Here is a 56889-nt window from a genome sequence, read left to right as displayed (position 1 = left end):
AGGGCGATGGCCTGTACGCGCTTTTGCGGCGATACAAGGTTTGATGCGACGACCGCGCCAAGGCCAAAGAAGGCCCCGTGGCAAAAGGCCGTGATCACGCGGGCGGCCATCAGCAACCAGTAATCTGGCGCGATCGCACACAGCAAATTGCCAACGATAAAGATGCCAATCAGCAGCAACAGCGCCCGGCGCCTGTCCATGCGTGCCGTTGCAATCGCCAGAAACGGCGCACCAAATGTCACACCCAGAGCATAGCCCGTCACCAGCAACCCGGCATCTGGAATGCTGACAGCAAGATCACGTGCGACGTCGGGTAGAAGTCCCATGATGACAAATTCGGTGGTCCCGATGCCAAAAGATGCAAGCGCAAGCGCAAGAATCGGGAAGTTCCCGAGCAAACCCCAACGGGCAGAAGCAGCAGCCATGTCTGAATATCCAGTGAAACGTGATGGCCTGGAGCGCTCATCGCGTTTTGTGCAAGTGCGAGATAGCCATCTTGCACGGTTTTTTGAAACGATTCAATTGTCTCTAATTACGCCCAATGTGACCATCGCGAAAATCGCATGGCGCTATGCAGCATAATCAGCAGGTCGTATGGGGGTGGGAGTGTTTGGAGTGGCGGCAATGGGTTAGTTGCTCAATGGGCGATTGGTCCACCAGATCATCTGCTCATTAAAAAGGCCCGAATTGACATCGGGCCTTCTGCATTTGAGATTTGAGAGTTCTCAAGATACCTCGGCAACAATCCGACGTGCGGCATCAACCGGATCATCGGCCTTGGTGATCGGGCGGCCGATCACCAGCACGTCACTGCCCATGGCAACCGCATCGGCCGGGGTGACAACACGCTTCTGATCGTTACTTGCGGCCCACGCCGGACGAATACCCGGTGTAATCAGCTTGAAGTCAGGGCCACAGGCCGCACGTACAGAAGTAATTTCACGTGCCGAACAGACAACCCCGTCCAACCCGGATTTTTGAGTAAGTTCGGCCAGTTTGACGACACGTTCGTCAATCGGCCCTTTGAGCCCGACATCATCAAGATCGTGCTGATCCATACTGGTCAGGATTGTCACAGCAATTACCCATGGGGCATCCACACCGGCCTTCGCCGCTGTTTCACGCGCGGCTTCGCCAGCACGTTTCATCATTTCAATCCCGCCTGCGGCATGGACATTGACAATTTTAAGCCCCATCGGCGTTACCGCGCGAATGGCACCGGCCACCGTATTGGGGATGTCATGATATTTCACATCCAAAAAGATCGGCATGCCCACTTTGGCAACAGCCTGCACACCCTGTGGTCCGTGAGCGGCAAAGAATTCCTTGCCGAGCTTTGCCCCGCCAATCACGCCCGAAAGCTTTGAGGCCAGTTCAATCGCATGATCAAGATCGGTTGTATCAATCGCGCAAAAGATACGGTCTTTGGGGGAAATGCTCTGGGCCATGCTGGGTGTCCTCCTGCGGGGTTTGATGCGGGCGTTGGTCCACAATCATCAAACGGGACCAGACATGACTTAGCCGATTTAGCTCAAAAGGCCAATGTCAAATAGGACAACAGGGATGCATGGGGCCATGCCATGTCGCGCGGTCAATATAAAAAAAGGGCCCCTGATGAGCCTGTGTCAAAACCCCGCTGCTCCTGTAGCGGGGTTTTTCATAAACTGTGTGTGTTTTCCTCATACGGGGGCGAGCAAGAGCCTTTCGATGATGTTTTTTGCCCCGAGGATGTTGATGGCGCGCTTGAGATTGAAAGCTGTGACGGATAAGGCCATTTCTGCCTTGACCGCAGGCAAGCCCCGGCACAGGAACCTCGGTGTTCCCATCATGTGTTTGAGAATGCCAAACGGATGTTCGACAAGGGATTTTCGTCGTGTCATCGCCTCGGGATGGTCCGCCATGCGTTGGGCCGTTTGCTCGAGGGGCCCCTCAAGCAAATGGCGGCTGACCCGTCGCCGGTCAACTTTGGTGCAACGGGATTTGTGCGCACAGGCGGCGCAATCCTTCGGATCGGCCACGTAATTGGCGCTCTGGTTCTTGCGCGAGGCATTCTCGAAGGACAGGACATTTCCTGCCGGACAGATATAATGCTGCTTGGCTGCATCCCAGTCGAAGTCGGACTTTTCAAAGAAATCACCATGCGTGTTACGTGAGCGAGGATGGGGAACAAAAGCGGTGATGCCATCTTCGTCACAGGCCGCGATCTGCTCTGCATCGGCATAGCCCGCATCGGCCAGAATATCTATCTTTGTGCGCTCAAGCACGTCCTTTGCTGCTTTGGCGACCCGATGCAATTCATTCTGGTCCGATGTCGCCTGTGTCACTTCATGATGAGCGATCAGCCCGTGGGCATCATCGACCGCAGACTGAAGATTGTAGCCGACAATCCGGCCTTTGCCTGATCGCATGATCCGGGCATCCCCATCTCCGATAACCACCTGTGTCTGTCCCATCTCGTCCATCAGAAGCACCGACTGGGCCAGATCGGCTTTCTGCGCGCGCAACTTTGCAAGGGTTGCACGCACATCACCTGTTTTACCTCCTGTGCCGCCCGGGACGTCCGACGGGGTGTCCGACGGGCCATCCGTAGCATTCTGGCTATGGTCAATGGCGTCCATCTCTGCGAGATAGTCCGATATTTGCCGGTCAATATCGGCGATCCGCTTTTGAAGCTGTGACTTCGTCCAGACTTTTTGCGGACTGGTATCTGCCTGGAATTTCGATCCGTCCACGGCCAGGCACTGACCCGCGATCAGCCCTTCCCCGCGCAGAAACAGCACAAGACTGCGACAAACCCGGCCTATCCCCTCCCGGTTCGTTCGGCGGAAATCGGCAATCGTCTTGAAATCAGGGGCCAAACGGTCCAGCAGCCACAAAAGTTCGATATTGCGGTGGCATTCGCGTTCCAGCCCCCGGCTCGAACGCAAACGGTTCAGATAGCCATACAGATACAATTTCAGAAGAACGCAAGGATGATAGCCCGGACGACCTGTCGCCTTTGGCTGCACCCGGACAAAACCCAGTGCCTGTAGATCAAGGGCCGAGACAAAGGCATCAATCACCCGCACCCCATTGTCATCGGCAACAAGATCATCAAGCCGGTCCGGGAAAAGTGTTCCCTGTTCGCGACTGGTTCCTTCGATAAAGCCTGACATAAAAAAACTGCCCGAAATTCATCCTCCGGGCAGTTTCTCAAATCAGACAACGCTTGGGAAGCCTGTTTTCACACAGGCTCTGATGGAACCCTTTGATGTGAGGACCTGAGACGATCTTAGCTGTGGCCAAGCGCCTTGTGGTCCGATTTTGGGTGATCGGCTTTTGGCGTTTCATCCTCGGCCTTGACCCGTTTAAGTTCGCTGTCCATGCGACGTACGGCACGACGATGTTTGCCATGCACAAGCCATTCATATGCCAGACCAATGCCCAGTCCGACCAACAAGGCAACCATGATCGGCAAGAACAGCGGCAATTCAAGCTCAAAGGGCAGTGGCCAAAGGGACAATGTCACAGCAGCCCGGTTCGATACGGCGAAAACCGCAATCAGAACCGCAATCGGGATGGCAATAATCCAGTAGAGGACGCGCATTACTTAAGCTCCTTGTGCTGGTCGATGTGCGTCATCTGCATTTGAGTACGCGCATTCAAGACCAGCTGCAGGTCACGTTTGAGGGTCAGACCGGTAGTATGGGGCAAGAACCAGACAAAAGCCATGCCCCCCAACAGCACAGGCATCCCTGTCCTATGGTTCATGACCAAAGTCACGTTCGTCGGTCACATGGAAAAATCAGTTCAAACGTTCGCGAAGCTGTTTACCCGTTTTGAAATAGGGCACTTTTTTCTCGCCAACCGGGACTGCGTCGCCGGTGCGCGGATTGCGCCCGACGCGTGCGTCGCGATGCTTGACGGAAAAGGCACCAAAACCGCGAAGCTCGACCCGGTCTCCGCGGGCAAGTGCGTCGGTGATTTCATCAAAGATCGTCGCAACAATCCGTTCGACATCTCGCTGATACAGATGCGGGTTCATTTCAGCAAGGCGGGCAATCAGTTCTGATTTCGTCATTTCCAGGCCCCATCCTGTTCGTTCTAACAGTCTCACTCAACCACGGATTAGATCATCCTATCAGGAAACTCTTATTGAGGTTGCCAGACCGTCAGCAAACCGTCAAGTTTAAGCCCCTCAGATGACAGCACTTTTCCGAGACTTCCCTCAAGAACCGTGGTCATCAGATCGTCGTCCGGGTACTCAATTTCAAGCGGCACAATCTCCGCTTCGGTCGTGACACCAGCTTTATCTTCAAGCCAGCGCACAGCTTCACGACGGCCACCGATTTCATCAATCAGCCCATTGGCAAGCGCTTGTTGTCCGGTATAGACACGCCCGTCTGCCAAGGTTCTGACAGTATCCATCGGCAGATCACGTCGTTCGGCCACCATACTGACAAACACGTCAAACATGTCGGAAATCAGGCTCTGCATCGCCGTTCGTGCGGCATCGTCTGTTGGCTCAAACGGATTGGGCACGGCTTTGAGCGGACCACTTTTAACCGTCAGCGGCTCCACACCAAGCTTTTCAAGCGTTCCGGTAAAGTTCATCGATTGGAAAATCACCCCAATCGAGCCCGTGACCGTTCCGCGACGTGCAACAATATGATCCGCAGCAATCGCCGTCATATAACCGCCTGATGCGGCAACGGTTCCCATCTCGGCAACGATGGGACGGGTTTCACCGATACGGCGCAGCGCCTCAAAAAGTGTTTCGCCGCCAACCATCGTTCCGCCGGGGCTGTTGATATGGACAATCACCCCGACAACGTCCGAGTCTTCTTCAACAGCGGCCAGCGCATCCAGAAGATACGGGTCTTCGGTAATCACACCTTCGATCGTGACCTCGACAATCCGGGGTCCAAGCGTGCCAAACACGCCCTTGTTCAGACCGGTTCCAGCCAGACCAATCAGGATTACGGCCAGCACCGCAATCGCGGCAACAACCCGCCAGCGAAACACCGATTTTTTCAGTCAACGTCGATCAAGAAGGATATCGGCATCGAGTGCCATGGACGGTGCCCCAGTTCTAATTGTTCAATCAATCACTTACGGGGAGTGTCCCGCAAAACCTGTCTTTTCAAATGGTTTTTCTCGGCACAGAAGGCAAGAACAAAAAGCGTTTAAAATCAAAAATTTCGCGAAATTATACCTTTGCCTGCCCATTCCCCCGAAATGAGCGGCAAAATTGAAGACCATATACAGTTTTCAGTGGCGTTTCGCATGCATGCCAGTGCGTTTGCCAGCAGACAGAAACAGTGATGACGGGTTGAACCCGCAGGATGAGGAAGAGGGAGAAGAGAATCTGGCTGGGTGCTTAAAGCACAGAATTGCGCGAAAGCCGGTAGGTCAAATACTGGAAATCAGGGACCGGGAAAAAGTACCAAAAGCACAAAAGAAAACGGGCCGCGCACTGCGCGACCCGTCTTTTCGATCCACACAATGTGCAGATCGTATTTTGTCGGAAGCTGGCTTATTCGCCGGTTTCCTGTTTCTTGCGCAGAGCTTCGCCGAGAATATCGCCGAGCGATGCACCGCTGTCTGCCGAACCGTAATCCGCCATTGCTTTTTTCTCGTCAGCGACTTCAAGAGCCTTGACCGAGAGGCTGACTTTGCGGGTTTTGGCATCGATCGCGGTAACACGTGCGTCGATTTTTTCACCAACTGCAAAGCGTTCCGGACGCTGTTCTGAACGCTCACGCGCCAGTTCAACTTTACGGATGAAGCCTTTCAGCTCGGTGTCGCCAACAGACACCTCGATGCCACCGTCGTTAACTTCGGTGATTTCACAGGTGACAGCTTCGCCACGTTTAATGCCGGTGACAGCTTCTTTGAACGGATCGCCCGAAAGCTGTTTGATGCCGAGCGAGATACGCTCTTTCTCAACGTCAACGTCAAGAACCTTGGCTTTGACGACGTCACCTTTTTTGTATTCTTTGATGACTTCTTCACCAGCGCGGTCCCATGACAGGTCCGAGAGGTGAGCCATACCGTCGATGCCGCCGAGCAGGCCAATGAACAGACCGAATTCGGTGATGTTCTTGACTTCGCCTTCGATCTCAGACTCGACCGGATGGGCTGCAACGAAGGCATCCCAAGGATTCGAGGTGCACTGCTTGAGACCAAGCGAGATACGACGTTTCTGTGCATCAACGTCGAGCACCATGACTTCGACTTCCTGCGAGGTCGAAACAATTTTGCCCGGGTGGATGTTTTTCTTGGTCCAGGACATTTCGGAAACGTGGACCAGACCTTCGACACCAGCTTCGAGTTCGACGAATGCGCCGTAATCGGTGATGTTGGTAACACGGCCTTCGAATTTCGAACCGACCGGGTATTTGGCTTCGACACCTTCCCACGGATCAGCTTCAAGCTGCTTCATGCCAAGCGAGATACGCTGGGTTTCGCTGTTGAAGCGGATAACCTGGACTTTAACAGTCTGGCCGATCTGAAGGGCTTCTGACGGATGGTTGATACGTTTCCAAGCAATGTCGGTAACGTGCAGCAGGCCATCAACGCCACCAAGATCGACGAATGCGCCGTAATCGGTGATGTTTTTGACAACGCCGTCAAGAACCTGACCTTCCTGGAGGTTCTGGATCAACTCAGCACGCTGTTCAGCACGGGTCTCTTCGAGAACTGCACGACGCGATACCACGATGTTCCCGCGCGAACGATCCATTTTCAGGATCTGGAACGGCTGCGGGTTGTTCATCAGCGGGGTAACGTCACGTACCGGACGGATGTCAACCTGGCTGCCCGGCAAGAATGCCACGGCGCCCGACAGGTCAACGGTAAAGCCGCCTTTAACGCGACCAAAGATGGTGCCGTCAACGCGTTTACCTTCGGCGAACTGTTTTTCAAGCTCGACCCAGGATTCTTCGCGACGCGCTTTTTCACGCGACAGAACGATCAGGCCATCTTTGTTTTCGTAACGGTCAACATAGACATCGACGGTATCGCCAATGTTTACTTCGCCGGTACCAAATTCTTTAAGCGGAACGCGACCTTCGGATTTGAGGCCAACGTCAACGATTGCGTCATCGTCAGTTTTCTTGACGACCGAACCGGTCATCACGCGACCGACAAAACCTTCGTCTTCAGAACCAAGGGTTTCGGCCAGCAGGGCGGCAAAATCTTCGCCAGTTGAGAATTGTGCTTCTTCAGCGGTGGTCATAAACCAGACTTCCTTTCGAGTATCGTCACTATATTCTGGCCAACCGGTTGTATCCGGTGGTCTTTGCCGCAACATCGCGGCGATCGTGTCAGTCAACGTCCAAACCCGGACAGATATAAAAGGCGAACCTTCCATACGCGAAAAGGTGAACGCACAAGTCGTTCACCTTAGGGACAGGTCATATGACCGGCACCTCGGGATCGTTCATCGCCTGACGGTTAAAACGCCCTTTGATCAGTCATCCGCACTCATATGAGTGTGGATATGTGCCATAACGGCGTCATACACTGCGTTGGCATTCAGACGGTCCGTATCAATGTGGATTGCGTCTTCTGCCATCTTGAGCGGTGCGACATCGCGGGCACTGTCTCGGGCATCCCGTTCTTCAAGCTCTTTAAGAACGCGCTCGTATATAGCAGCGGGATTTTTTTCCTGCAACTGTTTGAACCGACGGTTTGCACGTTCTTCGACCGAAGCGGTCAGATAAAACTTGATTGGGGCCTCGGGACAAACAACCGTTCCAATATCGCGACCATCCAGAACAGCCCCGCGTTTGCCGTCCGGCGGGGTAGTGGCAAGACGGCGCTGAAAATCAAGAAGTGCCGCGCGAACCATTGGAATTGCTGCAACTTTTGAGGCAGCGGTCCCGACCTTTTCGCTCCGCAACGCATCGCCGGATAAATCATCCGCCTTGAGGTTTTCGGCCACTTTAACCGCAATTGCCTCATCCGCAGGGTCGGCTTTTTGGGCCAAAACTTTTGCGCCGGTTGCGCGATATAAAAGTCCGGTATCAAGGTAAGCATAGTTCATTGCGTCCGCGACTCGACGCGCCAAAGTCCCCTTGCCGGATGCTGCCGGCCCATCAATGGCGATGATCATTTGCTTCGCTCCCTGTGTGTACCTGATTATATAGTTGCTCTCTATATTGGGTCAGATTGATCAGGAATGCAGCGCAAATTTTGCGCCCATGTCACCCATCAGCTTTTCAAAGCTTGGGAAACTTGTGGCAATCGGGTTGGCGTCATCCACCGCAACCGGTTTTTCAGCCCCAAGACCAAGCACCAGGAACGACATTGCGATCCGGTGATCAAGATGGGTTTCAACCAAGCCACCGCCCGGAACTGCCCCGCCCGTCACAATCAAATCATCGCCTTCGATCCGGTGAATAACGCCGTTGGCCTCAAGCCCCGCCGCAACAGCCGCCAGACGATCCGATTCTTTCACGCGCAGTTCTTCAAGATCGCACATGCGGGTTTCACCCTCCGCATAGGCCGCAGCAACAGCAAGGACCGGATATTCATCAATCATCGACGGTGCGCGATCTGCCGGAACAACAATCCCCTGCAGACGATTTTTACCGGTCACGACAAGATCACCGATGGTTTCACCGGCTTCTTCGCGTTCGTTGGTGATCGTGATGTCGCCGCCCATTTCAATCAGGGTGGTAATCAAACCGGTGCGCAGCGGGTTCAAGCATACATCGCGAATGGTCACGTTTGAGTCCCGATGGATCAGGGCCGCGACCAGCGGGAATGCTGCCGAGCTGGGATCAGTCGGAACGACAATATCAGCTGCCTTCATTTCAGCAGGCCCCGTCAGGCTCACCGTACGCCCACCGTCATCATTGACCTTCACATCCACATCGACCCCGAAATGACGCAACATGCGTTCGGTATGATCACGTGATGGTTTGGGCTCAATCACGGTGGTTGTGCCGGTGGTATTGAGCCCCGCCAGCATCACGGCCGATTTCACCTGGGCGGATGCCATTGGCAATGTGTAGGTGATCGGCTTTGCCTCATCCGTGCCAATCACGGCCATTGGCGGGCGGCCGCGATCACGGGTAATGAATTTCGCACCAAATTCGGCCAGCGGATCAGCCACACGGCCCATCGGGCGTTTGCACAGCGACGCATCGCCGGTGAAAAAGGTCGTGATCGGATGGGTCGCAACAATGCCCGCCATCAGACGAATGCCAGTCCCGGCATTGCCCATGTCAATCACACTATCGGGTTCGCGAAGTGCACCAACACCGACCCCGGTCACATGCCATGTGCCATCGGTATCGCGGGTGACGGTCGCACCCAGTTTGCGCATGGCGTCTGCCGTTGCCAGAACGTCTTCACCTTCGAGCAGGCCGGTGACCTTGGTCGTGCCAATCGCAAGACCCCCAAACATCAAGGACCGGTGGGAAATCGATTTATCACCCGGAACCCGGATATCGCCTGAAATCGGACCTGTTTTGGCCGATGAAAGCGGGCGTTTGGTCTGCGAAGAACTCATGGAGCCATACCTGTCAGTAACGATTTGATCATCATTTGTGGGCCAACTTGAAAAAGCATCGCGCTGCAGCCTTGGTTTTAGCGCTCACGAGCCATTCAATCACCGGAGCAAAGCTCTAGCACAGGCAATTGTAACGCACCAGTATCGAACCCAAATTTTGACAGGTGAATTACACCATTTATGAAGCAGAATTCCATCATCGTCACAGTGAACGGGAAATAGCGTAATTTCCTTTTGACAAGGCGGCAACAAGATGGCAATTGGGCTTCTTAGACATGATGATACGCGCAGCTTCGCAGCACCTTGCGCTTAACAGCCATACTCTTCGAAGATCACGGTAATTAAGAGGATTTGCCGTAATGTCAGCACGCGGTAAGAAACGTCACTGCCTCGCCTGCGGTACCAAATATTACGATTTGAATCGTACCCCGGTCATCTGCCCCAAATGCGCTACGCCAGATGGCGTGACAAAGGTCAAGAAAGCCGCGGTTGCCAAACCGGCACCTGAAGAAGACGAAGATGTCGATGACGTCAACGATCTTGATGACAATGATGATGTGGATGTCGACGACGACATTCTTGAAGATGCATCTGATCTTGGTGAAGATGACGATGATCTCGGAGAAGTCTACGAGCACGTCGAATCAAACGATGATGATCGCTAAGATTTTTTTGAAAATAGGTCTTGCCAATATTTGGTGAACCTTCTAAATATGCGCCGCGCCGCAGCCCAAACCTTGGTTTTGTTGCGACGCGGACAAAGTGGGGCCGTAGCTCAGTTGGGAGAGCGCTACAATGGCATTGTAGAGGTCGTCAGTTCGATCCTGATCGGCTCCACCATTCAAAACCCGTTGCCTTTGGCGACGGGTTTTGTCGTTTCGGGGCTTATTTGACTGGCATCTGTTCCCCCACCCCATGGAAGAAATGCCGATCATGCACTAACATGCATCATCAGCACATCAGTGGGGCAATTCACCCCATCATGATAATCAAACAGGGAGAACACGATGAGCATGGTTTGGACCGTCTATTTGTCGGGTGAAATTCACAGCGATTGGCGCGAACGTATCGCGACGGGCGTTAAGGCATTGGATCTTCCGGTGGAACTGGTAGCCCCGATCACGGTACATGAAGATTCAGATGATTGCGGGGTGGCCATTTTTGGGCCAGAGGACAATAAATTCTGGCACGACCGTAAAGGCGCACAACTCAACGCCATGCGCACCAAGAGCTTGCTGGCCGGTGCTGACATCGCGATCATCCGCTTTGGCGAGAAATACAAGCAATGGAATGCTGCCTTTGATGCCGGCCAGGCGGCGGCCTTGGGCATCCCGTATATTACGCTGCATCCGACCGAGCATGATCACGCCCTTAAAGAAGTTGACGCTGCCGCCAACGGTGTTGCGCGCGAGCCTGAACAAGTGGTTGATGCACTGGCCTATATCATCCGCGGTGACATGCCAAAGTCATAGGGTCAGACCCCGAGTAATTCTTTCTATGACTTTGCTTCGGCAAACGCCCGAATGCGCCGCGTGGCTTCGCGAAGGTCCTCATCAGGTACGGTAAGGGCCACGCGGATCAGGTTTTTGGCGTTTTCACCAAAAGACGCACCGGGCATGACGGCGACTTTCTGCTCATCCAGCAGACCCCATGCGAATGCTTCGCCGTCAAGCCCGGTCGCACCGACGTCAATCATGGCAAACATGCCCCCCGATACCTTGCCGGGCTTGAGGTGCGGGCAACCGGAAAGCTCGGTTTCGATCAGATCGACGCGGGACGCATAACTTTTGCGCATCCGCGCGGCAGTATCGAAATTCCCGCGCAGCGCCACCTCGGTCATATCGGCGATAAACGGCTGATTGCCAAACAGGATGGTTTCAGAAATCGGCAAAACCTTGGTGCAAAGTTCCGCAGGGCCAACCGCCCAGCCGCTTCTGAACCCTGTGGCGGCAAAGGTTTTCGAGATCGAGGACACGACAATTGTGCGCCCCCGCAATGCGTCGATTTCAAGCGGGGAGGCAAAGGTGCCGTCAAAAATCAGGTCCTCATAAACCTCGTCACAAACAATCCAAAGATCATGCTCACAGGCAATTTTACCAAGGTCAGCGAGTGTCGTGCGATCCAGCAAGGCACCAGATGGATTGTGCGGGGTGTTGAGCAACAAAACCCGGCTGTCTTTGGTAACCGCCGCACGCAGGTCACCCGGCTGCATGATGAAGCCATTCTCAATGCCCAGCGGAACGGGTTGAAGCACCCCACCCGATGCCCGGATAATCCCGGCATAGGTCGCATAATAAGGATCGCCGACAAGAACACCCTGCCCCGCATCGACCAGTGCCGTGATCACGGTATAAAGGGCAGTCTGGGTGCCCGGAAAGCACAGGACATTGTCCGGTGCGATATCGGGCCAGCAGGGTTTGTATTTATCGACAATGGCACCGATCAACCCATCCTCGCCACGGCCATTGGAATAATGGGTGCGACCGCGCCGCATGGAGGCTTCGCACGCGTCGATCAAAGCCGGATCAATCGGAATGTCGGGCTCGCCAATCGTCAGCTCGATGATTTTTTCGCCCGCTGCCCCGCGGTCACGCGCGGCATTGTGGACAGCCCATTTCGCACCCCCAAGTTCGGCGAGACGGTCGGTAATTGCGGCATATTTCATGAGACTTCACTTTGTGGTTGCTGGGACGGTTGAGCATTGGCAAGCACGCCGGACGGAATTCCAAGAAGGCGCTCACTGGCCTCAATCACCAAGTCGGGCAGAATATCCTGACCATACAGGCCGGAATTCAGGGCTCCTTCCATCCACAGACCATCAATCAAACCATTCAGCGCAATCGCATGGCGCTTGCAGGCGGCAATACTGTGCGGGCGTTGATGGTTGATCAGAACAGGCTCGATCAAGGTTTCAAGGACATTGAGGAACTCACGATATCCGTCACGATGAATTTCCGCGAAGTCTGCGTCATGACGGACGCGCCCGATAAATGTCGCCCAAAGTGATACTTTTTCCTCGGACATATTGGGCGTCGTCATATTTGCGCGCAGAAACCGCGCCAACTGTGTTTCAGGGGCCGCCACCGTGTGTTTTGCACTTTCGCTGGCCTGTGCGGTGAGTTGGCCGACGAGATAGGCATAAGCATTTCGGATCATATCGTCTTTATTGCCGAAATAATGCCGCACCAAGCCCACCGTCACCCCGGCTTCTTCGGTAATCCGGCGCACGGTCGCACCATGCAGCCCATGGCGGGCAACACATGTCAGTGTCGCCTCCATCAAAGAACGGCGGCGGTCATCAAGGGAAAGACGCTGGAAAGTTTTTCTGCTCATCACCTGTTTCCGAATGGCGTGCGGATCGCGTGTCGATCTGTCATTTATTATACAATTGATTAATTACAGAAGATAATCAAGGCTGGCGCAATTCTAATATCCCTGCGCCGGATTGACCGACAGACTAAGCGGCGCGCCCGACAACAGCTCCCGGGCAGACAGCAAGACCTGCTCAGACACAATATGGGGCATTGTGTCGCTTGCGATATGCGGGGTGATACGCAACCGCTGATCTTGCCAGAATGGATGGTCGGCTGGCAGGGGTTCGGTGCGAAATACGTCCAAAGTTGCGCCGCTCAGCTGTCCGCTTTCAAGGGCGGCGATAAAATCTGCCTCCGCAAGATGTTCGCCCCGACCGATCTGCACAAGCCAGGCTCCCTTGGCCAGCCTGCTAAATAAATTGGCGTTCAGGACGTTTTCGGTATGGGTCGTCAGGGGCAAGGTATTGATCACCACATTCATGCCCACGACCGATTCGGCAACGGAATTATCCCCGGTGAAATAGGTAACGCCCGCAATCGGGTCCTCTGGCGGGCGGCGGCAGGCGACGGATACCGCAAATCCCACCGCCACAAGGGCACGCACAATGGCCGCCCCCATCGACCCATTGCCCAACACGACAACTTTAAGGTCGGCAGGGGCGCGGATTGGCAAAGGATCCCAGTTTGCTGCCACCTGATTGCGTGCCATTTGGGGAAACTCACGTTCAAAATGGACAACTTCATGCACCGCATAACCTGCCATCAAGTGGGCCTGATGCGGATCGCGGACCCTGCAAACTGCAACGTCTTTGTTAAGACCAGAATGATTGAGCAACGCATCAACACCCGCGCCAACCGACATCGCCATTTCCAGATTGGGATATGGCGCAAAGGCATCTGTCCCGGGCAGCCAGCATGCCGCAAAACGAATGTCTTCGGGGCGGGTGACCTCGTCAGGGTTCAGCAGACAAACGTCGGGGGCCGCACCCCCGAAATCGAGCGAATAATACGTTTTTAGATCCATCGTTTCGCTTAAAAGAACACCATAAATCCGCTCGGCGGTCGCCATAAAGAAAAGTCCCCAAAGAAAGTTTGCGCAAATGCTCCAACCTCAGTTAAACAAGTGTATACCAAAGAGTAAAGCCGTTTGATCAAATCAGGTGAGGACAAGATGCAGAGCGCCAATCAGAAAGAAGCCGGAGCAAAAGCCCCGATGAGCGACGCTGAAAAGCAGGCCCGCATTGAACTTGCCGCCTGTTACCGGCTTGCCGCCCATTACAAGATGACCGACACCATCTACACCCATATCTCGGCGCGCGTACCGGGTGAGCCGGGGCATTTTCTGATCAATCCTTACGGTTTTATGTGGGAGGAAATTACCGCTTCATCGCTGGTTAAAATCGATGTCGATGGCAATAAAATCGACGCCTCGCCACACCGGGTAAACCCGGCAGGATTCACGATCCATAGCGCGGTTCATATGGGCCGCCACAGTGCGGCATGGGTGATGCATACACATACGCGTTCAGGATTCGCAGTGTCATGCCTTGAAGAAGGACTGCTGCCGCTGAGCCAAATCGCGCTGCAGTATTACAGCCTGGTCGGCTATCACGATTATGAAGGCATCGCACTTGACCTTGACGAGCGCGGCCGGATCGTTGACACACTTGGCGACAACGTCGCCCTGATCCTGAGAAACCATGGCCTTCTGACAGTTGGCGAGACCGCCGGACAGATGTTTTCGAACATGTTTTACCTCAACCGGGCGTGCGAGATTCAGGAATCGGCCCTGTCCATGGGCCGCCCCCTTAAAAAAATCGATGACGCGATCATAAAGCGGGTCTCCGAACAATTTGGCCAGATGGCCTATGATGATGGTGACCTGCTTCTTGAATGGGACGCACAGATGCGCCTTGCTGATCGACTTGATCGAGGCTTTCGGGACTAGGCCCTGAAACCCGCTGGTAATTTTTCTGCACCCCAACTCCGCAGGAAAAGATAGGTGCGCCGCAACATAATGCGCCCGTTGTTTTGTGCGCCGCAGAGCATGACGTGACCATGGGTCATGAGTGATTAAAATTTAATCTAATGATTGAAATGCATAAATTGTAATCAAATACGTCCTTGACACCCACCCAGCACCTCCATACCATTGATCTCAACAACGGTCAGGCTGATTACATATCGGCATGTTTTGGGGCCGGTTTGGGACATCTGAAAAACGCCGATTCCAAACCTATCGCATTTGAATACAGCACCTTGTGCCGATGCACGGCAGGTGTAATGCGCAAGAGCTTAAAAACCAAAACGGGTTAATTGACAAAATTGGCCCTTATGACCGCCCGGTGGGCAAAGCAGTGGCAAGACAGGGTTTCCTGTCACACGAGATATCCACTGCCGACGTTGCCCTTTGCCCGGGTTTGCACATTGGTCGAACGTGTTCCTGTTTGCGTGGCTCCGCCGGAGCAAAGGAACATTAACCGCACCGACATGACACCAACGTCTTTGGGCGGTTCGCCGACGTTCCTACTCGCCAGACAAGGAGAACATGGCATGCAAGACTCAAACACAATCGATTGCAACGGTTTGTCCCCAGCCCCGACTGTCCTGCGCATCATGCAGGCGCTCATTGGACGGAAAGACAGCAATGTGCCACTGAATGTTCTGGTTGGCTCGGACTGTGATTGTGCACGCCTGTCTGTTTCGCTTGGCGATCTGGCTGACGATGTCCAACTGGCAAGCATTCTTCGCCAATTTGCCACGATCAATTAAAGACAATTCTAAGCCCCGCCTGTGCCGGGCATAGACCCCGGCCAAACTTCCTTTTTAGACGTCCAAAGGCGTCAGGTCGCGGCTATTTAGCGGCGACGAAAATAAGGTTCTTGCGTATCGGCCGTTTCGGCACAGGACTGTCGGCCATCGCTGACAGCCGCAAGGGTCCGCTACGCCTTTTATGCCTGTGCGATGTGGTGGTTTCGCCCATGACGATCGCTTTCCCGCCTCAACCCACGACCGGTTGATGCGCACACAACAGGAAGCATTATGTTTGAAGACCCTGCCAACGACACCGCCGAATGTCATCGAAAGCAAGGCACAGAACCCGAGGCACCAGATTTCGCCTTCGATCCAGATGATCCGTGGACACAGACTTTTCAGGCAGGGCTTGAACGGGCGGACCTTAAGGGCAAAACCGTCTATGAGGTCGGTGTTGGCACGGGTGTTAACCTCGCATTTATTTTGCGCACCTGTGGCGCAGCGCGTGCCTATGGCAGCGATCTTGATCCGCGTCTTGTCATGCTGGCCGAGCGCAATCTTCGCAGCTTATCGCCGCAACACGCCGAACATTTTGAGCCCGTCCACGGCAGCGTCAGCCTTATCGATACGGACGACGCACGTAGCAAAATCACCAAAACCGATGTGGTGATTGCCTGCATCCCGCAAGTTGGTGAACCAAACGACCTGCGCCTGACAGCCTTCCGCAAGGCACAGTCTGTCGAACTTCCCGACGGCGCAGATACACAAGCCGAAGATCACATCGCGCATTATTACCCGTGGACCGCTTTTGACGAATATCCCTACAACTCTGTTGGGTTGGGATTGAACGAAGCACTGTTGCGCCGCATTCGTCAGCATGCACCCAAGGCACAGGTCGTGATGAATTTCGGTTGCCGCATCGGATCGGACATCATTTTTGAATGCTTTGAGGCCAATGGATATCGTCCTGAAAAGCTTGCGTCGAAAATCGTGCACCAACATGTCGGCACAGATATTTCGTTCTTTGTAGCCCTCGAAAAGGCCCTATGCGGGACTGACCTTGAAAAACAGCTTGTCTGCAAATTCTATGCTGACCCGGATGGCACACACCCGCTTTCAGCCACGGACGCGCAGCGCCTGATCGAAAAAGACCCGCATGTCGATCTCTATCACGAAGTCAGCGTCATTCGCGGAATCCCCATCGAGAACTAGGGTCTGAACCCATACTCAAAACCCGCAACCAAAGGCTGCGGGTTAAGGTGTTTCGGTTTACGTTTCGAAGGGCCAGATCAATGAACCGTTTGCGTGATCAGCAAGTCTTGTTCGCGCAATTGCGCAACATCGCCCGCCAAAAGGTCCAGCCCGTCGATTGCGCGGACCACCATGATGCGACCTTCAACCGGATTTCCCTTTTCCTGGCGCAAGGTTCCATAGGCATCGGACAGAACAGCAAAGCCGCATTCACGCAGCCATTCATCCATGGCCCGTTCGTGATGACGGAACCGCTGGCCGGGTCCAAGGTCATAGGGGAAGACATCCCCGTGCTCCAAGCTAAAGACCATAAGCCCACCCGGTTTCATGCGCGCATGTGCCGCGCGTAACGCGGGCGCAAGATCACCAAGGTAATTCAGAACATCGGCCGCCACCACCAAACCATAGCCGGTCCCAAGCGCGTCGGGCATTGCGGTGATATCCCCGGCAATCAGGGTCCGATACAGGCCCTTGGCCTGTGCACGGTTGATCATACGTGGTGACAGGTCAATACCATCAATCATGTTGACCGCACCGCCAAAGACTTCTGCGACAAGCCCGGTACCACAGCCAAGATCAAGAACCTCAATCGGGCCTGCCATCGCATCGAGTTGCTCGCGAACTGCTTCAAACAACAGTTCAGGACCCCGATAGGACAAGCGATCGCGCAGGCTGATTTCAAAGCGCGGCGCATAATCATCAAACAATGCGCGCACGTAGTCAGGCGGCAAACGGTCCCGCATCGCAGCCGCCCCCAAAAGGGTCAGGCGCACTTCGCCACCCATACGGTCAATCGGATCAAGAATAAGATACTGACGATATGCCTCAATGGCGTTTTCGGCCTCACCCGCGCGCTCATAGATGTCGCCAAGGGTAAAGTGGGCTTCGTCCCACCTTGCATCAGCCGAAATTGCCGCTTGTGCCACTTCGGCAGCAGCAGCGTAATCGCCCTGCGCAACCAAGGCCAGGGCAACATCAAGTCGCCGACTGGCCAACAGACGATCTGTGCTCATCTCTATTTTGAAATCCGAAAAGACCGCAGCACAATGCACGCGGCGCCTCAACCGTATGTCGCTATATCTGCCAATTTCCGGGCTTTGGCAAGATGGGTAATAGATCATCATCAAATGCGGACTTCACACACGTTAGGCTCACGCCTTTTGATGCCTCAGAATTCTGACTTTTTATTATCAACGTTGCCTCTTCGAGTTGACAAATTAATTATTGCGCATATTTTAATATAAAGGATTTCACAACGGATATCGAAATGGAAAATTTCACCCCCGTTTCTGCTTTGATTGGCGGCGGACTGATTGGTTTGGCGTCAGGCATGTATCTTTTGCTCAATGGCCGCATCGCCGGGATCAGCGGCATCGTTGGTGGCTTGCTCGGACGTGGCAGCAATGACACCGGTTCGGCAACCTTTGAACGGCTTGCCTTTGTGATCGGATTGATTGCCGGTCCATTTCTTTTGCTGATCGCATCCCCGATCACGGCCACCAGCCTGGTCACAAGCCCGATGCCAATCATTGTGATTGGCGGTCTTTTGGTTGGCTTTGGCACCACACTTGGCAGCGGCTGCACCAGCGGCCATGGCATTTGCGGTCTGTCGCGGTTTTCAATGCGTTCTCTTGTTGCCACTGTGTCGTTCATGGGGGCCGGTTTTGTAACCGTGCTTGTCACCCGCCATCTGATCGGGGGCCTGTGATGCGTATTTTTGTTTCCCTGTTATGCGGTGCGATATTTGGTACGGGGCTTTATATTTCCGGCATGATTGACCCGCAAAAGGTTCTTGGATTCCTTGACATCTGGGCCATCGCCGATGGCGGCTGGGACCCGAGCCTTGCCTTTGTTATGGGGGGCGGATTGATCGTTGCCATACCGTTTTTCCAGTTTGCCAAGAACCGCGACGAAGCACTGTGTGGTGGCAAAATGGGGCTTCCAACCAATCGCAAGATTGATCGAAAGCTTATCGTTGGGGGCCTGCTGTTTGGCACTGGCTGGGGACTTGTCGGCTATTGTCCGGGGCCTGCGATCAGCGCGCTGGCGTTTGGTCAAACCGATACCATCATTTTCGTCGCTGCGATGCTGGTCGGGATGGTCATCTGTCGTGTTAGCCGCCTGAACTAAACAACACTTACAGACCCAAGTGACGACAGACCGTGCAACCGCCCGCGCCCAAAGCCGGGTGGTTTCGCATTTCTGATTAAAAATTGTCTGAAATCTCGCAGGATCGGACTTGTCTTTGGCGCTAAAATCTCATACCTGCTCATAAGCGCCACACCAAAGTGCAAGAAGGTTCTGCATGAAAATCGGTATCCTTGAAACCGGGCTTGCCCCGGAAGAACTTCGCGAAGAATTCACAAGCTATCCAAGCATGTTCGAAGCGCTTCTTGGTGCGGTTGACCCCAGTCTCACTTTTGAAACCTGGACGGTTCTGCAAGACCAGTTTCCGGCATCAATCAACGATGCAGATGGCTGGATCATAACCGGGTCCAAGCACGGCGTTTATGAAAATGCACCGTGGATGATCGAACTGCAACAGTTCCTGCGCGACACAGTCTCGGCCAAGCTTCCGGTGTTTGGTATCTGTTTTGGCCACCAAATCCTTGCGACCGCCCTTGGCGGCAAAGTGGTCAAATCCGACAAGGGGTGGGGCGTTGGTGTTCATGAATATGCTGTGACAACAGGCGAAAATGACTGGCTGGCCGACAGCGCACCCACCATGCGCATCAATGCGTTCCATCAAGATCAGGTCGTCGAGCTGCCCGAAGGCGCGACCGTCTGGGCACAGTCGGATTTCTGCCCTTACGCCGGCTTGCAATATGGTGAAAATGCCGCATCGATCCAGCCACACCCGGAATTCATGCGCCCTTATGAACAGGCGCTTCTCGAAATGCGATCCGACCTGCTGCCAGATGATGTGCATAAGGCGGCGATGGACTCGCTTAAAACACCGATCAGCAGCACCGATTTCGCCAAATCAATTGTCAAGTTCATGACCCGCAAGCGCGTACAAAACGCCGCCTGATTGCCGTCAAAATATTGATCAAGACCCCAAAAGCCACCAGTATCCGTTGGTGGCTTTTTTCATGACCGTTTTCCTGCAACGTTTTATCAACCAAAAGTATTGTACGCTTTTGGACAATTCATGGTTTGATGCACACTCATCAACAAACATTGACCATACAAGACCCTTTGCGCGCTGCAACACTCAACAGACACGAGCACCCGACAAGATGATCCAGAACCTGCGTCTGTATTCAGGACTGACAATGTTTGCCTATGTCCTGACCCATCTGCTTAATCATGCAGCGGGGATCATATCGCCGGAATTTATGGAAACGGCGTCTGATTTCAGCACAGGACTCTGGAAATCCCCACCGCTTGAGATTTTGCTGCTGCTGTCACTTGTCACCCATTTCATCTTGGCCACGGGCCGACTGACCGGGCGCCGGTCGCTGCGCCTGCGCAAATCCGAATGGGCGCAGATGATCCTGGGGCTTTGCATCCCGTTCCTTCTGTTTCGCCATATTATTGCAACCCGCATCATTGATCTGGGATTTGACGTTGAATCACCCTATGAGCGGGTATTGCTTGATCTTGCGGTATTTCTGCCAAGTCAGGGGATCCTTCAAGCCATCACCGTCATTGTCGTCTGGACCCATGGCTGTATCGGCATTCATTTCTGGCTCCGGGTTAAACCGTTCTATCCCAAATGGCGCAATGTTCTGGGCACGCTTGCCATTCTGATTCCGACCCTGTCACTTGCCGGATATGGTGCGGCCGCAGCCGAGATCATGCGCCGGGTCGAAGAAGGTGGGCGAAAGTATGTTTTCGGTGTGCTTGAAGCAGCCAATGTCAACGATGCGGCTATTGCCTTTTACGAAAAGGCATTGATCCCCTGTATCATCCTGACCATCGCATTGGCCGTCGCCCCCTTTGTCGTGCGCCAAGTACGCCAAACCATTGACCGGGTAAAACGCGGGCCAATATTGAATTTGCCAAATGGCCGCACAATCCGCGTTCCCCCGGGGGCCACAGCCCTTGAGGCGCTGCGCGATGCAGGCATTGCGATGGCATCGGTGTGTGGTGGGCATGGTCGTTGCACCACATGTCGCCTGCATTGCGGGTCGGGCCTTGATCAGCTTGCCGAACCCGGCCAGATCGAAGCCGCAGCCCTGAAAAGCATTCAGGCACCCCACGGCATGCGTCTGGCCTGTCAAATCAGACCGCAGAACGATCTTGCGGTCGTGCCGCTAATGGCGCCAAACGCATCGGCCCGCGATGGCCGCCGCCCCGGCGGGCTGTCGGGCAGCGAACGTCAAGTGGTCTCGATGTTTATTGATTTGCGCGATTCGACCCGGCTGGGTGAGATGAAAATGCCCTATGACGTATTGTTCATCCTCAATCAGTTTTTTGCCGAAATGACCGAGGCACTGCGCAGCACAGGCGGCTATTACGCGCAATTTACCGGCGACGGACTGATGGCGCTTTATGGCCATGAAAGCGACGATACCGAACGCATGATCCTCAATGCCTTTGAAGGGGCGGCCGAAATGTTGCGCCGGATCGAAGGGCTTAATGACCATCTGAAATCAGAACTTCCCCATGCCTTGCGGATCGGGATTGGCATTCATATGGGCAAGGCAATTGTGGGTGAAATGGGTCCACCGGGTCGCGAAAACATCAGTGCGATTGGCGACACCATCAATACCGCGGCACGGCTTGAAGCACAGACAAAGGGACATGGCGTTCCATTGGTGATTTCAAAGACCCTGTTTGATCATGGACCGATCCCCTTGCCCGAGAATGCCGTGCTTCATGAAGTCGCACTGCGCGGTAAGGATCAGTCTGTTGCCTATTATGCCCTTGATGCCATGCCAGACTTAACCGGGGCAATGACGCGACAGGACCAGAAGCCGGCAATGGCGACCTGACAAACCGGCATATCGGGTTTCGCAATGCAGCGTTTCCAAGCCAATTGATACAGGCAACACTTGACTATTTCGGTGAAAACCACATTTATTCGAATATAAAGTACCGTTCGGTGCCGATAGGATCGGGTCGAACAAACAGGCGCCCAAAAACGCATTCTGCGTGGGGTCTGACCACTACTCACACTCGCTCTGACGGAGGAGGTGCTGCAAATGTCACGAATTTCCATGTTCAACAGCCCGCTATTGCTGGGTTTTGATCAGATTGAACGCGTTCTCGATCAGGTTTCGAAAACCAAGGCAGAAGGCTATCCGCCCTACAACATCGAACAGATCAGCGAAAACAAGCTGCGCATTACAGTTGCAGTTGCCGGATTCGCCGAAGACGATCTGTCTGTAACCACAGAAGACAACCAGCTCATTATTCGTGGCAAGCACACCGAAGAGGACAATGAGCGTATCTATATCCACCGCGGTATCGCGTCACGACAGTTTCAGCGTTCCTTTGTGCTGGCAGAAGGTATAGAAGTCGTTGGTGCTCATTTGGATAATGGATTGCTTCATGTTGATTTGAACCGGCCTATTCCTGAACCCGTCGTGCGTGAGATCGCCATTGGGTCAAACAAGAAGAAAGCCGTATCATCGCGTACAATCGACATGAAAGTGGATGACGAAGACAGCAAAGCCGCCAATAAAAGCAGCGATGCCTAATAAGGAGTGGTTCAAATGACAGACCGCACTGCACAGCTCAGCCCGAAAAGCACCCCACGCGGGGCGCAAGACACCGGCCTGTTGTCGAATGTTGATTTCGCCATGCTTGGTATCCATGATTTCGCCTATGTTCGCGAAGTCCCAAGCAACGAAGAAGACAGCGAAGAAATGGTCTTTGGTGTTTTCACTGCTGATGGCACGCACATTGCGTCCTTTGACAGCCATGCTGTCGCGAATGCGGCAATCCGCCAGCATGATATGGAACCGCGCGCGGTTCACTGATTAAGGTGTAAACCAGAGCAGCCGCAATCGCCTTGAGTTTAAAGCAACACGAACAAATGTTAAAAGGCAGCCACCCGGCTGCCTTTTGTCGTATGCGCACCGTGCATTGATCGACCCTATCGAATTTCAATCACTTCACCGGGTACGGCAATGCGGACCTGATCATTGTGCCCGACAATTCTGGAAATCTCCGCACGGGCTTCGCGCTTGATGTGATACAGCCAGAAACGTGCGCCGGGCATGTCAGATGCCAGTTGCATCACCGTTTCAAGATCACAGTGTGCTGAATGTTGCGGATCATGTTTGGTCAGATAGGTTTCCTGAAACACAAGGTCGGCACGGGTAAACAATGCGGCGGTTTCCGCCGTTACATTGCCATCCCCGGAATAGGCAAACCCCTTCTCGGCAAAGCGCAACAAAATCGCATGGTTCTGAACACTGTGATCGGACCGGCCAAAACGGCATTCAAACGGACCGATGCTGGTGGTATCGGCAAGTGCATGCCAAATCACCTCAAACGGCCATGCTGACCCCAATCCGGTAAAGCCAAGCTCCATCAGCTTTTCCAGATGGCTGCGCAGTTGCGGCGTGCACAGAATATGCAATGGTTTTGATCGGCCATCATCGCGCCAGTTCAACATCACCGGCACCAAACCAAAAACATGATCAGGATGCATATGGGTGAAGTAGATGGCGTCTATCGCATCAGGATCGGGATATTTTCCCATCACCAATCCGGGAACCGTCGCCCCACAATCAATCAGCAAACGGTATTCATCTGCCGTCACCACAACAGATGAGTTTGCGTAATTCGGATCAAACGCTTCGCCAACGCCCAGAACATCAATGCGCAGATGGTCGCTTGTCATTGCCCCTACCGTCCATTTCCCAGATCGTTGGTGAAAGCATATTAGATCATGGTCACTATTTTTGCGACCTCCTCGCAAACAACGCAAGTAGTTCTGAAATCGACCAGCCTTATATCGCTAATTTGTCACACAATTACAAAAAGAGCGGCACCTCTCGGCACCGCCCTGTAATAATGACAGTATCTTGCTGTGACGGTGCGTCTTACCGCGCAAGAACTTCCGCAGCTTTGCGTGTACGTTCGACCGAAGCCCCGACGGCACTCGACATGCTCGTGATATCGGAAATACTGGTCGAGAGTGTTTCAACAGCAACAGCCATTGTCTGCATGTTCTGCGACACGCCGTCTGTAACCGCCGTTTGTTCCTCAACCGCAGAAGCAATACTGGTGACACTGTCACGAGAAATTTCAATTGAACCGCTGATTTTTTCCAACACCTCAACGACCTCGTTTGAAATGCTCTGAACACCGGCGATTTCTGCAGAAATCTGATCCGTCGCCTTGGCCGCCTGGTTTGCAAGGTTCTTGACCTCGTTGGCCACGACTGCAAACCCTTTGCCTGCCTCTCCTGCACGCGCAGATTCAATCGTCGCGTTCAAGGCCAACAGATTAATCTGACCGGCAATTCCCTGAATAACTTCGACAATGTTACCCATCGAGGAAACAACTTCTGTCATGCGCTGGGTTGAACTGTTGGCATTCTGGGTTTGTTCAAACGCACGCTGGGTCTCATCACGCGATTGCATCATGCTCCGCGAGATTTCCGCAATTGATGCGGCAAGTTCTTCCGCGCTGGCTGCAACCGTCTGGACGGTCGCGGATGTCTCTTCTGCTGACGATGCGCCACTGCTTGCTGCCGCATCAAGCTGCCCGATATTTTGATCGATCTCACCAAAATTGGTATCAATCATCGTCTTGAGCTCACCCAAAAGGTTTACCTGTTCGGAAATATCGGTCGCAAATTTGACAACCTTGAACGGGTTACCGTCCTGATCAAATATCGGATTATAAGACGCCTCAATCCAGATTTCTTTTCCGCTTTTACTGATGCGCTTAAATTGCGCAGCCTGAAATTCGCCTTTGCGCAGATTTTCCCAAAACTCTTTGTATTCATGACTGTCTTTGTAGCCCGCCGCGACAAACATACTGTGATGTTTGCCAACAACTTCTTCAAGCTTATAGCCCATCACCGACAGAAAGTTCTGGTTGGCGGTCAGGATATTGCCCTGCAAATCAAACTCGATCACTGCCTGAGCACGATCAATCGCGTTCAGGGTTCCATCCTTAACCGCGTTTTCCTTTCGACGTGCGGTAATGTCGGACGCAAACTTCACCACCTTTGTCAATTTTCCACGATCATCGAAAACCGGATTATAGGTTGCCTCCAACCAGACCTTTTCCTGATCCTTGCGCACCCGCTGAAAAGCACCTGCTGCAAATTCCCCTGCACGCAGTTTGCCCCAGAACTCCTTGTAGGACGGATCACTTACAATCGATTGCGGCACAAACATTGAATGATGCTTTCCCACAATCTCGGGAAGGGTATAGCCCATCGTTTTTAAAAAGTTCTCATTCGCATCAAGGACCTTGCCATCCAGATCAAACTCAATCATGGCCATTGAACGACCAAGTGCATCCAGAAGCTGCAATCCAGCACGCCCGCGCATAGCGCGACTGTTCAAACCAAAAGCCATTGCAATTTACCCTTCGAACTTGTTCATCATTATGGATTCTGACTTGAAGCGTTGACTGAAAACACGGCGACCATCTTGTCCAAAAAACTACACCTTTGGATAAGGATGGTATATACTCATGATCGAATCAACCCAATATAGAGTTTAGCCCTGCAGCAAGCCACAGCGCAAAAGTTGCTGTATTGCTTAAAGGGTTCAAAACTCTACTTTTCCGAGAATTTGGTCAAATCCACTCAATGTGATCAATGTCACATTTTTCACCCACAATACCTGACACGATCACCGTGCAAGGACTTCTGCGGCCTCACGGGTTTTGTTGACCGATGATGCCACGGCATCGCTGGTCAAGCGGATGGATTCGAGATTGCGTGACAGGTCTTCAACCGTGCTGGCCATATCACGCATGTTCGCACTGACCCCATCGGTCACAGTCGTTTGTTCGGCCACTGCCGAGGAAATATTGGTCACATCGTTGCGCACGGTTTCGACCGAGCTACGAATGGTCCGAAGAGCACCGGCAACCTCGGCTGAAATCGACTGGATACCGGAAATTTCCTGTGAAATGTCCTCGGTCGCACGTGCGGCCTGATTGGCAAGGTTCTTGACCTCGTTGGCAACCACGGCAAATCCTTTACCCGCCTCGCCTGCACGCGCACTTTCAATCGTCGCGTTGAGCGCCAGAAGGTTGATCTGCCCGGCAATATTGCGGATGACTTCGACGATGCTGCCCATTTGATCGACCACATTTGACATGCGCTCGGTCATTTCATTTGCGGTTTCGGTCTGATCGAATGCTCGTTCGGTTTCGCTTTGCGACTGCGTCATGCTGCGCGAGATTTCCGAAATCGATGCGGCAAGTTGCTCTGCACTGGCCGCCACCGCCTGGGTGATGTCCATGGTATTGTTCGAGACATCAACGCTTTGAACAGTGCGGTGATTAAGGTCGTTGATGTTACTGTCAATCTCGGCAAAGTTTCCGTCGATCATTTGCTTAAGGTTCAAAAGCAATTTGGTCTGTTCGGTAACATCGGTGGCAAATTTAATCACCTTGATCGGATTACCAACCGCATCTAGCACCGGATTATACGTTGCCTCGATCCAGATTTCCTTACCACCCTTGCCCACACGGTTAAACTGACCCGCCTGAAACTTGCCCTGATTAAGGCTCTGCCAGAATGAGCGGTATTCCGATGTGTTCCGTAATTCCTTGGGCACAAACATGCTGTGATGCTTGCCTTTGATCTCATCAAGGCTGTAGCCCATCACCGACAGAAAGTTTTCATTGGCATTCAGGATATTGCCGTCCAGATCAAACTCAATCACCGCCTGCGACGAACTGATCGCCTCAAACACACTTTGCAAAAGTGCACGTTCATTACGACGTTCGGTAATATCGCTGGCAAACTTGACGACCTTGATCAACTTACCCTTGCCGTCAAACACCGGATTGTATGTCGATTCCAGCCAAAGCAACTGACCATTTTTGCGCTTGCGCGGGAAGGCGCCGCTTAAAAATTCACCGCTGCCGAGCTTCTTCCAGAACGACTTGTACTCAGCCGTATTGGTGATTTCTTCGGGCACAAACATCGAATGATGCTTCCCGACAATTTCGTTAAGTCCGTATCCCATAACTTTCTGGAAATTATCGTTCGCAGTCAGAATTTGACCATTCATGTCAAATTCAATACGCGCCATCGACCGGCTCAGTGCTGCAGCAACCTGTTCTTCTGCCTGCGCATGTTTACCGCTGTTTAAAAAACCAAGTGCCACTCTTAAAACCTTTCGAAATTGCGCGATCATGCGCACCTATATACTTACCTATCCTTTTGAGGGATGAGGTAAAATCATCACCACCAAGATTCATTGCCGGAACCAAAAAAATTCGCGGAATTAATTCCACGAACTCAGACTCAGGCAACATAATCGTGGCCTATTTTTGGGAGAAATTTTGCACTCGAAGACAGACCGTCTTGTTCAGGTCTCAAAGCATTTTTTGTGCTGCCAACATCAAGGGCGCAAAAATTTGCACTTTAATTCAAATACCTGCCAAAACTTTCCGTCACAAGATAATGTAGAAAAATTGCCCAATTATGGGCCCTACACCGCACCGTTATTTTCTCTTCACCATAAGATACGACGAAAGGAATAATTCGGATCAAATTTTATCAACAGCCCACTCCCAGAGCAATTGATCAGGCAAATAAGCATATACTTTTGAATAGTTCAACTGGCAATTGCGCAGGACTGATCTGCCAAGTGGTGAAATTTGGCCTTCATCATCGGATTGTTTTCGCATCAGTTGATGTTCTCAGAACGTATCCAGATGCTTAATCATAATCCTGCAATACATGGCAAAGACCCACCATTTGCAGAATATGATGTTTGACCATTATGGAAATAACAGAAAACACAGATGTCACGGACGATTTTATCGTGCCAGAACGATAGCGACCTGCGGGAGTCGCTCAACAAAACAGGGCTGTGATGATCGCGCTCCAGACATCTTGATGATGCTTTGTCAGTCGCGGAGAAACACTAGAAACTGGAACCTTACGCCGGCCATTTCACGATATAGCGGGTCAGATCAGGATGGGCTTCTTCTTCGGGGATGCACATGCCCTGTACGGACATGCCGGCGTTGATAGGAGACTTCGGATCGCCCGTCACCAACGGATGCCAATCAGGAAGGCCTTTGCCCTCGGACAGCAACCGATACCCACAGGTTGACGGCATCCACCCCAGTGTTTCGACATTTTCCTTTGAAAGCTGTACGCAATCAGGAACATGTTGTGTCCGGTTGGGGTAATCCTTGCACTGGCAAGACTCGCAATCAAGCAGGCGACACGCGACCGACGTGTAGTAGACCGCATCATCATACTCGTCCTGAAGCTTATGCAGGCAGCATTTACCACACCCATCGCACACCGATTCCCATTCTTCCTGGGTCATCTCGGCAAGTGTCTTAACTTCCCAAAATGGTTTGTTGGGTCGTGCTGCCATGTCTTTATCGGTCATTGTCTCTCTCGCATCGGCAAAGATGGCATTCAATATATTGGATGCCCTTCGCGTCCATCAAGGCCGCTGCTTATCACATCATACAAGATCGACAATAAGGGAAAATGCCCAAACGGAAAACGGGATCCTGCCCCTAAGCCCCTTGCACGCGCGCGGAAATCACGTGAAAGAAAGAACCAAACACAGAGCCCCGGACCAAACCAGCCGGCCCAAGGGCATCACCCATTGCGTTGCTCATCTGGCAGAATGGCGTGCCATCTTCCAAAAGCGTGCTGGCATAATGGAACTCATGCCCACGCAAAACTGTCCCGGCTGGGCCAAACGGTGTGGGTTGTGTCAGAACCGCCTCGCGGTAGCCCAGATGCAGCTTTCGGTCGGCAAAACTGGTTTCAACCGCCAGAAGCCCCAGCATCTCGTGACTGTGGCCATCAGCATCGATCAACTGATCACCCAGCACCATATAGCCCCCGCATTCGCCGTAAATCGTAACATTATCCTCGGCGGCCTTGCGCATTGCCGATTTGAAATGCGTTGCATGGGCCAGTTGGGCTGCAAAAAGTTCGGGATATCCGCCGGGAAGATAAATTGCGTCGGCTGACGAGTCCGGGGCTTCATCATTTAACGGGGAAAAGAAGGATAGCTCCGCCCCGGCCAGCTTCCAGCCATCCAGAAGATGAGCATAGGAAAAGGCAAATGCCATATCGCGCGCAATCGCGATACGTTGCCCCAAGGGGGGAACGTCCGCGGATGCACCGTCAACACCCGGAACATAGGGTTTTGCCAAAACTGACGGCGTTACCAATCGTCGAAAGGCCGCAAGATCAACGTCGGCGGCGATGATATCCGCCGCCCGGTCGAGAAACCCATTGAGCTCATCATGCTCACCGGCCTGCACAAGACCAAGATGACGTTCCGGCAATGTCAGGTCAGAACTGCGGCGCACGGCACCGATAATCGGAATATCAGGCAGGTATTTGGCACAGGCATCGACAATCATCTGTTTGTGGCGGTCGCTGCCAACCCGATTGAGGATTACACCGGCAATGCGGGTATCATCGCGAAACTTGGCAAACCCGGAAATCAGGGCCGCCGCAGACGCCGACTGCCCCTTCACATCCACCACCAAAACAACCGGCCAATTCATCATTGCGGCCAGATCGGCCGTTGATCCGGTGCCATTGGCGGCCCCGTCAAACAGCCCCATCACCCCTTCGCACACCACAAACGCATTTTCGTCATGCTGTTCGGCAAGCTGACGCGCAATAAGGGTGTTGATCTGATCGCGGTGCATCGCCCAGGGATCAAGGTTGATGCAACTTGTCCTGCAAGCCGCCGCCTGAAAGGCCGGATCAATATAATCAGGCCCGGTTTTGGCCGCCGCAACCGCAATCCCATGACGTTTGAGCGCACGCAGCACTGCAAGTGTAATGACGGTCTTGCCACTGTTTGACGACGGGGCGGCAATCACAACGCCGGATGTTTTGTCATACATTTAACAGTTCTTCGGCCTTCATCGCACAAACCCCCGTCTGATCTGGCTTACCCGTTGCTTTTGACCGCTTCGGTGATGCCTTTGGCCATATCTTCGGGCGCAGTACCGTAGTTAAAGTGGCGAATAAATTCACCATCGCGGCCCATCAAATAGACAAAGGATGAATGATCCATCAGATAAGAATCGGTATCTTCCGGTTCGCCTTCCGGGATCGATTTGGCGTAATAGATGCGATAAGCCTTTGCCGCCTCGGACGTTTGGGCGACTGTGCCGGTCAAACCCACCATACGATCATGGAAATGCGGGACATAGGCCCCAAGCGCGCCAATCGTATCGCGTTCCGGATCAATCGAAATAAAGATTGGGGTCACCTCGGCGGCAGTCTCTTCTGGCATCATGTCCAGTGCCGTGCCCATGACCTGTAATTCGGTCGGGCAAACATCAGGGCAGAACGTATAGCCGAAATAAATCAGCATGTATTTTCCAGCGTAATCCTGCTGGGTGACAGTATCACCGTTCTGATTGACCAGCTCAAACGGCCCACCGATGGCAGCCGCACCTGATGACTGCGTTTCTGAACCCATCATCATCAGGCGATAGGTCAAACCAATGCCGAGTACCAGCGCAATCGCCAGAATAGCCAGAAGCGTCTTTTTGCTCATGCGCCTTACCTCTTTCCGTGCATTTTTCTGTGGCCCATGCGCAGCCACGAGAAGCATTCAAAACTGTGCGGGCACTATAAATGCCCTTTGTAATCATGCAAGCATCACAACTGTGCGACAGCTCACACTTGACCAGACATCTTCAGGTTTTCAGGGATTTGCTGTTCGAAATCTGCCTAGCCAAAGGATTGTGATGCCAGAACAAACAGGATGAGTGCATTAACAATCATCAATCCGCGTCCAACAGGCACCATCAGTGCGCGAAACCGCCCGGCGGCATATTGGCCAATAAACCCGGTAACAAACATCATCGGCACCGTGCCAAAACCAAATACCGCCATCACCATGGCACCACTTGCCATACCGCCCGACGCCGCGGCCAGCACAAGCGCACCATACACCAGTCCGCAGGGGATAAACCCCAACATCAACCCCAGAAGATACCCCCGCAGCCCAAATGGTACGGCAAAAAGGGGGCGAATGCGATGACCGATCAATTGGTTCCACCAGCGCCCGCCAGTCTTGCCAGATGTTTGGGGCAACAATCCGCCCAAATGGGGTACCAGCCCCATGACCCCGAACACCAAGAAGAACACACCGGCCAGTACCAACAAGACCGGACCAATCCACCAAACCTGCACCAGAACCGACACACTATCGGCAAAAAATCCCGCCAAACCGCCCAGAACGGCATAGGTGGTGATGCGCCCGAGCTGATAGGGCACCAAAGCCGCCCCGGTCAGGCGGCGAAACTCGCTCATTTTTTCGAGGGGGAGTTGTTCCATGCGGCTGGTGACCTGGCTGATGACGAACGGTCCGCACATGCCAACACAATGGGTCACACTGCCGACCAATCCGGCAATCAATGCCGTCAAAAGCACCCCGCCATCATCTTGCAGGATTTGCGCACATTGTGCCCAGCCGCTTTCAAGGATGCGGATCAGTATTTGCTGTTCGTCCATGATCCATCCCGGTTCATTCGGTGGATATGATTGTGACAATCAGCGATACAGCCAACAAGGATATAGATCAATTCGCGACAGGGAATCGACGCAGGCTGACTACATTAGGCTCAGGACCTAGTCTTTTTGCGGATCCGCCGGGGTCGAGATTAACTCAAGAATCTGTTCGAACGGCACAGTCCGGACCTCTTTGACGTCATCTTGCGGGGACAACCAGTTCAGGCGATCGCGCAGGCCAACCACTTTACCAAGGATGCAAACCGCAGGCGGTTCAACACCCACCCGTTCGACATCGTCCGCCGCCTTGGCAAGGGTGGTAATCAAAATACCCTGTGCTGGCGTGGTGGCCTGATTAATCACCGCAAGCGGTTCATCCCCGGACCGGCCATTGGCCATCAGCTCGGCTGAAATCCGGCGCAGATGTTTCATCGCCATATACATCACCAACACCGGCGATCCTTGCGCCAGCGCGGCCCAATTGATGTTATCTGGCACATCGCCGCTTGACCCATGACCGGTGACAAAGGTCACCGATGAATTGCAATCACGGTGTGTGGTCGGAATCCCGGCATAGGCCGCACCGGCAATCCCGGCGGTAATGCCCGGCACAACCCGGAACGGCACATTATGATCGACAAGGGTCATGCCTTCTTCGCCGCCACGCCCAAAGACAAACGGATCACCGCCCTTAAGGCGCAAGACACGCAAATCTTTTTTGGCATAGTCAACAAGTTGCAGTGAAATGTCGGTTTGCTTGGACGACGGACGTCCGCCGCGTTTACCGGCGTAAACACGCTGCGCATCAGGCCGCAAAAGGTTCAGGATCCGCTCATCGACCAATGCGTCATAGACAACCACATCGGCCTGTTGCATGGCATTGACAGCATGAAGCGTCAGTAAGCCCGGATCACCCGGACCCGCCCCAACCAGCCAAACCCAACCCGGCTCAAAGACCGGAAAATCAAGACCAAGTTTAGTCATCGCGCATTACTTTTGTTCAAGGTATCTTGGCCCATCTGTGCAGGACCATCGCAAGAGGATATGTTAAACAACAATCAGACGATACATCCAACATATTTCCGAAAATTTATCGTATTATTCTAAATACAACACAGAAAAATATGTTTAATAGAAAAATTCTGTTCGCAGCATCTGCTGCCCGTGCCATCAATAAAGGGTACGGCGACGTGATTAACAGGAAAAAATCCGACTGATGGCCAGAAAACCTGATGGACCGCTGCGCAAAGGATGGACAACGGGGGCCTGTGCCACCGCCGCCACCCGTGCTGCGTGGCAGGCCATGTTGTCTGGTCAGTTTCCAAATCCGGTCACCATTACATTGCCACGCGGTGAAACACCGTCCTTTGCCTTGGTGAAGGCCGAAACCGGCGATGGCTGGGCACGGGCCAGTGTGATCAAGGATGCCGGTGATGATCCCGATGTAACCCATGGGGCGGAAATCATCGCAACCCTGCGCCACGCAAAACCTGGCAACGGCATTTCATTTCATGCTGGTGACGGGGTTGGGCGCATTACCAAACCGGGCCTTCCGTTACCCGTGGGCGAACCGGCAATCAATCCAAAACCGCGCGAAATGATGATTGGCCAAATTACTGAACTGGCCACAGAGTTTAACGTGCCCACCGATGTCGAAATCGAAATTTCCATTCCGGGCGGGCAGGAAATCGCCACCAAAACGTGGAACCCGCGCCTTGGCATTGTCGGGGGATTGTCGGTACTTGGCACAACTGGGATCGTCATCCCGTTTAGCTGCTCGGCATGGATCCATTCTATCCATCGCGGTATTGATGTCGCGCGTGCCACGGGCCGCACACATGTCGCCGGGGCCACCGGAAAAACGTCGGAAGCCGCCATTCGCACCTTTTACGACCTGCCAGACGAAGCGATCCTTGATATGGGTGATTTTGTTGGTGGCATGCTGAAATACCTGCGCAAAAATCCGGTCGAGCATATCAGCATCTGTGGGGGATTTGCCAAACTGGTCAAACTGGCCCAGGGGCATCTCGATTTGCACAGCAGCCGATCACAGGTTGATTTCGACCGATTGGCACAGACCGTAAAGCACTGCGGCGGTGACGCGATGCTGCAAGACGCCACCCGAACGGCGAATACCGCCAAACAGGTGCTGGAACAATGTCAGGCAGCAAACGTTGATATTGCAGACACGATTGCGCGCCAAGCATGCGAGTCCGCACGCGCAACACTTGATGGCGCAACTGTGGTCGAAATTGTCATCACCGATCGCGATGGTAAAATCATCGCCCGCCATAGTCCCGGTGATTTCGACACTTTCCGACCGTCTGTGAAAAACTAAAATACGTTCGGTCTGTCTATTCCGACAGACCCCGCAAAGCCCGATTTCGGGCCAAAACCAAAAAGGTCATTTCTTATGCCGCGTCACCGATCCGCCAAACGCCCGATGCACATCCTTATTTTCGGCGGAACCGGGGATGCAAACCGAATTATACGCAACCTGCAGCACGAATTTGGTCAGGATATCCGGTTACAGCTTTCGCTTGCCGGGCGGACCAGTGCACCAAGCATACCCGACGGTGTTCCCGTACGGATTGGGGGTTTTGGTGGCCCCGAAGGCATCATCGCGCATTTCAAGACTGAAAAAATCGATCTGGTCATTGATGCGACCCACCCCTATGCAACCGCAATATCAGCCAACGTTGCCAAGGCCTGCCACGCCGTTGCGATGCCCTGCATCCAGTTTCATCGACCTGCCTGGGCGAAAACGGAACAGGACAATTGGATCATCGTTAATTCGATTGAGGAGGCCGCACGTGTTTTGCCTGACCATGGCACCCGTGCACTGATTGCAAGTGGGGCGAAAAACCTGCATGCCTTTGAAGGTCTGGAAAAAACATGGCTTCTTGTCCGCACCGTTGATGCCCCGCGCGATACATTTGATCTGGCTTATGGTGAATGGCTGTTCGCACGCGGCCCCTTTAGCGTCGAAGGCGAGACCGAACTTCTCGAACGCAATGAGATTGATGTCATTGTCTGTAAGAACAGCGGTGGCAAAGCAACATTTGCAAAAATAGAAGCCGCACGTGACCTGAAAATTCCCGTTATCATGATCGCACGTCCCGGCGGGGAGCCCGTCCTGCAAGCGCCAGATGCCAAAACGGTTGTTCAAAATGTGCGAAACTTTCTTGAGCAATTCTGACCTTTTGACTTTGACCACAACCTATCAAAACCAAAACCCCGCCGAGTTGTTCGGCGGGGTTTTGGTTTATCAGGTCATCTTTGCCGGTAATCCTTACCCGACATAGCCAAACATGCGCGGCAGCCACAGCACCATGTCGGGTATGAGAACAAGCACGATCAGCGCACACAGCAACGCAAAGACGAACGGCCAGATTTCACGGATAATTTCACGCAGCGGAATGCCCGTCACGCCGTTCAAAACGAACAGCAAGATGCCATACGGCGGCGTAATCAATCCGATCATAATGTTGATGGTGATCACCACCCCGAAATGCACCAGATCAATGCCCAGCATGCTTGCCGTTGGCAAAAACAGCGGCACGACAATCAACAGCAATGTCGTGGCATCAAACAAGCACCCCAACACCAGAATGATCAAATTGATCATCAACAGGAACATCAGTGGCGACATCTGCGTCGCAGACAGACTGTCGGCAACAAGGGCTGGGATATTTTCGCTCGCCACCAGGTAATTTAGCACCAGTGCCGACGCAATGATCAGCCCGACAACGGATGTCGATTTTGCCCCGTCCAGCACCAATGCATAGAAATCTTTCCAGCTGACCGAACGGTAAAACAACCCTGCCAGAATAAGCGCATAGATGGCCGCAATCGCCGCCGCCTCGGTCGGGGTGGTGACACCACCATAAATCCCGTACAGCAAAATGACCGGCAACATAAGCGCCGGAAAGGCCCGCATGGTCAGTCGCGGTATTTTGCGCAAAGGCACGACTTCATCGCGTTTGAAATCACGTTTGCGCGCGACAATCACATTTAGCACCATCAGAACCAGCGCCATGAACAGCCCCGGCACAATTCCGGCCAAAAAAAGATACCCGATTGAAGTTCCCGATATCAGGGCATAAAGGATCATCGGGATCGACGGCGGGATAATCGGACCAATCACACTTGAGGCGGCCGTCAATGCCGCGGCATAGCCGCCGGGATACCGGTTATCACGTGTCATTAACTCAATAATGACACGTCCAATGCCCGCCGCATCGGCAATCGCCGACCCGGACATGCCCGAAAAGATCACACTGGCCAAGACATTGACATGCGCAAGCCCACCACGAAACCGCCCGACAATCGCAATGCAGAATGTCAGTAAACGATCACTGATTGTCCCGGCATTCATGAAATTGGCCGCCAGAATGAACAGTGGCACAGCGAGTAAAACATAGCTGTTAAACAGGCCGTTCAACGCCTGTTCGGCGACAAGACCAACGTCCTGCCCCGACATAAACATATAGGCAATCGATCCGGCAAAGGCCGCGATTGCGATGGGCATGCCAATTGCGCCAAGCAAAAGAAAGGCGCCAAGGCTGATGAGAAAGGCCATACTCATGCCGTTGGCTCCTTGATATCAGGCGCGTCACCGGCAATGGCGGCAAGTTCGCGATCACAACTGTCAGCCCGCATCAAACGCCACAGCGACATCACACCGCGAATGATGAGTGCGGCCATAAAGACCGGGAAAATCGCATAAACATAATCAAGGGAAATACGCGTCACCGGGGCTTTTTCAATCCGCATGAACATCACGTAATCAACAATCACCGGGAACCCGGCAATGAAGGCAACCGTGATACATCCCAGACCAAGGATCGCCATCACCCGCCGACCACGGGTCGGCGCCATTAAAAACAGCATGTTAAACGACACATGGTCATGTTCACGCAACAAGAAGGCAGACGTCCAGAACACCAACCAGATATAGAGGATAATGCACACCTCTACGGTCCAGCCCAGCGGGTTGTTCAGGACATACCGCGCAAAAATCTGCAAAAGAAAGGTCCCGAACATCGCGATGAACAATGTCACCGCGACAAGTTCGGCACCTTTTCTAAAATGTTTGCTCAGATCGGGCACGTGTCGATCACTTTACCGCGTTGATCTGATCAACAATGCCGTCCGGCCAGTCTTGCGCGAACTCGCTCTCAAGATAGGCGTCCTGCACTTTTTTACGGAATGCCGGAACGTCGGGTGCATACACCTTCAGGCCTTCACCCTTAAAGAAGTTGACCAGCGATTTTTCGTCGGCAATCCGCTTTTCATTGTTATAGGCGGTGGCAACAGCCGCGGCGTCCTGAACCTTTTCCTGCTGTTCAGCACTCAAATCGTCATAGGTTTCCTTGGCCATCGACAGGAAAATCGCATCGACCAGATGGTCAGTCAGAACAATCTGTTTGGTGACTTCATAAAACTTCACCGCCTTAACCGTCGGCAGCGGATTGTCCTGACCATCAATGGTCCCGGTCTGAAGGCCGGTATAAACTTCACCAAAGGCAAGCGGGGTCGCATCCGCGCCCAGTGCATTGCCAAGGAACAGCCATGCATCGGAACCGGGCATGCGCAATTTCACGCCATCAAGGTCATCAGGCGTGGTGATTTTCTTGTCCGAAGCAAGATTAAGCTCACGGGTGCCAAGATAGCCGACATCAAGAATTTCGATGTTCATGTCATCGGCAACCATTTTATAGAACTTCTGGCCGACTTCGCTGTTGAACACCTTTTTCTGATGGTCCGGATCGCGGATCAAGTAACCGGCGGTAAAGACCGACCATGCCGGGATCTGTTTGGCGATGTCCTGTGCGGAAATCATCGCCATATCAAGGTTGCCGCGCTGCATGGCAGCGGGCTCGGTCCCCTGTTTGAACAGGCTGGCATTCAAATGGATTTCAACATCGAACTCGCCCGGTGCGGTTTTTTCCAGCTCATCCTTGAAGACAGTCAGCATCTTTGCGTGCCAGTCCGACTCAACCGCCGGGGTCGAAATACGCAGCTTCACCGGATCGGCGGCAAAGGATGATGTCGCACTAAGAGCCAGCGTGCACAACGCGGCTGAGGCAATTTTCACAAGGCTGCGCCCTGTCAGTAACTTGGTCATTTGTTTCCTCCCTGACGGGTAAATATCTGATTTTCTACGTTATCGTTCTTATTCTTGATCGGTTGGCAGACGAGAATCAACAACATCTGCACTAACACGATACCTATTGTATAACTAACATGTTAGTGTTAGACAACTGATTACATCATAACAGCCAAAACGCCGTCCCCTTTGGCGCCAGACAGGAACGCTCCATGACCGCCCCCAGAACCGAAAAATTCGGCATCTCCGCCGCCATCACCACCCCGTTCACCCAAACCGGGGCGGTCGATACCGCACTGCTGTGCGCGCATGCGAAATCTGTTCTTGATCAGGGATGCGCATCAGTAACGCTTGGCGGCACCACCGGCGAAGGTCCGTCACTGTCATTGAGTGAAACAATTCCGGCGTACAAGGCACTGACCGCCGCATCGATTGATCCGTCCAAGATCGTTTTTGGCATTCTGCAATCGGCCCTGCCCGATGCCATTGAGGCCGCACGTCAGGTATCGTCGCTGGGCTGCAAATACATACTGGTTGCCCCACCCTATTATTTCAAAGGGGTCAGTGACGCAGGACAGGTCGCCTGGTTTGATCAGTTTTTGACCGCAATCAGCGACACCGGATTGAACGTCATTTTGTATCATATCCCACAAATGACAGCCGCTCCGATCACCCCGGACATGGTGGGTGCCATTATCAAAGCCCATCCATCGATGATTGCCGGGGTTAAGGACTCATCTGGTGACTGGGACAATGCCATGACCCTGCTCGACCGGTTTTCTGATCGTCATATCCTGATTGGCGATGAGCGCATGCTTGGAGCCGCGATCAAACGCGGCGCATCGGGGGCCATCTGTGGTGTTGCCAATATTGCACCGGGCCTTCTGATCCCGCTTCTCGATGGCAAGGAACCTGATAAAAACCTGACCCCGCTTGTCAATGCGCTGCTGGAATATCCGGTGACCCCGGTGATCAAGGCCCTTGTTGCGCATGTCACAGATACGCCTGCATGGCGACGCGTGCGCGCGCCGCTTGTCGAACTCGATCAGGGGCAGTATGAGTTGATAACAAACACCTATAATCGCCTGTTCGAACCCGGGAACGATTGATGAATGACGCCAAACGGCAGCCGCTAAGACAAAGCAGACGCAGTGAAGCCTATGACAGCTTCACTGAACATCTGTTGGCCCGCAATATTCGACCAGGCCAGTTTATCTCCCAGCGTGAGCTGGTCGAGATTACCGGCATGCCGCTTGGCGCCATTCGCGAACTGATCCCCCGGCTTGAGACCGATGGCCTGATCACCACCGTCCCCCAACGCGGGATGCAGGTCGCCCATATCGACCTTGATCTTGTCCGCAATGCCTTTCAGCTGCGCATTTTTCTTGAGCTTGAAGCCGCACGGATGTTCACCGTTCAGGCCAGTGACGAGACGCTTGCGACCTTACGCAAGGAACATGAAGACGTCCTGAAAGCGGCGGAAAGCGGCATTACCACCGAGCTTCTTGAACATGCCCAAAACGTTCAACTGGTCCCTGCATGACCAGATAATCGATGCGCTTGATAACGAAATCATTTCAAAGATTTACAAGGTCAATTCCGTCAAGATCCGCCTGATCCGACAGGAAAGATTCCGTCTGACCGAAAACCTTTTGCAAGACGTGATGACCGACCATCTGGCGATCATTGCCGCCTTTGAAACCCGCGACCCGGAACAGGCCGCCACCAGCCTGCGCCAGCATCTTGAAAATGCGCGCGGACGTGCTCTTGGTCTTGGCGACCGGTAAGCCAAAAACCGGTTATCCCGTTTTCCCAAACAAAAACCGGCCGGAACAACGTTCCGACCGGCTTGCGCCATCCAATGGATGGAAAGTTCGATGCCAGCGGTTAAACGAAACGACGGAACTCGCCCGATTTACGCGGCGGGCAGAAACGTTTCAAATAGGTCGGCGCAATGGCCTCAACACTATTTGGCGTAATGCCAAGTTCAGCAAAGCCGTCTGATCCGTCGGACACCACATTGTCGGTTTTAAGCAAACGGACCTGATCAAGCGTCAATGGCGGCACCGGCAACAACTGCAGGAAGAACGCCTTGATGGATGCCAACCAGAACGGAACCGGCATCAGAATGGCGCGCTGACGGGTGATGTGCAGCATGTCGCGCATAAGCGCCATAAACGAATAGACTTCCGGTCCGCCCAATTCATAGGTTTTGCCTGCTGATTTGCCTTCGACCAGTGCGGTCATGAAGGCATCGGCAACGTCACCGACATAAACTGGCTGGAATTTCGGACCACCATCGCCCAGCATGTCGATCTTGCCTTCGCCCAGATCAACTTTCGGCAGGCCCGGCGCCCCAATCACCGGCAACACCGGAGAGAACCGCGCAAGCGTCGCAAATTTGTTCAGGAAATTGTCGTCGTGGCCAAAGATCACCGACGGGCGGAAAATCACCGCATCTGCAAAGGCATCGCGCACTGCCTTTTCACCGGCGAGTTTGGATGTCGCGTAATTGGCACTGGTGTTTTTATCCACCCCCAAGGCCGACATATGCAAAAGCGTTTTAACGCCACATGCCTTGGATTCTTCGGCAATGCGTTTGGCAGCCTTAACGTGAACATTCAGGAAATTGTTTTTCCCGCGTTCATACAAAACACCCAGAAGGTTGATCACAGCTTCGGAACCGTCGATTGCCTCTTTGATCGAGTCTTCATTGCGCACATCGCAATAAACCGGAACCACCTGACCCAGATAGCCCATCGGTTTGAGTTTTTTCACCCGTTCAAAGCTGCGCGTCGGAACGCGGACGATAAACTCACGCTCAAGCAGACGCTTGACGATATGACGTCCGACAAATCCGGTCCCGCCAAAAACGGTTACGATACGACGATCCATGCTTGCTCTCTCCTTGCCGGTGTCATTGTCCGCGGCGAATTTCCAAGAAAGACACACCGGCGTTAGGTGCCTTCAAAACCGGGTGCGGAGGCCGGTCTGATCAAAATGGTGTCCTGTGGACACTCATATTGCCCACACATGTGACAATATGAGTGTCCACAGGCTCTTGGGTTATATACGACGCGAAACCCGCGTCAACAATGCGCTTTTGTTAATCAGCATCACCGTTGGCGGTGTTTTTTGCCAATAATTGATCATAAAGCGCCAAAAGACCGGCCTGATAGTCGGGGTAGTGCAGTTTCACACCCAACTCCTGCTTGATCCGGGTATTTACGACGCGTTTGTTATCTTCATAAAAGCTTGCCGCCATCGGGCTGAGCGTTGCGCTGGCAAAATCTTGTTCGGCGGGGGGATCAACGCCCAACAATCCACAGGCATGCGCAATCACATCCTGTGGCGGGGCGGCATCATCATCGCACACGTTATAGGCCGCGCCGCAATTGGGCTGCTTGATCGACGCCAGGACGGTCTGGGCAATGTCATGGACATGAATGCGCGAAAACACCTGACCGGTTTTGACAATCCGGCGCGCCCGCCCCGATTTCACGGTTTCAAGCGCGTTGCGTCCCGGGCCATAAATCCCGGCAAGGCGGAAACTTTGCACGCACAAGCCATGACGACGGCCAAGATCAAACCATGCCTTTTCCGCCGCAACCCGCCTGCGCCCGCGCTTGCCACTTGGCAATAATTCATCGTCTTCGGTGACTTCGCCGCCATCGCGGTCGCCATAAACACCCGTGGTCGACAAATAGCCAATCCATGTGCCTTCGGGCAGGATCGCCAGATCGCTACCATGATGGTGAATAACCGGATCTCCCATCCCGCCGGGCGGGGCAGAGACAAGAACATGGGTCACCCCTTTTAGGGCCGCACGGATATCTTCAATCGGCTGATCATCACCAAAGATAAACGGTTCAATTCCGTGCGATCGAAGCTGCGTGGCTTTATCGGGGCTCCGCGTCGTTCCGGCAATCTTCCATCCATCCTCCTGCAGGGCATCTGCGACAAGGCGGGCGGAAAATCCCATCCCGAAACAAAACAGCTTATTGGTCATAAGGGCCTCTGCGCGTTGGCATTCATATGCGGGTCTGAACCCAATGGATGGTCCGCACAGTAACGGTCCCGCACGGCCCAGACAAAACCTTTCCGGCACCTTTTGCCGCAGGCCGGAAAATCGCAATGAATAAGACAATCATTATCTTGCCGTTTTCATGCTGTTTTTTGGGCCGTCATACATTCAGGCATGGTCGTTTAGGGGCATTTTCCCCTATGCTGCATGCTGCCGACTTCGCCAGACAGGGAGCTTCTTTCACCATGGTACGACGCCCGGCTCGCAGATTTTTAAGACAGGCATCCCCGCTTTTGATTGCGGGTATGATCGCAATTGTCTTTGCGCCCGACGCCATTGCCCAGACCGAAAGCAATGGCGGCATGACCAATGAAGAAGCCCAGCAATATAAAGACTGCCTGAAACTGGCCCAGCTCAAACCTGAAGACGGTTTTGAAAGTGCGATTGCATGGCGCGACATGGGCGGCGGCGAACCCGCCCGCCATTGCGTGGCCGTATCGCTGATGTCGCTTGGCAAGTTCGAAGAAGCCGCAACCAGGCTTGATGCGCTTGCCAAGGACAGCACTGCCGACAGAGGCGTTGTGGCCGGTATGCTTGCGCAAGCCGGACAGGCATGGATGTTAGCCAACAATCTTGAATTTGCCTGGCGCGATCAAACCCGCGCCCTTGAGATTGTTAAAAACGATCCGCAACTTTGGATCGACCGGGCAATGGTGCTTGGCATGGCCGGGGAATATTGGGAATCGATTGACGATCTCAACAAGGCGCTTGATCTTGAACCCGATCAGCCAGATGCACTGATTTATCGGGCAACCGCATGGCGGATGCTTAAAAGCTATGATCTGGCAATGACCGATATCGAAAACGTCCTTGCCCAGGAACCCGGCAATGTTCAGGCCCTTTTTGAACGTGGAAACCTGCATCGCATACAGGGCGAAAACGATCTGGCGCGCCGCGATTGGTTAAATGTCATAGAAAATTCAAACGGAACCCCTGTCGCTGATGCGGCAAAAGCGAATATAGAGAAGATGGATGTTCGCACCGAATCAGAATAGGTTCGCTGCGATCTGTTTGCTTTATATGAGGTCGGCGTGACAGACCGTTCGACCATAACCGGATAACACCGGATACCTTTGGGGGCCCAAATGCGTCGCACGCTTGCCTTAACTGCCATTGCCGCGTCCATGGCACTTGTTTCTGCCACGTCTCTGGCACAGGCACGTGACCAGATCAGAATTGTCGGATCCTCGACGATCTTTCCGCTGACCACCAAGGTCGCCGAATATTTTGCCAAAACCACCAATGCCCCGGCACCTGTCGTCGAAAGCACCGGTTCTGGTGGCGGGTTCAAACTGTTTTGTGGCGGTATCGGGGAACAATATCCCGACATCGTTGATGCATCGCGCCAGATTACCGGATCGGAAACCGCGATTTGTGCGGCCAATTCGGTGAGCAACATCAGCGAGATTAAAATCGGCTATGACGGCATTGTTCTTTTGGGATCGCGCAACGCCCCGTCGATGGCGCTAAGCGCCCGTCAGCTTTTCTTAGCCCTTGCCCGGACCATTCCGGTAAAGGGGGCAAGCGTGCCCAACCCAAACGAAAAATGGTCGGACATCGACCCGTCCCTGCCGGATTTGAAAATCCGCGTGTATGGTCCGCCGCCCACCTCGGGCACCCGTGACCTGATGGGCCAGCTACTGCTTGATAAAGGCTGTGCAACCTTTTCCGATATCGCCAGTCTTGAGTCATCTGACCCCGACAGCTTCCGTCTTCTGTGCCGGACCCTGCGCGAAGACGGTGCCTATATTCAGGCCGGTGAGAATGACCGCCTTGTCATCAGCAAACTGGAAAAAGACCCGACATCCTATGGCGTGATGGGTTTTAACAATCTTGATCGCAACCGCGACAGGCTGCAGGGCATCCCGATTGACGGTATCGAACCTGATTATGACACCATCCTTGATGGCAGCTATTCCGGGTCACGTCCGCTGTATCTCTATATCAAGGACGATCATCAGCAGCTTGTTCAATCGCTTGGTGATTTTGTCTCGACCTATGTGTCGGATGCTGTGATTGGCGACGAAGGTCTTCTGGCAGACAACGGTCTGGTGCCCTTGACCGCCGATGAGCGCAAAGAAACCCATGCGCAGGCCGCAAAGTTCGCTGGCAACTAGGGTCTGAACCCAGTTGAATGCTTGAAATGGTCGCGAGGAATTTGTGCGGATATCAGGAGCATTACCGTAGCAAGGCTCGCTGCCTTGCAAGGTGATGCGACGTAATAGCCCGTGCAAATTCCTCCGATCCGAAGGACATCAGGACACTCTGCGACCTGCTGCGTCAATCCCCTTGCCCGGGGCAATACCCCGCGCGGCGAAGATTTCCTTGCATGTCGTGCTCGTTCTGATGCCATTTTAAACATTCAATTGGGTTCAGACCCTAATCGCATAACACGCACATGAATTAATACGGCCGGCCAATCAGTCCGGCCGTTTTGCCATCCAGACCTGATTGGTGGCATAGCGCGGCGGATTGCCTTTGAAATCAGAAAATTCCGATATCGAAACAAATCCGCAAAGCTCCAACATCAATCGCATTTCACTGCGATGGACCCAACGCAGATGATGCCACGCATCTTCGCGCCGAATAACATCCCCGTTGACACCGATTTCCTCAAACCGCCAATGTTCATCGAACCGCTGGGTCAGGGGATCATTGGTGCGTTCCATGGCGGTAACCCGCAAACGGCTTCCGGCCTTACCAATGCCGTCGGGCATGGGAAAAATCGGAAGTTCAACCACCTCTGGATCACCTTCGGGCAGGCAATAGCGTAAATCAGGATCGATCAGATCAAAGGCGATCACCCCACCGGGTTTGAGGTGCGCAAAAGCACGTTCAAGCGCACGGCGCTGATCATGGGCATCGGTGACTTCCTGCAAGCCGCGAAACGGAATGATGATCAACCCAAATTGCTGCCCTTGATCCCGGCCCTGATCCCGGCCCTGATCCCGGCCCTGATCCCGGCCCAGATCAAAATCACACATATTCGCATGGTGCCATGTCAGCTCAGGATATTTGGCACGCGCCTGTGCCAGCATCGCCTCGGACAGATCAAGTCCTTCGACGGAAATGCCCAATTTGGCAATGGCAGCCGTAATCCGCCCGGTTCCACAGCCAAGCTCCAGAACCTTACCCCCACCCGGCCCGACAACCTGCGAGGCGATGTTGGTATAAAACGGAATGGGATCTTCGAAAATTTTACGATCAAGATCAGCGCGAAGATCGTAACTGGCGGTATTTAGGCCACCGACAGGGTAGAATTCATCGTGATTGGATGAACCCGTCATTCAAAATCCAGCTCGGCATAATGCGGGGATGCCGGGAAACTTGCCTGCCGATCGGCCAGAATATCGCGCATCGATGGGCGGGATTTAATCCGCATATACCAATCTTTGGCACGCGGATGTTTTGACCAATTGATGTCGCCCATATAGTCGATCACTGAAATCTGTGCGGCGGCGGCAAGGTCGGCCATCGTCAAATGATCGCCCGCAAGCCAGTTGCGCCGTTCAAACAGCCAGCCGACATAATCAAGATGATACGCCGCATTGGTCCGCCCGGCACGCAGCACCTTGGTATCGGGCGTGCCGGTCGCAAAGAAGCGTTTTAGCAACTTCTCACCGAGCAAATGGTCGGTGACTTCGCGGTTAAATTTGCCATCAAACCACGCGACAAGGCGGCGGATTTCGGCACGTTCCTTGGCGTCAGAACCAAACAGTTTCAGATCGTCTGAATAGACTTCATCAAGGTATTCACAGATGACGACCGAGTCACACAGAACCAACCCGTCCTCATCCTGAAGAACCGGCACTTCGCCTGCGGGATTAAGCAACAGAAATTCGTCGCGCCGCTCCCAGACCGGCTCGGCCTTCAATTCGAAATCGAGCTTTTTCTCGGCCAAAACCAGGCGCACTTTGCGCGAAAACGGCGATAGCCAAAAATGATGTAACTGACGCATAGACGTGAAGATACCCGACCAAGGATGAACTTTTTACAAAGACCGGACTGTTGGCGCGGCTTCTTTTTTAAAGCCACCCGCGACATTCGTTTCAGTACCGGAATTTCAAATCTGTCAAACCACGCGGCACAGATTAAGTAAAGAGCTTCTCACCATTCGAACGGTGATTTTGATGCTTTTTATCCACATTGGCACCTTACCCGTGCAAAGAAGCCTATCTGCCCCGACTTTTGGCCAGTTCCAGCATCCCGTTAAGATCAAGACAGGCTTCCAGATGATCGGCCAATTCATCAAGGCTGGCATCAATCGACGCTTCAAAATTCATCCCGCTTGAAACACCATCGCCGCCAATATGCCCCAGATAGGCTTGGCGAAACGCATCGCTGCCAAATAGCCCGTGCAAATAACAACCCATCACCCGACCATCGGCACTGATGGCCCCATCAAGAACCCCGTCCGATGGGCCCCCAAACCGCAACCAGCTGCGCGACCGATCCGGGCCATTGGTCTGCCCCATATGAATTTCATAGCCCCAAAGGGCGATATTTGGCGCTATGCCCCGATCATCGCCGACCGTCACCGCCTCAGTCTTGCGAAGGGTTTTATCCCCGGCCATCACCGTTTCAATGTCAAGCAGACCCAAACCGGTTTCACTGCCCGGCTCTCCCTCAACCCCGTCCGGGTCATGCACCATCCGGCCCAGCATCTGATAGCCGCCACAAATCCCGATCACATGCCCACCGCGACGATAATGGGCGGCAATGTCCACATCCCAGCCCTGATCTTTCAAGAATCTCAAATCAGCCAATGTCGATTTGCTGCCCGGCAAAACCACCAGATCACAATCACCGGGGATCACTTGGCCCGGCTTGATCAGCAGCAATTCAACCCCATCTTCCGCCGCCAGCGGGTCAAGATCATCAAAATTGGCAATGCGGGGCAAATGCGGAACGGCAATGCGCATGCGTGCATCACCATTGCTATCACGGTGATATTTGCCTGCATTTTCCAGCGCAACACCATCCTCAGCCGGCAGTTTATATGCCCCCGGCCAATATGTTGCGATACCGTAACTTTTGAGATTTCCGTGCTTGGCAATGATGTCGGTTGCCGGTTCAAACAGGGACACATCACCGCGAAACTTGTTAATCACATAGCCCTTAAGCCACCGGCGATCGTCCGCAGACAAAAGCGCATATGTCCCGACAATCGATGCAATTACGCCGCCCCGGTCAATGTCGCCGACCAGAATAACCGGAATTTCCGCCGCCTCGGCAAAGCCCATATTGGCAATGTCGGATGTCCGCAAATTGACCTCGGCCGGTGATCCGGCCCCCTCAACCAGCACCAGATCGGCATCGGCTGCCATGATCTCGAAACTTTCAAGAACCTTGGGCAGCAAGTCACGTTTTAGTCGGTAATAGTCGCGCGCCTTGGCCGTGGTCAGGACCTTGCCCTGTACCACGACCTGCGCGCCAATATCTGATTGGGGTTTGAGCAACACCGGGTTCATATGCACCGTGGTTGCCACCCCGGCGGCGCGCGCCTGAAGCGCCTGTGCACGGCCAATCTCCCCGCCATCATCGGTAACGGCGGCATTGTTGGACATGTTTTGCGGTTTGAACGGGCGCACGCGCAATCCACGCCTGGCATAGGCCCGGCAAAGCCCCGCCACCAGCAAGGATTTCCCGACGTCCGAGCCGGTACCTTGTAACATCAGGGCAGGGACAGATCGCACAGTCATTCCGGTTTCAAAACTTTCATGCAAACAGGCTTACATATAGCCATCATCAACCGGCAAAACGCGCCGTCCCTTTGATGGGATCGCAATCAGAACTCAACACCAATCTGCGCCTTGATGCCTTGTTCGCGGAACGGATGCTTGATCATGGTCATTTCCGTCACCAGATCGGCGGCTTCAATCAGGGTGTCTGGCGCATTGCGCCCGGTCAGAACCACATGCTGATCAGGAAGCTTTTCGGCCAAAGCCCCCAAAACATCCTCAAGCGGTAAGAAATCATAGCGCAGCACGATGTTGATCTCATCAAGGATCACCATCGAGAAGCTGGGATCACGCATCATTTCCAACGCCTTGTTCCATGCATCACGCGCAAGCGAAATGTCCTGTGCCCGGTTTTGGGTTTCCCAGGTAAAACCCGCACCCATGGCATGAAATTCACAAAGCTCAGGGAATTTTTTCAGCAGTTTGGCCTCGCCGGTTTCCCAGCCGCCCTTGATAAACTGAACCACGCCAACCTTCATGTCATGCCCGACACAGCGCATCGCCATGCCAAAGGCGGAAGATGACTTTCCCTTGCCCTTGCCGGTATGGACAATGATCAGACCCTTTTTATCAATCTTCTGGGCCATCATCTTGTCGCGCGCAGCCTTGATTTTCTTCATCTTTTCGTCATGGCGCGCATTAACGTCCACGTCTGGCTGGGTCTTGTCGGTCATGGTTTTATGCCTTTGTCTTTTCGGGCCGTATCGCTTTGAACATTTGCTGGCGAACAATGCGGCGAAGCGGCCCCGGGATCAAGGGCAGTTTTGCGGCGCACGATCAAGATCAAGATGGGCGATGACGCCCTGAAACCCCAGTTTTCGCGCCGCCGGGCATAGGCTTTGCGGATCGGTACCGTTTTCAATTTCTTCAAGATACTCAACTGCAAACACCGGCTTTCCCAAGGCGGGATAGGGTGCAAATTCCCCCATAAAGCCAAACCGATACGCTGATTCCAGCAAGGCAAAATCCATCTTTTCAACCAGTTCGGGCACAAGCTCAGACGCATTTTTCTGCCCGATGGCAAGGCCGCGCGCATGGGCTTGTTCAATCAGCCAATCGATGTAGCGAAGTTGATCCGCCCGCGTCAGGGTAAACCCGGTTTCCTTGCTGCTGTCATCGGCCTCGTAAGCATCGATGTTATCAGGCTCAACCGCCAGAAACCCCTTCTCGCGGCAAAGATCAAACCGGTCGCGCATGACATCGGCGAACCGTTCGAACCGGCTGACATCAAGCCAGTTTTCACCCGGCCAGCCCCAATAGGCATTGCCGATCACATCGGATGGAAAACGATCCCGATCATCGCGCCAGTCTTCGACCGCCCCGACATTGATATAACAAATGGGGAAAACCCCGGCATCGCGCCATTGGCGCACCTGATCAGCAGACGTTTCAAACAAGTCACTGCCAACAACCCTGATATCACCTGCCAGATCAATATCGCCCTGTAACTGCCAGTGAAACGGTCCCGTCGGGACTTTTGGCCAGTCTGGTGTCGCAGATGTTTGCGCCATGGCGCGCACACTTAAGCCGCTGCTGGCACCGACGCAAAACGCCATAATCGCACATAAAAACAGGAATTTAGCTGTATGCATAAGGGTGCCTTGGCTGTGTTAGCGCAATTTTGCCCTCCCTCTGGCGATTGCACAACCGCGTAAATTCGATGCCATGCAAAAGAAAAGCGCGATCCATAAGACCGCGCTTTTCCGACCCCATATCGGGGCACTTCCCCCACCCAGAAGAATTCCTTTGGGCGCTTAAAACTTACCAACTACGTTAATTAAGACTGTGACAGACCAAGATCACTGGTCACCAGATCAGCCCATTTATCGGGTTCACGCATATCAATGTTGCGCAATTCCGGGCGGCGCATCCGGGCCTTGTTAAACATTTGCAACCGATCCCCCGGCGACATCCGGCGCAGACGCATCAAGGCCTTGCGCACTGCATCGTTGGCCGGTCCGGTCGGACGCTGAAAGCTTTGTTCGACCACTTCAAGTCGGCGTTCAAGCCAGTTGCGGCTTGCCACAACCTGCTCGATCAGGGCTTTGAATTCACGCACAACCGGGAAATGATCCATATTAAGGTGGGCTGTTGAAACCGCAGCCCGCCAGACCTGGCGCTCAACCCCTTGCAGGTAGCGCCAGTAAATTTTCACCTTGGCGTCGATTTCCACTTTGGTTTGGTCCGGGCCGGGCAAATGCCGGGAAAGTTCGCTCAGTCCCCGGTGAAGTTCCTCGAAGCTCACCGGAAGATGCTGGCCATTAAACCGTTCGCGCACACTCAAAACAGCCGGGATCGCACCCCGTGCAGGACGATAACGTCCTTGCCCGTGCAGATCGGCACGCAACCAATGTGGAATATCGCAATCGGCAATCAGGAAATCGATGATGTCCGTATGCCCGGCATGTCCGGGCAAGGGGGTCTGCGCATAGTCAGGCAGCCTGACATCAGGTCGAACGCTGGTCGTCTTTTCCATCGCGGCCTCCGAACTCTTTGATCGGTCTGCGTTCCCGCGCAGGCGATCCGAATGGGGTGCCCCGTCCCTCACAACTTATTAATAGTTGGTTAATAGAGATATGGTGCGTAAACGAAACGTTTCAACTGCCGATAATGTTCCCGTGGTAAAATTGTTGTGAGTCTGATGTGTGGTGGTGCCTCTTAAACGCGGTCACCCAGATCGACCGAAACACTGTTGCGCCGTGGCTGCCACAGACCGCGCTCAATCGCCTCACGCAGGCGATCGCGGATATCGCGCAAGGCATCTGGATTGTGCTGATCAATAAAGTCCCGCACCGTCTCATCACCAAGATATGCGTCATACACCAGATCAAAATGATGATCGGCCACACAGCGGGCCGTCGCCGCAAAAGCAAACAGATAATCAACCGTTGCGGCAATCTCGAACGCCCCTTTATAGCCATGGCGCATCACCCCGTTGATCCATTTCGGATTGACCACGCGGGCCCGCACCACACGGGCAATTTCTTCTTCCAATGTACGGATTTTCGGGCTTTCGGGGCGGGAATGATCGCTGTGATACACCACCGGCTGCTTACCCGACAGGCTGCGCACGGCTGATGTCATTCCGCCTTCGAATTGATAATAATCATCCGAATCCAGAAGGTCATGCTCGCGGTTGTCCTGATTATGGACAATCGCATCAACCTTCGACAACCGGGCTTCAAACAGCCCGCGCGCCGCCTCGCCCTCGGCCCCATTGCCATAGGCATAACTGCCCCACGCCAGATAGGCATCGGCAAGATCGTCTTCGTCTTCCCACAGTTTTTCGTCAATCATTGCCTGCAAACCAGCGCCATAGGCCCCCGGTTTGGACCCAAACACCCGAAATGCCGCCTGTCGTTCGGCCTGTGCATCATCAAGCCCCTGACCGCGCAGCTTTTGCGTTTCCTGCGCGACCCGCGCGGCAATCGGATTGCTTTCGGCGGGTTCATCGGTCTGGGCGGCCACCGCACGCACCGCACTGTCAAACAGGTCAATCAAACCGGGAAACGCATCACGGAAAAACCCGGAAATGCGTAAGGTCACATCGACACGTGGACGCCCCAAAACCGATGCCGGCATGATTTCGAACCCGGTCACACGCCGCGATGCACTATCCCATGTCGGGCGCACCCCCATCAGTGCCAGGGCCTGTGCAATATCGTCACCGCCCGTGCGCATATTGCTCGTCCCCCAGACCGAAAGCCCAAGGGCAGCGGGCCATTCACCGTTATCCTGCACATGACGTTCGAGCAAAAGCTCGGCCGATTTCCAGCCCAGTTGCCATGCGGCGGGTGTCGGCACGGTGCGGGTATCAACCGAATAAAAATTCCGCCCGGTCGGCAAAACATCGGGCCGCCCCCGGGTCGGTGCCCCCGATGGGCCGGGTTCGACAAACTTGCCCGCAAGTCCGCGCAAAAGCCCCGACACCTCGGCATCGCCACAGCTGACAACAGCGGGCCGGATATTTGTTTCGATATCGGTTACAACGTCACACACCGCCGACCACAGCGGATCGGGCACAAAAGTGCCATTGACCAGATCACGTGCCAAAAGCTCAATCCGCTCCACCGTATCGCCGGTGGTTCGCCACGGCCCGACATCATCATAATGGGCCAAACTATCGGGTTTTATGCCCGGCCAGAATTCAGCAAAGGCACAATCAAGTGGATCAAACCCGGCATCGCCCAAAATATCCTTGGCAATCGCACGGTGAAGAGATGCCTTTGGTCCGCTGTCCGATCCACGCGGCAACCGCGCCAATGCCACCAAAAGATCGGTCAAAAGATCGCCTTCCGGGGCCTTGCCAAAAATATGCAAGCCATCCCGAATTTGAAGTTCCTTAAGCTCGCACAGATAGTTATCAAGTTTGGCCAGCGCACTTTGTTCGTCTTCGCCCGCCTCAATCCCGCAATCGCGGTCCAACCCGATCTGAATGGCCAACTCAAGAATATCGCGTTTCAGGAGCACCAACCGGCGCGGATCAACGGCTGCGGCCTCAAAATACTCATCAACAAGTGCCTCAAGGTCTTTGAGCGGCCCATAACTTTCGGCCCGGGTTAACGGCGGGGTGAGATGATCAAGGATCACGGCCTGTGCACGGCGTTTGGCCTGCGTGCCTTCGCCCGGATCATTGACGATGAACGGGTAGAAATGCGGGGTCGGGCCAAACACCGCCTCGGGGAAGCATTCCGCCGAAAGCGCCAATGATTTTCCCGGCAGCCATTCCATATTGCCGTGCTTGCCAAAATGAATGATCGCATCGACGCCAAATTCATGGCGCAACCAGATATAAAACGCGAAGTAGTTATGCGGCGGCACCAGATCGGGCGAGTGATAACTTTCCAGCGGATCAATGTTATAGCCGCGTGCGGGCTGCAACCCGACCACGACATTGCCCATCGGCAGGATCGACAGCGCAAAGCTATCCTGTTCGGCGATATAAAACGGGTCTTTTGTCGGATCGCCCCACGCATCAAGCACGTGTGCCTGAATGGAGGCCGGTAAGCCGTCAAATGCCGTTTGATAGGCCGCCCGCGAAAGCGTCACCCGAATTTCACGATCCGCCAGCGTTTTGAAATCATTGGTCGGCCCGGCCTTGACTGCGTTGATCAAGGCATCGCCATCCGTCGGAATGTTCTCAAGCGCGTAGCCATCTGCCTGCATGGCACGCAGGGTTTCAATCATCCCGGCCGGGGTATCGAGCCCAACCCCGTTGCCTAGGCGAGCATCCTTGTTGGGATAGTTCGCCATCACCATCGCGACCTTGCGCGATGGTGCATCAAGTTGACGCAACCTGACCCAATTGGCGGCCAGTTGGGCAACAAATGCCACGCGGTCGCGCACCGGGATGTATTTCACCAAATCAATCTGGGTCAACGGATCCTTGCCAGCCGACCCCTTGAACGACACCGCGCGCGATAAAATACGGCCATCCACTTCGGGCAGGGCGACATTCATCGCAATGTCGCGTGCGGCAAGGCCATTGACGCCGTCGCGCCAGCTTTCTTCGCTGCCACCAGAAAGGACGAGTTGAAACACCGGTGCATCGACCGCATCGAACGGCCCATCTTTTCGTTCGGAACCCGGAACAGAAATCGAGAACCCTGTGGTATTCAGGACCAAATCTGCCGCTGTTTGCTCCAGCCAGTCACTGACAAGCGCACCCGCCGCCGGGTCCTTGAGGCTGGAAACGAAAATCGGCAATGGATTCAGATGATTGGCCTGAAGTTCTTCAACCAGAGCATCAATGACATCAAGATTGGCCGCCTGCACCAATGACCGATAGAAAATAATCGGCGTAACTGGTTGATTTTCAACCCATTGTTTGCGGATTTCGGCCAAGTCTACATGCGTATTTCCCGGCCAATATCCACCAGCCTTGACCAGTGGGGCGGCGGGTTTCCACTGCCAGTTAACAGATGAATTCAACTTTTCATATATAAGGCGAAGTAAATTCTCGGAATTTTGCGGCCCACCTTCGATCAAATAGCGCCAGATATGCTGATAGTCGGCCCCCTTGACGGTCGAAAGCGACAGTAGCTCCGCATCGGGTTGATCATCCCCGGGTAACAGCAAAAGCGGGACGTCATTTGACCGGGCAAAGGCGACAAGCTGCTCGATGCCATACGCCCAATATCCCCGCCCGCCCAGAATGCGCACGATGATAAACTTGGCCTCACACAGCACATCTTCGACATACAAATCGACCGACATGTTGTGACCAAGCTGCAAAAGACTGGCCAGACGCAAGGATGGAACATCATCGCCAAATTCTGCTGTCAGTCGCCCTTGCGCGCCAGCAAAACACGCCAGTTCAGATTCTGCCGCCGACAGGATCACGACATCGCCGGGTTCCTGTCCAAGATCGACGGCTTCACTGCCGTCTGTCACCATTCCGGGCTGTGCTGCCAGCAAATGCATTGGGGTTTCCGTCTCTTTCTTTCGTGTCTGGGTCTACTCAGACCGGGCCGAAGTCCCGGATCCGAGCGCCGCACCTAGGATCGGGCCGAAGACCAAACCGAGGATCACGACCATCTGTATCCGCAGTCCGCAAGCATCCCCCGACGAGCCAAGCCAAGGCCGGGGAATGCGGGTTTCACGGCGTCATGCAGACGTGAAACACGGCCTTGCACCGATAGGACAAAACAGTGTTTCACGTGAAACAAAACAAGAACAAATAATCTTACGTCGCCTTGATCGCGGTTTCAATTGCCGCACGGTCCAAGCCATGCAGGCCAATCACCACCAGTTCAGACCGGCGGTTTTCGCCGTCCGTCCACGGGCGGTCAAAGTACCGCTGGAACCGTTCGCCAACGCCTTGGACCACATGGCGCATCGGTTTGCCCGGCACATCAAGGAAGCCCTTGATACGCAGCACATCAAACTGACGTACAACTTCAATCAAACGCTTTTCCAGAACCGCCGGATCGGCCACCGCATCAAGAGACACAACGAAGCTATCGAAATCGTCATGGTCGTGTTCATGGCCATCATCATGATGCGACGGGCGGCTATCAAGATCATCCTCGGCCGCGGCACCCAGCCCCAGCAGAATGGCATTTTCAATGCGTGAATGATCGGTAGCGATAATTTTGACTGACGGGCGTTTCAGTTGGGCACGAATGTCGGCTTCAACCTTGGTCCGTTCGGCGTCACTCAGAAGATCGGTTTTGTTGAGCACAACCATATCCGCACAGTGAAGCTGTTCTTCAAACAGTTCTTCAAGCGGGCTTTCGTGATCAAGGCTGTCATCGGCTTCGCGCTGGGCCTGAACCGCATGGTGATCATGGGCAAACAGCCCGTCACGCAATGCTGCACCATCCAGCACGGCCACCACACCATCGACCGTCACACGTGATCTGATTTCCGGCCAGCTAAACGCCTTTACCAGTGGTTTTGGCAGGGCCAGACCAGATGTTTCAATCACGATGTGATCGGGTGGGGTTTCGCGGTCAATCAGGCCTTGAATAGTTGGCAGGAAATCATCGGCCACCGTGCAGCAAATACAGCCATTGGCAAGCTCGACCACGTCATCTTCGGCGCAGCCTTCAATGCCACAGCCATTGATGATGCCGCGATCAACACCAAGGTCGCCAAATTCATTGATGATCAGTGCAATCCGTTTGCCATTGGCGTTTTCCAGCATGTTGCGGATCATGGTGGTTTTGCCTGCACCGAGAAAACCGGTAATCACAGTTGCCGGGATTTTACCCAATTGAGCCATTCTCAAATTCCTTAAATTTCAATTCTTTGTGGGGTTATTTGACCTGCATCGGAATGCCGGCAACCACCAGCGTTACCTTATCTGCAAGTGCCGCCATACGTTGATGCAGCCGTCCGGCATGATCGCGAAAGGCCCGCGCCATGGCATTTTCCGGCACGATCCCGAAACCGACCTCGTTTGACACAAAAACAACCGGGATGTCGAGGGTCGGAACCAGATCGCACAAGCGATCAAATTCGGCCTCGATATCGCGGTCTTCAAGCATCAGGTTGGTCACCCATAAGGTCAGGCAATCAACCAGAACCGGCTGTGCGTCGGGCTGATTACATGCGCGAAGGGCGGCACAAAGATCCAGTGGTTCCTCGATCGTATGCCACAGATCGCCGCGTGTTTGTTTGTGAAGGTCGATGCGGTTGGTCATTTCCGCATCCCAGGCCCGTCCGGTGGCGATATAGGTTCCGCCTCCGGCTTGTCCGGCCTGTGTAATGAGGTTTTCGGCAAACCGGCTTTTGCCCGATCGGGCACCGCCAAGGATCAAATGTATCCCGGAAAGCGGTTCTGTATGGGTCATCGCGTTTTCCTCGCCATGGCCTCCCACCGAGGCCGGGTTGCGTCGCCACTACGCAAGAGAGACAAGAATAGTGACACCTTCGGCTGGTTTCCTGGCTGCGGGCATGAAAGCCATCCGCCTTCCCGGTTTCCCGGTGGCTGGCGCAAATGCGCCCGGATCGCCCAACCCGATACAGTTGCGGGGGCAGCATCGGCATTTCACCGATTTCCCATCACCGAACGGTGCGCCGAACCTAACAGCTTTGCCTGTTCTGCCAAAGCGCTATCTCCGACCTAATCATAAGGTCAGTATTTGACAGAATTGCCTGCTTGAGACCCCCGGTCATTTAAGAGAACATAATATTATCACGCTGGAATGAGAGCCATAACAAGCGCCAGCCAGTGTGATGACCGGGGAAAAAAACAATCATAACCCGGTTGGTTGCAGTGACATGCAACTTGGAACTCTTGGGGTTAACTGGATATTTGCAAGATCAGATGGCAATTCATGCGCACCTACACAAAATCCGTGAACTAAAAACGCCAACCTGGATTACCTCATCACGCAAAGACATGTGGCTGGGGCTTCTTGAACGTTTGAACACGCAAGACAGAGCGTTTCATAGATTTCTTGATGACTACGCAGCAGATGACGACATCACGCTCGCACGGCGCGATGTGCGTAATATTTTTGCGCAAGATGCCGCAACCGGCGTGATTGCGACCATTTTCTGGTCTCATGCGCGCGGGATGCGTGTGAATGCCCTATCACTCCTTGTCCGCGACCTTCCAACATTGATCACATTGATGTCGGTAGCCGATTTTCGCAATGATGAGTTAAATGAACTGCTGGCCCAGCCCGGCATTTCGGTCCCGACAGCAAGCAAAATGCTGTCTGCCTGTGGCAAAACCTATTGTGGTATGCCCGCTGCTATCATTGATGACACCATCATTCAGGTCATCGAAAACAGCACCTTTGCCAGTGATTTTCCCAACATTGCGGAACTGCGTAACAAATCACGCAGCCGCCCGGTCCCCTATTACGAGGCGTACCTTCGTGATGTTACCGCGCTTTGCGAAAAATACGACATTACCAGTGACATGATTGACCGTTATCTTGCCGAATATGCCTTGGACAACACGTCGCAAAACGCGGAATTACAATCGGCATAATAGACATCCCACATGCCTTAATAGCGCTGATTAACCGCCGTTATGCGCCAGCCGGGTTGATCA

Annotated in this window: 57 protein-coding genes, 1 tRNA gene and 1 riboswitch (2 of these 59 only partly in view); of the genes, 21 read left to right on the top strand and 37 right to left on the bottom strand. The window is 53.7% G+C overall.

The window, feature by feature from the left end; translation table 11 throughout:
- Window positions 1–425 carry the 5' portion of an MFS transporter gene (locus tag AC0VXT_RS21200; RefSeq protein WP_101301195.1) on the bottom strand. The gene continues 784 nt to the left of window position 1, outside the view, so 425 of the gene's 1209 nt are visible here — the first part of the coding sequence; its start codon is at window positions 423–425; its stop codon lies beyond the left edge, outside the window.
- Between AC0VXT_RS21200 and AC0VXT_RS21195 the strand changes: the two genes are divergently transcribed.
- Entirely contained in the window at window positions 424–582 is a 159-nt protein-coding gene (locus AC0VXT_RS21195) for a hypothetical protein (RefSeq protein WP_475546979.1), read from the top strand. The two genes, AC0VXT_RS21200 and AC0VXT_RS21195, sit on opposite strands and share 2 nt — an antisense overlap.
- A 143-nt stretch (window positions 583–725) precedes the next feature.
- On the opposite strand, the gene pyrF is transcribed toward AC0VXT_RS21195, so the two are convergent.
- The 9 genes from pyrF to aroA form a co-directional block, all read right to left on the bottom strand.
- Entirely contained in the window at window positions 726–1448 is a 723-nt protein-coding gene (pyrF, locus tag AC0VXT_RS21190) for an orotidine-5'-phosphate decarboxylase (RefSeq protein WP_475546978.1), read from the bottom strand.
- Window positions 1449–1679: 231 nt separating this feature from the next.
- Window positions 1680–3155 carry an IS1182 family transposase gene (locus AC0VXT_RS21185; protein ID WP_475546977.1) on the bottom strand — a complete coding sequence of 492 codons (1476 nt, stop codon included), beginning with the start codon at window positions 3153–3155 and terminating at the stop codon, window positions 1680–1682.
- Window positions 3156–3271: 116 nt separating this feature from the next.
- On the bottom strand, window positions 3272–3586 hold the full coding sequence (locus AC0VXT_RS21180; protein ID WP_102784630.1) for a LapA family protein: 315 nt from the start codon (window positions 3584–3586) through the stop codon (window positions 3272–3274).
- The gene (locus tag AC0VXT_RS21175; protein ID WP_475546976.1) at window positions 3586–3732 is read right to left on the bottom strand and encodes a hypothetical protein; all 147 of its coding nucleotides are present in this window, start codon (window positions 3730–3732) and stop codon (window positions 3586–3588) included. The genes AC0VXT_RS21180 and AC0VXT_RS21175 overlap by 1 nt, the downstream gene beginning before the upstream one ends.
- A 52-nt stretch (window positions 3733–3784) precedes the next feature.
- Entirely contained in the window at window positions 3785–4060 is a 276-nt protein-coding gene (ihfB, locus tag AC0VXT_RS21170) for an integration host factor subunit beta (RefSeq protein WP_028791807.1), read from the bottom strand.
- Window positions 4061–4131: 71 nt separating this feature from the next.
- Window positions 4132–5004, bottom strand: a complete 873-nt coding sequence (gene sppA, locus AC0VXT_RS21165) for a signal peptide peptidase SppA (RefSeq protein WP_475546975.1) — start codon at window positions 5002–5004, stop codon at window positions 4132–4134.
- 511 nt (window positions 5005–5515) lie between these two features.
- Window positions 5516–7219 carry a 30S ribosomal protein S1 gene (rpsA, locus tag AC0VXT_RS21160; RefSeq protein ID WP_022733999.1) on the bottom strand — a complete coding sequence of 568 codons (1704 nt, stop codon included), beginning with the start codon at window positions 7217–7219 and terminating at the stop codon, window positions 5516–5518.
- A 234-nt stretch (window positions 7220–7453) separates the two neighbouring features.
- Window positions 7454–8098, bottom strand: coding sequence for a (d)CMP kinase (gene cmk, locus AC0VXT_RS21155; protein ID WP_101301200.1), 645 nt, complete (start codon window positions 8096–8098; stop codon window positions 7454–7456).
- 60 nt (window positions 8099–8158) lie between these two features.
- The gene (aroA, locus tag AC0VXT_RS21150; protein WP_475546974.1) at window positions 8159–9502 is read right to left on the bottom strand and encodes a 3-phosphoshikimate 1-carboxyvinyltransferase; all 1344 of its coding nucleotides are present in this window, start codon (window positions 9500–9502) and stop codon (window positions 8159–8161) included.
- A gap of 359 nt (window positions 9503–9861) precedes the next feature.
- On the opposite strand from aroA, the gene AC0VXT_RS21145 reads away from it, so the two are divergent.
- The 3 genes from AC0VXT_RS21145 (at window position 9862) to AC0VXT_RS21135 (ending at window position 10974) form a co-directional block, all read left to right on the top strand.
- A complete protein-coding gene (locus tag AC0VXT_RS21145; RefSeq protein ID WP_022734002.1) occupies window positions 9862–10167 on the top strand; it encodes an FYDLN acid domain-containing protein in 306 nt (101 codons plus the stop codon).
- A gap of 99 nt (window positions 10168–10266) precedes the next feature.
- A tRNA-Ala gene (locus AC0VXT_RS21140) sits at window positions 10267–10342 on the top strand.
- 167 nt (window positions 10343–10509) lie between these two features.
- Complete coding sequence (locus AC0VXT_RS21135) at window positions 10510–10974, top strand: YtoQ family protein (protein ID WP_276653029.1); 465 nt, start codon at window positions 10510–10512, stop codon at window positions 10972–10974.
- Window positions 10975–10997: 23 nt separating this feature from the next.
- Here AC0VXT_RS21135 and AC0VXT_RS21130 read toward each other — a convergent pair whose 3' ends face one another.
- The 3 genes from AC0VXT_RS21130 to AC0VXT_RS21120 form a co-directional block, all read right to left on the bottom strand.
- Complete coding sequence (locus tag AC0VXT_RS21130) at window positions 10998–12167, bottom strand: pyridoxal phosphate-dependent aminotransferase (protein WP_475546973.1); 1170 nt, start codon at window positions 12165–12167, stop codon at window positions 10998–11000.
- Window positions 12164–12835, bottom strand: coding sequence for a TetR family transcriptional regulator C-terminal domain-containing protein (locus AC0VXT_RS21125; RefSeq protein WP_101301208.1), 672 nt, complete (start codon window positions 12833–12835; stop codon window positions 12164–12166). Before AC0VXT_RS21125 ends, AC0VXT_RS21130 begins: the two co-directional genes overlap by 4 nt.
- Window positions 12836–12928: 93 nt before the next feature.
- Window positions 12929–13885 carry an NAD(P)-dependent oxidoreductase gene (locus AC0VXT_RS21120; RefSeq protein ID WP_475546972.1) on the bottom strand — a complete coding sequence of 319 codons (957 nt, stop codon included), beginning with the start codon at window positions 13883–13885 and terminating at the stop codon, window positions 12929–12931.
- 102 nt (window positions 13886–13987) lie between these two features.
- Here AC0VXT_RS21120 and AC0VXT_RS21115 point away from each other — a divergent pair, with 102 nt between their 5' ends.
- The 3 genes from AC0VXT_RS21115 (at window position 13988) to AC0VXT_RS21105 (ending at window position 16782) form a co-directional block, all read left to right on the top strand.
- The gene (locus tag AC0VXT_RS21115; RefSeq protein ID WP_475546971.1) at window positions 13988–14764 is read left to right on the top strand and encodes a class II aldolase/adducin family protein; all 777 of its coding nucleotides are present in this window, start codon (window positions 13988–13990) and stop codon (window positions 14762–14764) included.
- A gap of 605 nt (window positions 14765–15369) precedes the next feature.
- Window positions 15370–15588: a hypothetical protein gene (locus AC0VXT_RS21110; RefSeq protein WP_475546970.1), complete on the top strand. Its 219-nt coding sequence runs from the start codon at window positions 15370–15372 to the stop codon at window positions 15586–15588.
- A 270-nt stretch (window positions 15589–15858) separates the two neighbouring features.
- Window positions 15859–16782, top strand: coding sequence for a 50S ribosomal protein L11 methyltransferase (locus tag AC0VXT_RS21105; RefSeq protein WP_475546969.1), 924 nt, complete (start codon window positions 15859–15861; stop codon window positions 16780–16782).
- A 77-nt stretch (window positions 16783–16859) separates the two neighbouring features.
- Here AC0VXT_RS21105 and AC0VXT_RS21100 read toward each other — a convergent pair whose 3' ends face one another.
- Window positions 16860–17834, bottom strand: a complete 975-nt coding sequence (locus AC0VXT_RS21100; RefSeq protein ID WP_475546968.1) for a class I SAM-dependent DNA methyltransferase — start codon at window positions 17832–17834, stop codon at window positions 16860–16862.
- Window positions 17835–18088: 254 nt separating this feature from the next.
- On the opposite strand from AC0VXT_RS21100, the gene AC0VXT_RS21095 reads away from it, so the two are divergent.
- The 6 genes from AC0VXT_RS21095 (at window position 18089) to AC0VXT_RS21070 (ending at window position 22751) form a co-directional block, all read left to right on the top strand.
- A complete protein-coding gene (locus tag AC0VXT_RS21095; RefSeq protein WP_475546967.1) occupies window positions 18089–18529 on the top strand; it encodes a YeeE/YedE family protein in 441 nt (146 codons plus the stop codon).
- Complete coding sequence (locus AC0VXT_RS21090; protein ID WP_475546966.1) at window positions 18529–18951, top strand: DUF6691 family protein; 423 nt, start codon at window positions 18529–18531, stop codon at window positions 18949–18951. Before AC0VXT_RS21095 ends, AC0VXT_RS21090 begins: the two co-directional genes overlap by 1 nt.
- Window positions 18952–19126: 175 nt before the next feature.
- Window positions 19127–19852, top strand: a complete 726-nt coding sequence (locus tag AC0VXT_RS21085; RefSeq protein ID WP_475546965.1) for a glutamine amidotransferase-related protein — start codon at window positions 19127–19129, stop codon at window positions 19850–19852.
- A gap of 208 nt (window positions 19853–20060) precedes the next feature.
- Window positions 20061–21761 (top strand): adenylate/guanylate cyclase domain-containing protein, encoded by a 1701-nt coding sequence (locus AC0VXT_RS21080; protein ID WP_475546964.1) that lies wholly within the window; start codon window positions 20061–20063, stop codon window positions 21759–21761.
- Window positions 21762–21971: 210 nt separating this feature from the next.
- A complete protein-coding gene (locus tag AC0VXT_RS21075; protein ID WP_022734016.1) occupies window positions 21972–22469 on the top strand; it encodes an Hsp20 family protein in 498 nt (165 codons plus the stop codon).
- A 15-nt stretch (window positions 22470–22484) separates the two neighbouring features.
- Window positions 22485–22751 (top strand): DUF1150 family protein, encoded by a 267-nt coding sequence (locus tag AC0VXT_RS21070; RefSeq protein WP_022734017.1) that lies wholly within the window; start codon window positions 22485–22487, stop codon window positions 22749–22751.
- Window positions 22752–22867: 116 nt separating this feature from the next.
- Here the strand turns inward: AC0VXT_RS21070 and AC0VXT_RS21065 are convergent, their stop codons facing one another.
- The 8 genes from AC0VXT_RS21065 to cobA all read right to left on the bottom strand — a co-directional run bounded on the left by AC0VXT_RS21065 (window position 22868) and on the right by cobA (window position 32425).
- Window positions 22868–23620, bottom strand: a complete 753-nt coding sequence (locus tag AC0VXT_RS21065; protein WP_475546963.1) for an MBL fold metallo-hydrolase — start codon at window positions 23618–23620, stop codon at window positions 22868–22870.
- Between the two features lie 202 nt (window positions 23621–23822).
- Window positions 23823–25313: a methyl-accepting chemotaxis protein gene (locus tag AC0VXT_RS21060; RefSeq protein WP_475546962.1), complete on the bottom strand. Its 1491-nt coding sequence runs from the start codon at window positions 25311–25313 to the stop codon at window positions 23823–23825.
- 279 nt (window positions 25314–25592) lie between these two features.
- Window positions 25593–27083 (bottom strand): methyl-accepting chemotaxis protein, encoded by a 1491-nt coding sequence (locus tag AC0VXT_RS21055; RefSeq protein ID WP_475546961.1) that lies wholly within the window; start codon window positions 27081–27083, stop codon window positions 25593–25595.
- 780 nt (window positions 27084–27863) lie between these two features.
- On the bottom strand, window positions 27864–28328 hold the full coding sequence (locus AC0VXT_RS21050; RefSeq protein WP_475546960.1) for a YcgN family cysteine cluster protein: 465 nt from the start codon (window positions 28326–28328) through the stop codon (window positions 27864–27866).
- A gap of 133 nt (window positions 28329–28461) precedes the next feature.
- Window positions 28462–29820, bottom strand: coding sequence for a cobyrinate a,c-diamide synthase (locus AC0VXT_RS21045; RefSeq protein ID WP_475546959.1), 1359 nt, complete (start codon window positions 29818–29820; stop codon window positions 28462–28464).
- 47 nt (window positions 29821–29867) lie between these two features.
- The gene (locus AC0VXT_RS21040) at window positions 29868–30482 is read right to left on the bottom strand and encodes an SCO family protein (protein ID WP_101301229.1); all 615 of its coding nucleotides are present in this window, start codon (window positions 30480–30482) and stop codon (window positions 29868–29870) included.
- Window positions 30483–30658: 176 nt separating this feature from the next.
- Window positions 30659–31444, bottom strand: coding sequence for a sulfite exporter TauE/SafE family protein (locus AC0VXT_RS21035; RefSeq protein ID WP_475546958.1), 786 nt, complete (start codon window positions 31442–31444; stop codon window positions 30659–30661).
- 117 nt (window positions 31445–31561) lie between these two features.
- Window positions 31562–32425, bottom strand: coding sequence for a uroporphyrinogen-III C-methyltransferase (gene cobA / locus AC0VXT_RS21030; protein ID WP_475546957.1), 864 nt, complete (start codon window positions 32423–32425; stop codon window positions 31562–31564).
- Window positions 32426–32657: 232 nt separating this feature from the next.
- On the opposite strand from cobA, the gene AC0VXT_RS21025 reads away from it, so the two are divergent.
- Both AC0VXT_RS21025 and AC0VXT_RS21020 read left to right on the top strand, forming a co-directional pair.
- Window positions 32658–33779, top strand: a complete 1122-nt coding sequence (locus AC0VXT_RS21025; RefSeq protein ID WP_475546956.1) for a cobalt-precorrin-5B (C(1))-methyltransferase — start codon at window positions 32658–32660, stop codon at window positions 33777–33779.
- 75 nt (window positions 33780–33854) lie between these two features.
- Complete coding sequence (locus AC0VXT_RS21020; RefSeq protein ID WP_475546955.1) at window positions 33855–34640, top strand: cobalt-precorrin-6A reductase; 786 nt, start codon at window positions 33855–33857, stop codon at window positions 34638–34640.
- A 93-nt stretch (window positions 34641–34733) separates the two neighbouring features.
- Here AC0VXT_RS21020 and AC0VXT_RS21015 read toward each other — a convergent pair whose 3' ends face one another.
- Genes AC0VXT_RS21015 through AC0VXT_RS21005 form a run of 3 tightly spaced genes read right to left on the bottom strand, consistent with a single transcriptional unit; the run spans window position 34734 to window position 37571 of the window.
- Window positions 34734–36029, bottom strand: coding sequence for a TRAP transporter large permease (locus tag AC0VXT_RS21015; RefSeq protein ID WP_475546954.1), 1296 nt, complete (start codon window positions 36027–36029; stop codon window positions 34734–34736).
- Complete coding sequence (locus tag AC0VXT_RS21010) at window positions 36026–36553, bottom strand: TRAP transporter small permease (RefSeq protein ID WP_475546953.1); 528 nt, start codon at window positions 36551–36553, stop codon at window positions 36026–36028. Before AC0VXT_RS21010 ends, AC0VXT_RS21015 begins: the two co-directional genes overlap by 4 nt.
- Window positions 36554–36560: 7 nt before the next feature.
- Window positions 36561–37571: a sialic acid TRAP transporter substrate-binding protein SiaP gene (locus AC0VXT_RS21005; protein ID WP_475546952.1), complete on the bottom strand. Its 1011-nt coding sequence runs from the start codon at window positions 37569–37571 to the stop codon at window positions 36561–36563.
- Between the two features lie 194 nt (window positions 37572–37765).
- Here AC0VXT_RS21005 and AC0VXT_RS21000 point away from each other — a divergent pair, with 194 nt between their 5' ends.
- Genes AC0VXT_RS21000 through AC0VXT_RS20990 form a run of 3 tightly spaced genes read left to right on the top strand, consistent with a single transcriptional unit; the run spans window position 37766 to window position 39340 of the window.
- The gene (locus tag AC0VXT_RS21000) at window positions 37766–38662 is read left to right on the top strand and encodes a dihydrodipicolinate synthase family protein (protein WP_475546951.1); all 897 of its coding nucleotides are present in this window, start codon (window positions 37766–37768) and stop codon (window positions 38660–38662) included.
- On the top strand, window positions 38662–39096 hold the full coding sequence (locus AC0VXT_RS20995; protein ID WP_475546950.1) for a GntR family transcriptional regulator: 435 nt from the start codon (window positions 38662–38664) through the stop codon (window positions 39094–39096). Before AC0VXT_RS21000 ends, AC0VXT_RS20995 begins: the two co-directional genes overlap by 1 nt.
- Window positions 39065–39340, top strand: coding sequence for an FCD domain-containing protein (locus AC0VXT_RS20990; protein WP_475546949.1), 276 nt, complete (start codon window positions 39065–39067; stop codon window positions 39338–39340). The genes AC0VXT_RS20995 and AC0VXT_RS20990 overlap by 32 nt, the downstream gene beginning before the upstream one ends.
- 100 nt (window positions 39341–39440) lie before the next feature.
- Here the strand turns inward: AC0VXT_RS20990 and AC0VXT_RS20985 are convergent, their stop codons facing one another.
- Together AC0VXT_RS20985 and AC0VXT_RS20980 are read right to left on the bottom strand one after the other, a co-directional pair.
- Window positions 39441–40448, bottom strand: a complete 1008-nt coding sequence (locus AC0VXT_RS20985; RefSeq protein ID WP_475546948.1) for a complex I NDUFA9 subunit family protein — start codon at window positions 40446–40448, stop codon at window positions 39441–39443.
- Between the two features lie 211 nt (window positions 40449–40659).
- The gene (locus AC0VXT_RS20980) at window positions 40660–41562 is read right to left on the bottom strand and encodes an SDR family oxidoreductase (protein ID WP_475546947.1); all 903 of its coding nucleotides are present in this window, start codon (window positions 41560–41562) and stop codon (window positions 40660–40662) included.
- A 260-nt stretch (window positions 41563–41822) separates the two neighbouring features.
- On the opposite strand from AC0VXT_RS20980, the gene AC0VXT_RS20975 reads away from it, so the two are divergent.
- A complete protein-coding gene (locus tag AC0VXT_RS20975) occupies window positions 41823–42632 on the top strand; it encodes a tetratricopeptide repeat protein (protein WP_475546946.1) in 810 nt (269 codons plus the stop codon).
- 90 nt (window positions 42633–42722) lie between these two features.
- A complete protein-coding gene (locus tag AC0VXT_RS20970) occupies window positions 42723–43754 on the top strand; it encodes a substrate-binding domain-containing protein (protein WP_475546945.1) in 1032 nt (343 codons plus the stop codon).
- A 303-nt stretch (window positions 43755–44057) separates the two neighbouring features.
- Here the strand turns inward: AC0VXT_RS20970 and AC0VXT_RS20965 are convergent, their stop codons facing one another.
- The 9 genes from AC0VXT_RS20965 to cobU all read right to left on the bottom strand — a co-directional run bounded on the left by AC0VXT_RS20965 (window position 44058) and on the right by cobU (window position 55675).
- A complete protein-coding gene (locus AC0VXT_RS20965) occupies window positions 44058–44924 on the bottom strand; it encodes a class I SAM-dependent DNA methyltransferase (RefSeq protein ID WP_475546944.1) in 867 nt (288 codons plus the stop codon).
- Entirely contained in the window at window positions 44921–45595 is a 675-nt protein-coding gene (locus AC0VXT_RS20960) for a glutathione S-transferase family protein (protein ID WP_101301248.1), read from the bottom strand. Before AC0VXT_RS20960 ends, AC0VXT_RS20965 begins: the two co-directional genes overlap by 4 nt.
- Window positions 45596–45809: 214 nt before the next feature.
- Entirely contained in the window at window positions 45810–47339 is a 1530-nt protein-coding gene (locus AC0VXT_RS20955) for a cobyric acid synthase (RefSeq protein ID WP_475546943.1), read from the bottom strand.
- Window positions 47340–47425: 86 nt separating this feature from the next.
- Complete coding sequence (gene cobO, locus AC0VXT_RS20950; protein WP_102785672.1) at window positions 47426–48052, bottom strand: cob(I)yrinic acid a,c-diamide adenosyltransferase; 627 nt, start codon at window positions 48050–48052, stop codon at window positions 47426–47428.
- A 78-nt stretch (window positions 48053–48130) separates the two neighbouring features.
- A complete protein-coding gene (locus tag AC0VXT_RS20945) occupies window positions 48131–48970 on the bottom strand; it encodes an endo alpha-1,4 polygalactosaminidase (RefSeq protein WP_475546942.1) in 840 nt (279 codons plus the stop codon).
- Window positions 48971–49155: 185 nt separating this feature from the next.
- Window positions 49156–49854, bottom strand: coding sequence for a hypothetical protein (locus tag AC0VXT_RS20940; protein WP_475546941.1), 699 nt, complete (start codon window positions 49852–49854; stop codon window positions 49156–49158).
- 182 nt (window positions 49855–50036) lie between these two features.
- Window positions 50037–53801: a cobaltochelatase subunit CobN gene (gene cobN / locus AC0VXT_RS20935; RefSeq protein ID WP_475546940.1), complete on the bottom strand. Its 3765-nt coding sequence runs from the start codon at window positions 53799–53801 to the stop codon at window positions 50037–50039.
- Window positions 53802–54063: 262 nt separating this feature from the next.
- On the bottom strand, window positions 54064–55104 hold the full coding sequence (gene cobW / locus AC0VXT_RS20930) for a cobalamin biosynthesis protein CobW (RefSeq protein WP_475546939.1): 1041 nt from the start codon (window positions 55102–55104) through the stop codon (window positions 54064–54066).
- Between the two features lie 34 nt (window positions 55105–55138).
- A complete protein-coding gene (gene cobU, locus AC0VXT_RS20925) occupies window positions 55139–55675 on the bottom strand; it encodes a bifunctional adenosylcobinamide kinase/adenosylcobinamide-phosphate guanylyltransferase (RefSeq protein ID WP_475546938.1) in 537 nt (178 codons plus the stop codon).
- A gap of 64 nt (window positions 55676–55739) precedes the next feature.
- A riboswitch (cobalamin riboswitch) is annotated at window positions 55740–55921 on the bottom strand.
- A gap of 230 nt (window positions 55922–56151) precedes the next feature.
- Between cobU and AC0VXT_RS20920 the strand changes: the two genes are divergently transcribed.
- The gene (locus AC0VXT_RS20920; protein ID WP_475546937.1) at window positions 56152–56826 is read left to right on the top strand and encodes a hypothetical protein; all 675 of its coding nucleotides are present in this window, start codon (window positions 56152–56154) and stop codon (window positions 56824–56826) included.
- Between the two features lie 17 nt (window positions 56827–56843).
- Here the strand turns inward: AC0VXT_RS20920 and AC0VXT_RS20915 are convergent, their stop codons facing one another.
- On the bottom strand, window positions 56844–56889 hold the final stretch of the coding sequence (locus AC0VXT_RS20915) for a histidine phosphatase family protein (protein WP_475546936.1). 563 nt of this gene lie beyond the right edge of the window; the window shows 46 of its 609 coding nt (coding positions 564–609); its start codon lies off the right edge, out of view — the gene reads right to left on this strand; it ends in the stop codon at window positions 56844–56846.

It is taken from the genome of Thalassospira sp. Z349TD_5, from assembly GCF_056173045.1.
This window is presented reverse-complemented; position numbering and strand designations above follow the sequence as displayed.

What these genes read in the sequence shown, in the direction of transcription:
- AC0VXT_RS21070 (WP_022734017.1), top strand. Translation starts at nt 22,485, where the DNA reads ATGACAGACCGCACTGCACAGCTCAGCCCGAAAAGCACCCCACGCGGG.
- ihfB (WP_028791807.1), bottom strand. Translation starts at nt 4,060, where the DNA reads ATGACGAAATCAGAACTGATTGCCCGCCTTGCTGAAATGAACCCGCAT.
- AC0VXT_RS21040 (WP_101301229.1), bottom strand. Translation starts at nt 30,482, where the DNA reads ATGAGCAAAAAGACGCTTCTGGCTATTCTGGCGATTGCGCTGGTACTC.
- aroA (WP_475546974.1), bottom strand. Translation starts at nt 9,502, where the DNA reads ATGAGTTCTTCGCAGACCAAACGCCCGCTTTCATCGGCCAAAACAGGT.
- AC0VXT_RS21065 (WP_475546963.1), bottom strand. Translation starts at nt 23,620, where the DNA reads ATGACAAGCGACCATCTGCGCATTGATGTTCTGGGCGTTGGCGAAGCG.
- AC0VXT_RS21035 (WP_475546958.1), bottom strand. Translation starts at nt 31,444, where the DNA reads ATGGACGAACAGCAAATACTGATCCGCATCCTTGAAAGCGGCTGGGCA.
- cobA (WP_475546957.1), bottom strand. Translation starts at nt 32,425, where the DNA reads ATGACTAAACTTGGTCTTGATTTTCCGGTCTTTGAGCCGGGTTGGGTT.
- cobW (WP_475546939.1), bottom strand. Translation starts at nt 55,104, where the DNA reads ATGGCTCAATTGGGTAAAATCCCGGCAACTGTGATTACCGGTTTTCTC.
- AC0VXT_RS21060 (WP_475546962.1), bottom strand. Translation starts at nt 25,313, where the DNA reads ATGGCTTTTGGTTTGAACAGTCGCGCTATGCGCGGGCGTGCTGGATTG.
- AC0VXT_RS21125 (WP_101301208.1), bottom strand. Translation starts at nt 12,835, where the DNA reads ATGAGCAGAAAAACTTTCCAGCGTCTTTCCCTTGATGACCGCCGCCGT.
- AC0VXT_RS20985 (WP_475546948.1), bottom strand. Translation starts at nt 40,448, where the DNA reads ATGGATCGTCGTATCGTAACCGTTTTTGGCGGGACCGGATTTGTCGGA.
- AC0VXT_RS21050 (WP_475546960.1), bottom strand. Translation starts at nt 28,328, where the DNA reads ATGACCGATAAAGACATGGCAGCACGACCCAACAAACCATTTTGGGAA.
- AC0VXT_RS20940 (WP_475546941.1), bottom strand. Translation starts at nt 49,854, where the DNA reads ATGGAAAAGACGACCAGCGTTCGACCTGATGTCAGGCTGCCTGACTAT.
- AC0VXT_RS21110 (WP_475546970.1), top strand. Translation starts at nt 15,370, where the DNA reads ATGCAAGACTCAAACACAATCGATTGCAACGGTTTGTCCCCAGCCCCG.
- AC0VXT_RS21020 (WP_475546955.1), top strand. Translation starts at nt 33,855, where the DNA reads ATGCCGCGTCACCGATCCGCCAAACGCCCGATGCACATCCTTATTTTC.
- AC0VXT_RS21090 (WP_475546966.1), top strand. Translation starts at nt 18,529, where the DNA reads ATGCGTATTTTTGTTTCCCTGTTATGCGGTGCGATATTTGGTACGGGG.
- AC0VXT_RS21080 (WP_475546964.1), top strand. Translation starts at nt 20,061, where the DNA reads ATGATCCAGAACCTGCGTCTGTATTCAGGACTGACAATGTTTGCCTAT.
- AC0VXT_RS21095 (WP_475546967.1), top strand. Translation starts at nt 18,089, where the DNA reads ATGGAAAATTTCACCCCCGTTTCTGCTTTGATTGGCGGCGGACTGATT.
- AC0VXT_RS21100 (WP_475546968.1), bottom strand. Translation starts at nt 17,834, where the DNA reads ATGAGCACAGATCGTCTGTTGGCCAGTCGGCGACTTGATGTTGCCCTG.
- AC0VXT_RS21075 (WP_022734016.1), top strand. Translation starts at nt 21,972, where the DNA reads ATGTCACGAATTTCCATGTTCAACAGCCCGCTATTGCTGGGTTTTGAT.
- AC0VXT_RS20945 (WP_475546942.1), bottom strand. Translation starts at nt 48,970, where the DNA reads ATGCATACAGCTAAATTCCTGTTTTTATGTGCGATTATGGCGTTTTGC.
- AC0VXT_RS21195 (WP_475546979.1), top strand. Translation starts at nt 424, where the DNA reads ATGTCTGAATATCCAGTGAAACGTGATGGCCTGGAGCGCTCATCGCGT.
- AC0VXT_RS21105 (WP_475546969.1), top strand. Translation starts at nt 15,859, where the DNA reads ATGTTTGAAGACCCTGCCAACGACACCGCCGAATGTCATCGAAAGCAA.
- AC0VXT_RS20955 (WP_475546943.1), bottom strand. Translation starts at nt 47,339, where the DNA reads ATGACTGTGCGATCTGTCCCTGCCCTGATGTTACAAGGTACCGGCTCG.
- AC0VXT_RS21180 (WP_102784630.1), bottom strand. Translation starts at nt 3,586, where the DNA reads ATGCGCGTCCTCTACTGGATTATTGCCATCCCGATTGCGGTTCTGATT.
- AC0VXT_RS20995 (WP_475546950.1), top strand. Translation starts at nt 38,662, where the DNA reads ATGAATGACGCCAAACGGCAGCCGCTAAGACAAAGCAGACGCAGTGAA.
- cmk (WP_101301200.1), bottom strand. Translation starts at nt 8,098, where the DNA reads ATGATCATCGCCATTGATGGGCCGGCAGCATCCGGCAAGGGGACTTTG.
- cobU (WP_475546938.1), bottom strand. Translation starts at nt 55,675, where the DNA reads ATGACCCATACAGAACCGCTTTCCGGGATACATTTGATCCTTGGCGGT.
- AC0VXT_RS21120 (WP_475546972.1), bottom strand. Translation starts at nt 13,885, where the DNA reads ATGGCGACCGCCGAGCGGATTTATGGTGTTCTTTTAAGCGAAACGATG.
- AC0VXT_RS21015 (WP_475546954.1), bottom strand. Translation starts at nt 36,029, where the DNA reads ATGAGTATGGCCTTTCTCATCAGCCTTGGCGCCTTTCTTTTGCTTGGC.
- rpsA (WP_022733999.1), bottom strand. Translation starts at nt 7,219, where the DNA reads ATGACCACCGCTGAAGAAGCACAATTCTCAACTGGCGAAGATTTTGCC.
- AC0VXT_RS20975 (WP_475546946.1), top strand. Translation starts at nt 41,823, where the DNA reads ATGGTACGACGCCCGGCTCGCAGATTTTTAAGACAGGCATCCCCGCTT.
- AC0VXT_RS21025 (WP_475546956.1), top strand. Translation starts at nt 32,658, where the DNA reads ATGGCCAGAAAACCTGATGGACCGCTGCGCAAAGGATGGACAACGGGG.
- AC0VXT_RS21130 (WP_475546973.1), bottom strand. Translation starts at nt 12,167, where the DNA reads ATGAAATATGCCGCAATTACCGACCGTCTCGCCGAACTTGGGGGTGCG.
- cobO (WP_102785672.1), bottom strand. Translation starts at nt 48,052, where the DNA reads ATGACCGACAAGACCCAGCCAGACGTGGACGTTAATGCGCGCCATGAC.
- AC0VXT_RS21185 (WP_475546977.1), bottom strand. Translation starts at nt 3,155, where the DNA reads ATGTCAGGCTTTATCGAAGGAACCAGTCGCGAACAGGGAACACTTTTC.
- AC0VXT_RS21000 (WP_475546951.1), top strand. Translation starts at nt 37,766, where the DNA reads ATGACCGCCCCCAGAACCGAAAAATTCGGCATCTCCGCCGCCATCACC.
- AC0VXT_RS20965 (WP_475546944.1), bottom strand. Translation starts at nt 44,924, where the DNA reads ATGACGGGTTCATCCAATCACGATGAATTCTACCCTGTCGGTGGCCTA.
- AC0VXT_RS20960 (WP_101301248.1), bottom strand. Translation starts at nt 45,595, where the DNA reads ATGCGTCAGTTACATCATTTTTGGCTATCGCCGTTTTCGCGCAAAGTG.
- AC0VXT_RS21085 (WP_475546965.1), top strand. Translation starts at nt 19,127, where the DNA reads ATGAAAATCGGTATCCTTGAAACCGGGCTTGCCCCGGAAGAACTTCGC.
- AC0VXT_RS21135 (WP_276653029.1), top strand. Translation starts at nt 10,510, where the DNA reads ATGAGCATGGTTTGGACCGTCTATTTGTCGGGTGAAATTCACAGCGAT.
- AC0VXT_RS21005 (WP_475546952.1), bottom strand. Translation starts at nt 37,571, where the DNA reads ATGACCAAGTTACTGACAGGGCGCAGCCTTGTGAAAATTGCCTCAGCC.
- AC0VXT_RS21045 (WP_475546959.1), bottom strand. Translation starts at nt 29,820, where the DNA reads ATGTATGACAAAACATCCGGCGTTGTGATTGCCGCCCCGTCGTCAAAC.
- AC0VXT_RS20920 (WP_475546937.1), top strand. Translation starts at nt 56,152, where the DNA reads ATGGCAATTCATGCGCACCTACACAAAATCCGTGAACTAAAAACGCCA.
- AC0VXT_RS21115 (WP_475546971.1), top strand. Translation starts at nt 13,988, where the DNA reads ATGCAGAGCGCCAATCAGAAAGAAGCCGGAGCAAAAGCCCCGATGAGC.
- AC0VXT_RS20980 (WP_475546947.1), bottom strand. Translation starts at nt 41,562, where the DNA reads ATGACCAATAAGCTGTTTTGTTTCGGGATGGGATTTTCCGCCCGCCTT.
- cobN (WP_475546940.1), bottom strand. Translation starts at nt 53,801, where the DNA reads ATGCATTTGCTGGCAGCACAGCCCGGAATGGTGACAGACGGCAGTGAA.
- AC0VXT_RS21175 (WP_475546976.1), bottom strand. Translation starts at nt 3,732, where the DNA reads ATGCCTGTGCTGTTGGGGGGCATGGCTTTTGTCTGGTTCTTGCCCCAT.
- AC0VXT_RS21145 (WP_022734002.1), top strand. Translation starts at nt 9,862, where the DNA reads ATGTCAGCACGCGGTAAGAAACGTCACTGCCTCGCCTGCGGTACCAAA.
- AC0VXT_RS20990 (WP_475546949.1), top strand. Translation starts at nt 39,065, where the DNA reads ATGCCCAAAACGTTCAACTGGTCCCTGCATGACCAGATAATCGATGCG.
- pyrF (WP_475546978.1), bottom strand. Translation starts at nt 1,448, where the DNA reads ATGGCCCAGAGCATTTCCCCCAAAGACCGTATCTTTTGCGCGATTGAT.
- AC0VXT_RS20970 (WP_475546945.1), top strand. Translation starts at nt 42,723, where the DNA reads ATGCGTCGCACGCTTGCCTTAACTGCCATTGCCGCGTCCATGGCACTT.